Origin of the sequence: Pseudoalteromonas sp. SR44-2, assembly GCF_014163745.1 — a bacterium.
Lineage (GTDB): Bacteria > Pseudomonadota > Gammaproteobacteria > Enterobacterales > Alteromonadaceae > Pseudoalteromonas > Pseudoalteromonas distincta.
The window spans coordinates 57,672-114,861 of record NZ_JACJDW010000013.1; the positions used below are offsets into that span (position 1 = coordinate 57,672).

General features: G+C 40.4%; 49 protein-coding genes, 1 pseudogene and 1 riboswitch (1 of these 51 running past the window's edge). Of the genes and pseudogenes, 24 read left to right on the forward strand and 26 right to left on the reverse strand.

Annotated elements, in window-relative coordinates; genetic code table 11:
• The 3 genes from H5115_RS09950 to H5115_RS09960 form a co-directional block, all read right to left on the reverse strand.
• Nucleotides 1-118 carry the 5' end (the start) of a TonB-dependent receptor gene (locus H5115_RS09950; protein ID WP_182755024.1) on the reverse strand. The gene continues 2,630 nt to the left of window position 1, outside the view, so 118 of the gene's 2,748 nt are visible here — the first part of the coding sequence; the start codon lies at nt 116-118; its stop codon lies off the left edge, out of view.
• 187 nt (nt 119-305) lie between these two features.
• On the reverse strand, nt 306-1,280 hold the full coding sequence (locus H5115_RS09955; protein ID WP_182674075.1) for an aldose epimerase family protein: 975 nt from the start codon (nt 1,278-1,280) through the stop codon (nt 306-308).
• A gap of 200 nt (nt 1,281-1,480) precedes the next feature.
• A complete protein-coding gene (locus H5115_RS09960; protein WP_182671870.1) occupies nt 1,481-1,879 on the reverse strand; it encodes a thioesterase family protein in 399 nt (132 codons plus the stop codon).
• A gap of 33 nt (nt 1,880-1,912) precedes the next feature.
• Between H5115_RS09960 and H5115_RS09965 the strand changes: the two genes are divergently transcribed.
• Nucleotides 1,913-2,617, forward strand: coding sequence for a 2OG-Fe(II) oxygenase (locus tag H5115_RS09965; RefSeq protein WP_182671869.1), 705 nt, complete (start codon nt 1,913-1,915; stop codon nt 2,615-2,617).
• A 21-nt stretch (nt 2,618-2,638) separates the two neighbouring features.
• Here the strand turns inward: H5115_RS09965 and H5115_RS09970 are convergent, their stop codons facing one another.
• From H5115_RS09970 to H5115_RS09995, 6 genes are all read right to left on the reverse strand, one after another.
• Complete coding sequence (locus tag H5115_RS09970) at nt 2,639-3,874, reverse strand: cysteine desulfurase-like protein (RefSeq protein ID WP_182671868.1); 1,236 nt, start codon at nt 3,872-3,874, stop codon at nt 2,639-2,641.
• An 11-nt stretch (nt 3,875-3,885) separates the two neighbouring features.
• The gene (locus H5115_RS09975; RefSeq protein ID WP_002958808.1) at nt 3,886-4,518 is read right to left on the reverse strand and encodes a 2OG-Fe dioxygenase family protein; all 633 of its coding nucleotides are present in this window, start codon (nt 4,516-4,518) and stop codon (nt 3,886-3,888) included.
• 200 nt (nt 4,519-4,718) lie between these two features.
• Nucleotides 4,719-7,316: a bifunctional aconitate hydratase 2/2-methylisocitrate dehydratase gene (acnB, locus tag H5115_RS09980; protein ID WP_039488618.1), complete on the reverse strand. Its 2,598-nt coding sequence runs from the start codon at nt 7,314-7,316 to the stop codon at nt 4,719-4,721.
• Between the two features lie 292 nt (nt 7,317-7,608).
• Complete coding sequence (locus H5115_RS09985) at nt 7,609-8,670, reverse strand: OmpA family protein (RefSeq protein WP_182671867.1); 1,062 nt, start codon at nt 8,668-8,670, stop codon at nt 7,609-7,611.
• Nucleotides 8,671-9,060: 390 nt separating this feature from the next.
• Nucleotides 9,061-10,470: a YdiU family protein gene (locus tag H5115_RS09990; protein ID WP_182755026.1), complete on the reverse strand. Its 1,410-nt coding sequence runs from the start codon at nt 10,468-10,470 to the stop codon at nt 9,061-9,063.
• Between the two features lie 8 nt (nt 10,471-10,478).
• A complete protein-coding gene (locus H5115_RS09995; protein WP_182755028.1) occupies nt 10,479-11,177 on the reverse strand; it encodes a DNA-3-methyladenine glycosylase I in 699 nt (232 codons plus the stop codon).
• Between the two features lie 191 nt (nt 11,178-11,368).
• Nucleotides 11,369-11,569, forward strand: a riboswitch (Lysine riboswitch).
• A gap of 190 nt (nt 11,570-11,759) precedes the next feature.
• On the opposite strand from H5115_RS09995, the gene dapA reads away from it, so the two are divergent.
• The 5 genes from dapA (at nt 11,760) to H5115_RS10020 (ending at nt 17,145) form a co-directional block, all read left to right on the forward strand.
• A complete protein-coding gene (dapA, locus tag H5115_RS10000; RefSeq protein WP_182674052.1) occupies nt 11,760-12,644 on the forward strand; it encodes a 4-hydroxy-tetrahydrodipicolinate synthase in 885 nt (294 codons plus the stop codon).
• 15 nt (nt 12,645-12,659) lie between these two features.
• The gene (locus H5115_RS10005; RefSeq protein ID WP_182755030.1) at nt 12,660-13,400 is read left to right on the forward strand and encodes a 2,3,4,5-tetrahydropyridine-2,6-dicarboxylate N-succinyltransferase; all 741 of its coding nucleotides are present in this window, start codon (nt 12,660-12,662) and stop codon (nt 13,398-13,400) included.
• A complete protein-coding gene (locus H5115_RS10010) occupies nt 13,400-14,605 on the forward strand; it encodes a PLP-dependent decarboxylase (RefSeq protein WP_182755032.1) in 1,206 nt (401 codons plus the stop codon). The genes H5115_RS10005 and H5115_RS10010 overlap by 1 nt, the downstream gene beginning before the upstream one ends.
• A 5-nt stretch (nt 14,606-14,610) precedes the next feature.
• Nucleotides 14,611-15,732 (forward strand): succinylglutamate desuccinylase/aspartoacylase family protein, encoded by a 1,122-nt coding sequence (locus H5115_RS10015; RefSeq protein WP_182755034.1) that lies wholly within the window; start codon nt 14,611-14,613, stop codon nt 15,730-15,732.
• A gap of 378 nt (nt 15,733-16,110) precedes the next feature.
• Nucleotides 16,111-17,145 carry a phospholipase A gene (locus tag H5115_RS10020; protein WP_002958796.1) on the forward strand — a complete coding sequence of 345 codons (1,035 nt, stop codon included), beginning with the start codon at nt 16,111-16,113 and terminating at the stop codon, nt 17,143-17,145.
• Nucleotides 17,146-17,217: 72 nt separating this feature from the next.
• On the opposite strand, the gene H5115_RS10025 is transcribed toward H5115_RS10020, so the two are convergent.
• On the reverse strand, nt 17,218-18,111 hold the full coding sequence (locus H5115_RS10025) for a bifunctional GNAT family N-acetyltransferase/hotdog fold thioesterase (RefSeq protein WP_002961136.1): 894 nt from the start codon (nt 18,109-18,111) through the stop codon (nt 17,218-17,220).
• A 246-nt stretch (nt 18,112-18,357) separates the two neighbouring features.
• Here H5115_RS10025 and H5115_RS10030 point away from each other — a divergent pair, with 246 nt between their 5' ends.
• Entirely contained in the window at nt 18,358-19,077 is a 720-nt protein-coding gene (locus H5115_RS10030) for a spermidine synthase (RefSeq protein ID WP_182755036.1), read from the forward strand.
• Here H5115_RS10030 and dtd read toward each other — a convergent pair.
• Nucleotides 19,061-19,498: a D-aminoacyl-tRNA deacylase gene (dtd, locus tag H5115_RS10035; RefSeq protein WP_182755038.1), complete on the reverse strand. Its 438-nt coding sequence runs from the start codon at nt 19,496-19,498 to the stop codon at nt 19,061-19,063. The two genes, H5115_RS10030 and dtd, sit on opposite strands and share 17 nt — an antisense overlap.
• Complete coding sequence (locus tag H5115_RS10040; RefSeq protein WP_182755040.1) at nt 19,499-20,404, reverse strand: virulence factor BrkB family protein; 906 nt, start codon at nt 20,402-20,404, stop codon at nt 19,499-19,501.
• Nucleotides 20,405-20,491: 87 nt separating this feature from the next.
• On the opposite strand from H5115_RS10040, the gene H5115_RS10045 reads away from it, so the two are divergent.
• From H5115_RS10045 to H5115_RS10055, 3 genes are all read left to right on the forward strand, one after another.
• Nucleotides 20,492-21,148 (forward strand): DUF2959 domain-containing protein, encoded by a 657-nt coding sequence (locus H5115_RS10045; RefSeq protein ID WP_149594446.1) that lies wholly within the window; start codon nt 20,492-20,494, stop codon nt 21,146-21,148.
• Nucleotides 21,149-21,222: 74 nt separating this feature from the next.
• A complete protein-coding gene (locus H5115_RS10050; RefSeq protein ID WP_182755042.1) occupies nt 21,223-22,302 on the forward strand; it encodes an MBL fold metallo-hydrolase in 1,080 nt (359 codons plus the stop codon).
• Nucleotides 22,303-22,369: 67 nt separating this feature from the next.
• Complete coding sequence (locus H5115_RS10055) at nt 22,370-23,098, forward strand: CBM9 family sugar-binding protein (RefSeq protein WP_182755044.1); 729 nt, start codon at nt 22,370-22,372, stop codon at nt 23,096-23,098.
• A 349-nt stretch (nt 23,099-23,447) separates the two neighbouring features.
• On the opposite strand, the gene typA is transcribed toward H5115_RS10055, so the two are convergent.
• On the reverse strand, nt 23,448-25,271 hold the full coding sequence (gene typA, locus H5115_RS10060) for a translational GTPase TypA (RefSeq protein WP_002961123.1): 1,824 nt from the start codon (nt 25,269-25,271) through the stop codon (nt 23,448-23,450).
• A gap of 507 nt (nt 25,272-25,778) precedes the next feature.
• Between typA and glnA the strand changes: the two genes are divergently transcribed.
• The 5 genes from glnA (at nt 25,779) to H5115_RS10085 (ending at nt 30,861) form a co-directional block, all read left to right on the forward strand.
• A complete protein-coding gene (glnA, locus tag H5115_RS10065; protein WP_002961121.1) occupies nt 25,779-27,185 on the forward strand; it encodes a glutamate--ammonia ligase in 1,407 nt (468 codons plus the stop codon).
• Between the two features lie 113 nt (nt 27,186-27,298).
• The gene (locus H5115_RS10070; protein ID WP_165743523.1) at nt 27,299-27,820 is read left to right on the forward strand and encodes a DUF4124 domain-containing protein; all 522 of its coding nucleotides are present in this window, start codon (nt 27,299-27,301) and stop codon (nt 27,818-27,820) included.
• Nucleotides 27,821-27,902: 82 nt separating this feature from the next.
• Nucleotides 27,903-28,973: a nitrogen regulation protein NR(II) gene (gene glnL / locus H5115_RS10075; RefSeq protein WP_002961118.1), complete on the forward strand. Its 1,071-nt coding sequence runs from the start codon at nt 27,903-27,905 to the stop codon at nt 28,971-28,973.
• Between the two features lie 14 nt (nt 28,974-28,987).
• Nucleotides 28,988-30,373, forward strand: a complete 1,386-nt coding sequence (ntrC, locus tag H5115_RS10080) for a nitrogen regulation protein NR(I) (RefSeq protein ID WP_002961117.1) — start codon at nt 28,988-28,990, stop codon at nt 30,371-30,373.
• 29 nt (nt 30,374-30,402) lie between these two features.
• Nucleotides 30,403-30,861 (forward strand): cyclic nucleotide-binding domain-containing protein, encoded by a 459-nt coding sequence (locus H5115_RS10085; protein ID WP_182671858.1) that lies wholly within the window; start codon nt 30,403-30,405, stop codon nt 30,859-30,861.
• A 1-nt stretch (nt 30,862) separates the two neighbouring features.
• On the opposite strand, the gene H5115_RS10090 is transcribed toward H5115_RS10085, so the two are convergent.
• Entirely contained in the window at nt 30,863-31,528 is a 666-nt protein-coding gene (locus tag H5115_RS10090; protein ID WP_182671857.1) for a hypothetical protein, read from the reverse strand.
• A 56-nt stretch (nt 31,529-31,584) separates the two neighbouring features.
• On the reverse strand, nt 31,585-31,872 hold the full coding sequence (locus H5115_RS10095) for a hypothetical protein (RefSeq protein ID WP_007582180.1): 288 nt from the start codon (nt 31,870-31,872) through the stop codon (nt 31,585-31,587).
• Nucleotides 31,873-32,117: 245 nt separating this feature from the next.
• Between H5115_RS10095 and H5115_RS10100 the strand changes: the two genes are divergently transcribed.
• The 4 genes and pseudogenes from H5115_RS10100 to H5115_RS10115 all read left to right on the forward strand — a co-directional run bounded on the left by H5115_RS10100 (nt 32,118) and on the right by H5115_RS10115 (nt 36,372).
• Nucleotides 32,118-32,501 (forward strand): RNA-binding S4 domain-containing protein, encoded by a 384-nt coding sequence (locus H5115_RS10100; protein WP_182755046.1) that lies wholly within the window; start codon nt 32,118-32,120, stop codon nt 32,499-32,501.
• 101 nt (nt 32,502-32,602) lie between these two features.
• Nucleotides 32,603-33,031, forward strand: a complete 429-nt coding sequence (locus tag H5115_RS10105) for a hypothetical protein (protein ID WP_182755048.1) — start codon at nt 32,603-32,605, stop codon at nt 33,029-33,031.
• A gap of 205 nt (nt 33,032-33,236) precedes the next feature.
• Nucleotides 33,237-35,981, forward strand: coding sequence for an aconitate hydratase AcnA (acnA, locus tag H5115_RS10110; protein WP_182755050.1), 2,745 nt, complete (start codon nt 33,237-33,239; stop codon nt 35,979-35,981).
• A 137-nt stretch (nt 35,982-36,118) separates the two neighbouring features.
• Nucleotides 36,119-36,372 (forward strand): annotated as a pseudogene (locus H5115_RS10115) (hypothetical protein).
• On the opposite strand, the gene H5115_RS10120 reads toward H5115_RS10115, so the two are convergent.
• The 4 genes from H5115_RS10120 to H5115_RS10135 form a co-directional block, all read right to left on the reverse strand.
• A complete protein-coding gene (locus H5115_RS10120; protein ID WP_182674039.1) occupies nt 36,373-36,921 on the reverse strand; it encodes a DUF4124 domain-containing protein in 549 nt (182 codons plus the stop codon).
• A 145-nt stretch (nt 36,922-37,066) separates the two neighbouring features.
• Nucleotides 37,067-37,807 carry a phosphoadenylyl-sulfate reductase gene (locus tag H5115_RS10125; RefSeq protein ID WP_002961106.1) on the reverse strand — a complete coding sequence of 247 codons (741 nt, stop codon included), beginning with the start codon at nt 37,805-37,807 and terminating at the stop codon, nt 37,067-37,069.
• 43 nt (nt 37,808-37,850) lie between these two features.
• Nucleotides 37,851-39,548 (reverse strand): assimilatory sulfite reductase (NADPH) hemoprotein subunit, encoded by a 1,698-nt coding sequence (cysI, locus tag H5115_RS10130; RefSeq protein WP_002961104.1) that lies wholly within the window; start codon nt 39,546-39,548, stop codon nt 37,851-37,853.
• 61 nt (nt 39,549-39,609) lie between these two features.
• Entirely contained in the window at nt 39,610-41,424 is a 1,815-nt protein-coding gene (locus tag H5115_RS10135; protein WP_182755054.1) for an assimilatory sulfite reductase (NADPH) flavoprotein subunit, read from the reverse strand.
• Between the two features lie 303 nt (nt 41,425-41,727).
• On the opposite strand from H5115_RS10135, the gene H5115_RS10140 reads away from it, so the two are divergent.
• Nucleotides 41,728-43,353: an endonuclease gene (locus H5115_RS10140; RefSeq protein WP_182755056.1), complete on the forward strand. Its 1,626-nt coding sequence runs from the start codon at nt 41,728-41,730 to the stop codon at nt 43,351-43,353.
• An 87-nt stretch (nt 43,354-43,440) separates the two neighbouring features.
• Here H5115_RS10140 and H5115_RS10145 read toward each other — a convergent pair whose 3' ends face one another.
• Nucleotides 43,441-44,427 (reverse strand): hypothetical protein, encoded by a 987-nt coding sequence (locus tag H5115_RS10145; RefSeq protein ID WP_182755058.1) that lies wholly within the window; start codon nt 44,425-44,427, stop codon nt 43,441-43,443.
• Between the two features lie 416 nt (nt 44,428-44,843).
• Here H5115_RS10145 and H5115_RS10150 point away from each other — a divergent pair, with 416 nt between their 5' ends.
• Nucleotides 44,844-46,343: a DUF3360 family protein gene (locus H5115_RS10150; protein ID WP_182755060.1), complete on the forward strand. Its 1,500-nt coding sequence runs from the start codon at nt 44,844-44,846 to the stop codon at nt 46,341-46,343.
• Nucleotides 46,344-46,436: 93 nt separating this feature from the next.
• Here the strand turns inward: H5115_RS10150 and leuD are convergent, their stop codons facing one another.
• From leuD to fabR, 5 genes are all read right to left on the reverse strand, one after another.
• The gene (leuD, locus tag H5115_RS10155) at nt 46,437-47,036 is read right to left on the reverse strand and encodes a 3-isopropylmalate dehydratase small subunit (RefSeq protein ID WP_002961095.1); all 600 of its coding nucleotides are present in this window, start codon (nt 47,034-47,036) and stop codon (nt 46,437-46,439) included.
• Nucleotides 47,036-48,436 carry a 3-isopropylmalate dehydratase large subunit gene (leuC, locus tag H5115_RS10160; protein ID WP_182755062.1) on the reverse strand — a complete coding sequence of 467 codons (1,401 nt, stop codon included), beginning with the start codon at nt 48,434-48,436 and terminating at the stop codon, nt 47,036-47,038. Before leuC ends, leuD begins: the two co-directional genes overlap by 1 nt.
• Nucleotides 48,437-48,496: 60 nt before the next feature.
• Nucleotides 48,497-49,573: a 3-isopropylmalate dehydrogenase gene (leuB, locus tag H5115_RS10165; RefSeq protein ID WP_182755064.1), complete on the reverse strand. Its 1,077-nt coding sequence runs from the start codon at nt 49,571-49,573 to the stop codon at nt 48,497-48,499.
• Nucleotides 49,570-51,123, reverse strand: coding sequence for a 2-isopropylmalate synthase (gene leuA / locus H5115_RS10170; RefSeq protein ID WP_002961090.1), 1,554 nt, complete (start codon nt 51,121-51,123; stop codon nt 49,570-49,572). The genes leuB and leuA overlap by 4 nt, the downstream gene beginning before the upstream one ends.
• Nucleotides 51,124-51,528: 405 nt before the next feature.
• Entirely contained in the window at nt 51,529-52,152 is a 624-nt protein-coding gene (fabR, locus tag H5115_RS10175; RefSeq protein ID WP_002961087.1) for an HTH-type transcriptional repressor FabR, read from the reverse strand.
• A gap of 126 nt (nt 52,153-52,278) precedes the next feature.
• Between fabR and H5115_RS10180 the strand changes: the two genes are divergently transcribed.
• The gene (locus tag H5115_RS10180; protein ID WP_008138662.1) at nt 52,279-53,412 is read left to right on the forward strand and encodes a fatty acid desaturase; all 1,134 of its coding nucleotides are present in this window, start codon (nt 52,279-52,281) and stop codon (nt 53,410-53,412) included.
• A gap of 13 nt (nt 53,413-53,425) precedes the next feature.
• Nucleotides 53,426-54,856 carry a Si-specific NAD(P)(+) transhydrogenase gene (gene sthA / locus H5115_RS10185; RefSeq protein ID WP_182755066.1) on the forward strand — a complete coding sequence of 477 codons (1,431 nt, stop codon included), beginning with the start codon at nt 53,426-53,428 and terminating at the stop codon, nt 54,854-54,856.
• Between the two features lie 107 nt (nt 54,857-54,963).
• Here sthA and hemE read toward each other — a convergent pair whose 3' ends face one another.
• Nucleotides 54,964-56,028, reverse strand: a complete 1,065-nt coding sequence (hemE, locus tag H5115_RS10190; protein ID WP_182671846.1) for a uroporphyrinogen decarboxylase — start codon at nt 56,026-56,028, stop codon at nt 54,964-54,966.
• Between the two features lie 530 nt (nt 56,029-56,558).
• Between hemE and H5115_RS10195 the strand changes: the two genes are divergently transcribed.
• On the forward strand, nt 56,559-57,029 hold the full coding sequence (locus H5115_RS10195) for an Rsd/AlgQ family anti-sigma factor (protein WP_002961083.1): 471 nt from the start codon (nt 56,559-56,561) through the stop codon (nt 57,027-57,029).
• Nucleotides 57,030-57,190: the final 161 nt, after the last annotated feature.

A 57,190-nucleotide genomic window follows, 5' to 3' on the forward strand; every position in this document is an offset into this window, starting at 1 on the left:
CTGTAGGCGTATTGCCTTCAGCGCCTTGAGCTGCAACGCTTCCGCTTGCCAATATACCAGTGATAGCAATACTGAGCGCGGTTTTCTTGTTGAACGATAACTTATTGTTAATTATCATTTTTTAAAAACTCCTGATTGTGTGTAGTCGTTGTGTCGTTGTGGTAGTGCATATAGTTTCAAATACTATTTATATTATAAATACTTTAAACCAGCAAAAAGTGCAACCTTTTCCTGAATTATGGATAGCATTTAATCACTATATTTTTGCTTTTAATTTTCTTTAAATTAACATTAAAGAGCTGTATTCACTCAGAAAAAGAGTAAATAATAACCTGTTCGTAATCCTCTCCCGGCAATAAATTAGCTTTTGGAAAATTTGTCCGGTTTGGCGCATCTGGCCAATTTTGCGCTTCAAAACACAAAGCTTGCCGTGCTTTAAAAGGCGCACCTACAAAGTTTGCGGTATAAAGTTGCATGCCTGGCTGCGTACTTTTAAGGGTTAAACTAACGTTCGTGTGTGGCGAAGTTAATGTAGCCATCGTTTTTAAACTGCTGTCATCATTGAAAATATAGCAGTGATCAAAGCCATTACCAGCTTCTAGCTGAGGGTGAACGGCGCTTAAGGCCTCACCAACTTGAGCTGGCTTAGTAAAATCAAAGCAGGTGCCTGTAGCTAAAGCGGGTTCATTAAGTGGAATACTAGTTGTATCAATAGGGAGGTAACGATCGGTATTAATTTGAACAAGGTGCTCATTAATTGATTCACTGCCATCAAGATTAAAGTAGCAATGGTTAGTAAAGTTAACGAGCGTTTCTTTATTCGTTATCGCTTTAAAGTGCAGAGTAAGCTCGCCGTTTTTAGCGCTAATCGTTTGCCAAACCTGCAACTCCCCGGGGAAACCTTGTTCTCCGTCGGGCGAGCAATAATAAAGCTCAACTTCACTTTCAGTTTGTTTACTTACTTGCCAAAGTACTTTATTAAAGCCTTTAACGCCGCCGTGCAGGCTATTAGGTCCGTTATTAGTATCTAACTGATATTCAGTACCCGATAGACTAAAACGTCCACCAGCAATGCGGTTAGCATATCTACCGACAGTTGCGCCTAAGTAAAATGGGTTTTCAAGATAGTATTGCGGGTCGTCAACGCTAAGCGTCATTTCATGTTTTTTGAATTTAATGCTTTTTATTATTGCGCCAAATGGCAAAATTTCAGCTGTTAAATTTTGACCATCACTGAGCTGAATAACTTGTAAAGGTTGGTTATTGGCAATAGATGTCACACGCATTCTCCAATCAAATTACCGAATTAACATTTCCTGTTATAACGGCGCAACAATATATAATATAAATAGTATATAATTGAAGCCTGTAACTCAATCTAAATGCGTTAAAAAATCACGACAAAAATTTACAGCTGCCATCATATATTTACAATAATTCAGCTCAGTATGGGCTTATGTAAAATATAAGCCTCGTAAAGTTAACTGCTTTGGTAAATATGCTCGTTAAGCGCCGTTTTTTCGTCAATGCTAAGCGCTTGCTTTGATTTAGCAATAAAATCGTACCTCACCATCACAGCTTTGCCTATTGCGCAGCATTTATCGTGTTGCCATGCTTCTTGCCTAAGTGTAAAAGAGCTAGTGCCTATATGCTCTACAGAGGTTTTAACTGTCACTTCGTGGCCATAAAATAATTCGCCTACAAACGACACTTCAACTTTGGCGATAATCAATTTCCAATCATGTGGATTTAAGTCTGGTGTAAAAAACTTAAAAATAGGTCCACGCGCAACTTCAAACCATACAGGGAGTACGGTATTGTTAATGTGTCCGAGTGCATCTGTTTCGCTAAAGCGCGGCATCACTTTTTCAATAAACATAAAAATCCAATAATAATTATATAAAGGTAAACCATGACGGACTTTATACGCGTTATTGATAACGCATTAAGCGATGAGTTTTGCGATGAATTTATTTCCACATTCGCGCAAAGCCCGCATGTAAGACAAGGGGTAACATCGGGCGGTGTCGACTTAAAGAAAAAAGACAGCCACGACCTACACTTAAATAATCACCCCGAATATGCACAACAATTAAAACATATACAACAAACGACTGCACAGCATGTTTTTAAGTATGTTGAAGAGCATATTTTTATGATGATTGGGGCGTTTGGCTTAAAGGTTTATCATCCAAAAACAGGCGAAGTAGTCGATTTAACCCAAGAAAATTTTGAAGAAGTGGGTAAACCGCAATTACCTTTGCTAGTTCAGCAAATTTTTAGACTTGGTAATATTCAAGCGCAAAAATACGAAGTAAACAAAGGTGGCTATCCTTACTGGCATAGTGAAGTTTATCCGCAGCTACAGCACAATGAAGCTTTGCATCGCGTGTTGTTATTTATGTTTTACTTAAACGATGTAGAGGAAGGTGGTGAAACAGAGTTTTATTATCAAAACCGTAAAATAGCCCCTCAAAAAGGCACTATGGTAATAGCACCTGGCTACTTTACACATACTCATAGAGGCAATAAGCCAGTATCAAACGATAAGTATATTTTAACCTCGTGGGTATTGTTTAACCGTGCAGAACAAATATATGGTGCACCTAAGAGTTAGCGCACCAAAAATCAGTATTATTTAACCAAGCAGTTCATCAAATAAATTAAACAACTGATCTAGCTCTTCAATGGTGTTGTAGTGCATACAACCAATGCGCACTACACCGCCTTTATCAAGCACATCTAATTGCTTGCACAACCCTTGCGCGTAAAAATTACCATCCCACACGCAAATATGCTGCTTACCTAGAAATTCTGAAACGGCGCGTGGCTCAAGCCCTTCAAAAATTAAAGCAAAAGTAGGTGTACGCTCATTAAGGCGATCAAAATCATCAATACCAAATAACTTAATACGTGGATAATTAACTAAGCGCGTTAAAAAGTGTTCGCTAAGCGCCATTTCGTGCTGCTTAGTTTTAGCAAAAGCAACGCTTAACTTTTCGCGGCGTGAATGGCTATCATCAAGTTCGCTAATCGCCGCAATGTAATCAACAGCTGCGATAAAACCAGCCATTGCTTCAAAGCTTTGCGTGCCGGTTTCCCAGCGACCTGGTGCTACGTCTTTAGCTGGCTCAACCTTGTAAGGCGTAAACCCGTCTAAATGTTCTTTTTTACCGTAAACCATACCTAAATGCGGGCCAAAAAACTTATACGCAGAGCACGCTAAGAAGTCGCAATCAAGTGCTTGCACGTCAACAAGTTCGTGCGGTGCATAATGTACGGCATCAACATAAACAAGTGCACCTACATCGTGAGCAAGCTCAACAATACGTTTAATATTATTAATTGAACCTGTGGTATTTGAAGCATAAGTGACCGCTACAAGCTTAGTGTTGCTGTTTAATAAGCTTTCAAATTGCACCATATCTAAGCTGCAATCAGCTTCGTTAATTAAAGCCGTATTGACTTTAACGCCTTTATCTTCTGCAGCTTGTTGCCACGACGATACATTCGAGAAGTGATCGGCATTGGTTACAATTATTTCATCGCCAGCCTGCCAGTCGCGTGAAATTGCACGGCTAAAACTAAACGTAAGGCTGGTCATGTTTGGACCAAACACAATTTGTTGTGAGCTAGGTGCATTAAGTAAATCAGCAGCGGCTTGGCGCGCATTCGCCATCAACTCAACCGTTTTATCACTTGAAAAAAACGCGCCACCTAAGTTCGAATTATAATGACCTAAATAAGCTGTCATCGCAGTAAGCACCGATGTTGGTACCTGCGAGCCACCTGGTCCGTCTAAAAATATTGGCGATTTACCATCAACGTTCTGCATTAATGCTGGAAACTGCTCACGTAATTGCGTTATGTTCATGCCTAACTTCCTTAAGACGTTAATACAAAACAATCCAGGTAACCTGGTTTGCTAGCATCAATTTTGTTCATAGGTGTTGCGTTATGCCACACTTGACGGTCGTTTATTAATGCAAACATGCCGTCTTTTATTTCCATTTTAAAACAAGGCTCAGCTTGCTTGTTTTCGTATACAAGCAGTTCGCCACCTTCTAAGTTCTCGTGAGAAACACCGCATATACATACATGGTCAAAACCATCTTGATGCACGCCTTCTGGCGCTGCAGGTGTATCGCTATCAATCGCAAGCATACGGAACTGATGAATTTCAATATCACGCTGCTCATCAATACCGGTAAGTTGGCGAAACTCATTTACAATGCTTTTCATGCCCTCTGACTCAAGTAAACTTTGCTCTAAATTTTCGTAAGTACGCTCTACATTACCTTGAAAAGTATTAATTGAATCATCTTGAACAAATGCTTTGGCTTGCTGTAGCTTTATTTCACCATTTTGCATTTTTACTACTGAATAGCGACGTTTACGAAAGGCACCATCTGCATAAAGGTTTGCAGGAAGGTTATCAAAAGAAGGTTTAACCAAATCAATATTTGCTTGGTTAACAAAACGTAGTTGCAATAAATTCTGGTTGTTTAATGCTGTCATAAAATCTCGCCTAAAATAATGAGAATATTGATAAGGATTTTAATGCATTTTGATAGGAATTTTTGCGCGATTAATTACTTTAAAAGCAATTTAAGACTAGAGTTAATACAATAATACAAAAAAAGAAGCATGAACTATCTAATATTTGTTTTAGCCAATAAAAAACCCGCCGAAGCGGGTTTTTAAACAAACTATAAAAGTTATACAGCTTGTTGAATAATCACGTTGTCTGCTTTTTTAGTGTAAGCAGGCATACGATGGAAGTTTAAGTAACGGTAAGTATCTGCAGCCGTTGCATTAATCTTCGCTGCGTATTCTTGGTACTCAGCTGGAGTAGGTAGTTTACCTAAAATAGCCGCTACTGCAGCAAGTTCTGCTGAAGCTAAGAATACGTTCGCGCCATTACCTAAACGGTTAGGGAAGTTACGTGTAGAGGTAGACACAACCGTTGCTTTGTCTGCAACACGTGCTTGGTTACCCATACATAGTGAACAACCTGGAGTTTCGATACGTGCACCTACACGACCAAAGATACCGTAGTAACCTTCGTCTGTAAGCTGATCTTTATCCATCTTAGTTGGCGGGGCAACCCAAAGCTGAGTTGGGATACGACCTTTAAAGCCATCTAGTAACTTACCTGCTGCGCGGAAGTGACCGATGTTAGTCATACAAGAACCGATGAATACTTCGTCGATTTTCTCGCCAGTAACATCAGATAATAAACGTGCATCATCTGGGTCATTTGGAGCACAAAGGATTGGCTCTTTGATATCTGCTAAATCGATTTCAAGTACATGTTTGTACTCTGCATCAGCGTCAGCTTCCATTAGTTCTGGGTTAGCTAACCAATCTTGCATTGCAGTAATACGACGCTCAATAGTACGTACATCGCCGTAACCTTCAGAGATCATCCATTTAAGCATAACAATGTTTGATTCTAGGTATTCTGCGATAGACTCTTTAGAAAGTTTAACCGCACAACCTGCTGCAGAACGCTCTGCAGATGCATCTGATAGTTCAAACGCTTGCTCAACAGTTAGGTGTTCAACGCCTTCAATTTCTAGTACACGACCAGAGAATTCGTTAATTTTACCTTTTTTCTCAACTGTTAATAAACCTTCTTTAATACCGAAGTAAGGGATTGCATGTACAAGGTCACGTAAAGTGATACCTGGTTGCATTTCACCTTTAAAGCGAACCAAAATTGACTCAGGCATATCAAGAGGCATAACACCTGTAGCTGCTGCGAATGCTACTGCACCCGAACCTGCTGGGAATGAAATACCTAATGGGAAACGTGTATGTGAATCACCACCAGTACCTACAGTATCTGGTAATAACATACGGTTTAACCATGAGTGAATTACACCATCACCTGGGCGAAGTGACACACCGCCACGGTTCATGATGAAATCAGGAAGCGTATGGTGAGTGTTTACATCGATTGGTTTAGGGTAAGCCGACGTATGACAGAAAGACTGCATTGTTAAATCTGCAGAAAAACCTAAACATGCTAAGTCTTTAAGTTCGTCACGTGTCATAGGACCTGTTGTATCTTGCGAGCCAACAGTTGTCATTTTAGGTTCACAGTATTGGCCTGGGCGAATACCTGGAACGTTACACGCTTTACCAACCATTTTTTGCGCTAGTGTGAAGCCTTTTTCAGACACTTCTGTCACTGTTGGTACTTTAAACACATCAGTTGGACCTAAGCCAAGTGATGTACGTGCTTTATCAGTTAAACCACGACCAATGATAAGTGGTATACGACCACCAGCACGAACTTCATCTAAAATTACATCAGATTTAAGTTCAAAAGTTGAGATTACTTTGTCAGTACCGTGGCTCTTAACAACACCTTCGTACGGGTAAATATCGATTTGCTCACCCATGTTAAGCTCATCAACATTTAATTCAATTGGTAATGCACCTGAATCTTCCATTGTATTGAAGAAGATTGGAGCAATTTTATTACCTAGACATACACCGCCAACACGCTTGTTTGGTACGAATGGGATATCATCGCCCATGAACCAAAGTACAGAGTTAGTTGCAGACTTACGAGAAGAACCAGTACCAACAACGTCACCTACATATGCAAGTGGTAAGCCTTTAGTTTTTAATTCTTCAAGCTGAGAGATTGGACCTACTTCGCCTGGCTTGTCTGGTGTAATTCCATCACGTTCAATTTTTAGCATTGCTAAAGCATGAAGTGGGATATCTGGACGAGACCATGCATCTGGTGCTGGTGATAAGTCATCAGTATTTGTCTCGCCAGTTACTTTAAATACAGTAACTGAGATCTTTTCAGCAACAGCTGGCTTATTAGTAAACCATTCTGCATTTGCCCAAGACTCAATAATTTGCTTAGCGAATGTATTACCCGCTTTTGCTTTTTCTTCAACATCGTAGAACGCATCAAACATAAGTAATGTATTTGAAAGGCCTTTAACTACGATTGGTGCAAGTGTTTCGTCATCAAGTAGGTCAATCATTGGCGCGATATTGTAACCGCCCAGCATTGTACCTAATAATTCTGCCGCTTTTTCTTTAGAAACAAGTGGAGAATTAGCTTCACCTTTAGCTACAGCTGCTAAAAATCCCGCTTTAATATAGGCAGCATCATCAACACCAGCTGGTATACGCTGAATGAACAAATCTAAAATGAATTCTTCTTCACCTGCAGGTGGGTTTTTTATTAATTCAATAAGATCAGCAGTTTGCTGAGCATCTAATGGCGCTGGTACGATACCTAACGCGGCACGTTCTTCTACGTGTTTACGATATTCTTGTAGCACAATATTGCCCTCTTGGTGACGTGAAAGTATCCGGTAGCGCTTTGGGCGCAAATAAGTTACCCAATACTTATAGTATTCTAACGCGTAATTATAAAGCTTTTATGGATAGATGAAAATCCATCCAGTTGCGCAACTGATTATACCGATTATAAATACTATGAATAGTGGTTGTGGTAAAAACTATTTTCATGAATACTTGTTAAGTAAGAATCATTACCATTAACTAATATTAATTTATTACAGGCATAAAAAAACCCAGCACTTGGCTGGGTCTTTATTACAAACTATTTAATTAACGTAAAACTTTAACGTTTTTGATAGTTTTGATATGCGCTTCTACACGACGGTTTTCTGCGTTTGCAGCTTTAGTGTTTGCATCATTTTTAAGACGCTCTTCACCTAAACCAACTGTAGTAATACGGTCTTCAGCAATACCATCAGCAACAAGTTGCTTAGCTACAGCATCAGCACGTTTTTTAGATAACCATTTATTGTAAGTTGCTTTACCTACAGCAGAAGTGTGACCTTCTAATAGTACTGTTGTATCTGGGTACTCTTTTAAGAATGCAGATACTTTTTCAATATCATTTAAGTATTGAGTAGATACTGCAGAAGCATTGTTAGGGAAAGTCACTAATAAGCTTACTGTTACTTCTTTATCTTCATATAAAGTACAACCAGTACCATCTACAGCATCAGTCATAGGTGTGTTAGGACACTTATCATCTGCGTCAAGAATGTTATCGTTGTCGCTGTCTACAGGAGCTACAGCTACTTCAACCACTTTAGGCTCTGGAGCTGGTTTTACTGGCTCTACAGGAGCAGAGTTTTGGCCAAATAAGTAGTTAATACCAATTTTAGCGCCAACATCTGTGTAACCACGGTCAAGACCTTGGTATACAGCTGTTTCAGCATTTACAAATAAGCCATCTGTAATGAAATGTTGGTAACCAACACCTGCATTTAAGAATGTGTTGTCATCAACTACGTCAATTTCTTTAATACCGAAAAGACCATAGAAAGGACCGCCGTCTAAATGGTAAAGAGCATCAATACCGTAACGCTCGCCATCAATATTGTTACGGTTGCCAGCAACTTTATCAAAAGCATTAAAATCCATGTCTGCATATTCAAGACGTGCGCTCCAGTAATCACTGAAACGGTAACCTGCTTCAACACCCCAGCCAGTTGATTCGTTTACATCAAGACCGGCTTGGTCACGCATGTTTTTCCAAGATGCGTCATAGTAGTCGCCAAATGCGCCAATGTAGAAACCTTCTTCTTTATCAGCAGCGAATGTAGATGCGCTAGTTGCAGCCAACGCGATTGCAATTGTAAGTGATTTTAATTTCATTGTTTTCTTCCCATTTGAACAATTTTAAATTGTAGCTAATCGATACTAGCTCAATCAGTTTTATATAGACTAACTGAGCCTTTGTTAATCAATACTTAACGAAAAATAAAGTTTATTACTTTTTTCTATGCCTTGTCGCAACACACATCCACTTACTATAGGCGAAATTAAAACTTTATTGAAAAATAAATATAGTAGTTTTTTGTAAATTAGTACTTAGCAAGGAATGTAAGAGCAATTAAATTAAATGCACTTATAAATGCAAAGAAATATTGCTTGCTTTTAATTGTGCGCATAATACCACCAGAATTAGCATTCCCCTAGGTATATGCGCATGTTTGATTAAAAAATGACTCTTTTTAATCATGCGGTTATATTTAAAGTTAAGTATTAAGTACCACAAAAAGTCTGGTAGTCATTATCATTCGTCGGTGGAGAGCAAAACTCTGATAACTTTTCACCGTAAGAGTATGGATTACCGGCTATTTTTATAAAGCGCTGTAGTAACTCGCTGGATCCTGTAGCGTTATATTGTGCAATTATTTCTTCGATCACATGATTACGCGGTATAACACGAGGATTTGCCGCTCTCATTACTTCATAACTATTATCGTCAGTTAAACTTACCCACTTAGCTCTCCATTCAATTAGCGACTCAGGTACGCTTTTTTCTCCTTTTAAGGATTCAGTAAGCGCATCAAAGGTATTGGTGTAATCGAGCTGATTATCTTTTAATAGCGTTAACAACTCTGCTATTAACTCGCCACTACTATCGCTAGATTCATTTAAACCCAGTTTTTGTGCCCACATAGCCGTAAACTCAGTATTAAACTGCTCAGCAAAACTATTAATAAATGGCGTCATTAATGAAACCGCTTGCTCGTCATCATCGCTAATAAGCGGTATTAAACTCTCAGCTAAGCGTGCGCAGTTCCAGTTAGCTATATTAGGTTGATTACCAAATGCATAGCGGCCTTGTTTGTCTATAGAGCTAAATACGGTATCAAAATCAAAGCTATTCATCATGGCACACGGGCCGTAATCAATGGTCTCTCCGCTAACTAGCGTATTATCTGTATTCATTACTCCGTGAATAAAGCCAACACGCATCCAGCTCACAACTAGCTTAACTTGGTTTTTAATCACAGCGCCTAAAAATGCTAAATATCGCTGCGAACCTGTATCGGTTATTTCTGGGTAGTGTCGCTCTATAGCTAATTCGGCTAAATTTTTAAGCCCTTCAACATCGCCTTGCGTCGCTAAATATTGAAACGAGCCAACACGAATATGACTCGTTGCTACACGCGTAACGATAGCCCCTGCTTGTGGCGGATTACGATAAACCGTTTCACCACTACCAACAACCGCTAAGCAGCGTGTGGTTTTAACTCCCAGTGCATGCATTGCCTCGCTCATTACGTATTCACGAATAGCAGGGCCAAGAGCACAACGTCCATCTCCCCCTCTTGAGTAAGGAGTAGCACCAGAGCCTTTTAATTGAATATCCCATAACTGGTTTTCATCATCACTAATAGCGCCCAGTAAGTGCGCTCGTCCATCGCCTAAGCGTGGTGAAAAATGTCCAAATTGGTGCCCAGAGTAACCAAGTGCTACTGCAGGAATCGCCTGTTTTTCGTTACCGCTAAAAGTGCTGGCACGCAAATCAGCCGCAACGTTAATATTAAACTCTTTTGCTAAGCTCTCATTCCACAGTAATAACTGAGGAGAGGCGACACTTGCAGGGAAATCTTCTATTGCGAAGTTTTCTGCAACATCTGTGTATCTTGGCACTAATTTCATGGTAATTCCTATTGTTGCTGACTTATACCAACACGGTTGTCACCTACGCCATAAGCAACAATTAAGCTTAACTCTTGCATACTTAAGCCGCTTTGCTTTTGCATTTCGTTAAAAAAAGCTTGGGCTGCATTTAGTGACTTTTTAGTTTGTAAGCCGCCGTCTATAATTTTATGGGCACGTAAATAATTCTCTACATCGCGTGATAGTAAAAATGTATCTTTACCAAGTGCTCGCAGCGCGTAAGGCCCTGTATTTCCGCCTAAACGCGAACCATGTTTTTTTAAATACGCCCACAAACCAATAATATTGTCTGCTGGCCAATTAGCGACAAACTGGCTAAAACTGCCATGTTCTTGTGCTATTTCGTGGATCATGTAAGCATTTTCAGTAATTGTTTTTACTTTTTTATAGTTACGAACAATACGCTCATCCGTTGCTTTTTGTTCCAGCATATCGGGGGGCATCATTAATAACTTATCGACGCTAAAATCCCAAAAAACCTCTCTAAATCCCGACCACTTATTATTAATGACTGACCAATAAAAGCCGCTTTGAAATACTTTTCGAGTAAATTCTTCCAGCCAATCGTCGTCACTTAACATGCTTAGTTGTTTTTTAGATAGCGGTTTTGCAAGTAATAACCTAAGCATTTTTTCAGAGCCTTTTCGCTCTACCGCTCGCTTATAAATATCGCTAAATTTTTCCATACTAATTAAATACCTCACTACTTATGTTGCTAGTGTACGAGAAAAGCACCTAATACGTAACCACCCCTCTTTTCGATGAATTGATCTGTATTTAGTCGCTTGACACCTAGACGGCTAAAATGCTTTAATCGCCGTAATTACCCTATTTAAATTGCACAGGTTTGTAAGTTTTACCCTACAAACAGGTGCAAAGGGCTAGAAGAGGTGCGTTATTCAGGTAGCGTATGTTAGGAGCGCAAACTCCAGTAAGCATACGTGAGGGGAATTAACGCCGAGAAGTAACCACTTTTGCGAGGTGTTTATTTCGGGCGACTAGGTTGAACCCTAGCGACTGTCACCAATAGCTGCTTATAAAAAGCAGCCTGTTAGTTTGGTGGAGAGCTTCTGGTCTTAAATATTAAGGCCGTGCGCCCTATTATTTTAAGCCCATTCGCTCTTCGAATTATTAGTTCGAACGACGTTAATGCGGCTCCTTCCATAAAGCTTTTTAACTCTTCGAATAATACCAATTACATTAAATTAGTTATCGTTAAAATGATCACGTTTTTAATAAAATTGGTACAAATTATAAGTTCGTGAGAGATGATCAACAACTTCAATTTAAACGACTACTCACTGTGGACCGCGCTCGTTACGCCATTTGATCAACACGGCGATGTTGACTACAACACGTTAACTAAGTTGGTTAGCGATCAAGAAGCGGCACATAACGGTATTTTGCTACTTGGCAGTACGGGCGAAGGTTTAGCACTAACGCTAAAAGAACAACAAGCCATTGTTGAGCACGTATGCCAGCTAAAACCAACAGTACCACTCATGGTAGCTGTGGGCGGTAGTAACTTAAAGCAACAAATTGAGTGGGTTAACTACTGTAATACACTCCCAATTCATAGCTTTTTACTTGGCTCACCGCTTTATGCAAAACCTGGTGCTATAGGTCAAACTCATTGGTTTGAAAGCCTACTAAATGCAAGCGCTCACCCATGTATGCTTTATAACGTACCGGGTCGAAGTGCTGTTAGCATCCCAGTGGCAACAATTCAAAACTTACAAAACAATAAAAACTTATGGGCGTTAAAAGAAGCGAGCGGCAGCATTGCTCAGTTTGAAGCTTACCGCCAAGCCGCGCCTAATTTAGCTATTTTTAGTGGCGACGATGCGCTAATGCCTTATTTTGCTCAAGCTGGCGCAAAAGGTTTGGTGTCGGTAGCTGCAAATGCATGGCCTGAACAAACTCACGAGTTTGTTAAGCGCAGTTTAAGTGGTCAACACCCTAATTTATTTGCCCAGTGGTCAAGCGCTATTAATAGCCTATTTGCTGTCGCAAACCCTATTCCCGTAAAGGTACTGATGCATTTGCAAGGTCGCTTAAGCAGCCCGCAACTTCGTCCACCTTTAACACATCTTGAGTTAACTCAAACCGATTGCATCACAACTGCAAACAACACCATTTTATCTTGGCATTAAATACAGGTTTTTATAATGAGCTGGTTAGAACTATTAAATAATTTAGAATCGGGCGCAGTACGCGCAGCATCACAAAACGAAAGCGGCCAATGGCAAGCTAACGTAGAAGTAAAGCAAGGCATTTTAGAAGCCTTTAAAAATGGCACTAATACTGAGTTTGCAGGCGGCTTTGTTGATAAACATAACCTAGCTCCGCAAGAATTTAGTACTGATGATGGCGTTCGTATGGTACCAGGTGGCTCAAGTGTTCGCCGTGGTGCTTATGTTGCTAAAGGCACGATTATTATGCCACCAGCGTATGTAAACATTGGTGCATATATCGACGAAGGCACAATGGTAGATAGCCACGCATTGGTGGGTTCTTGTGCACAAGTAGGTAAAAACGTACATTTAAGCGCTGCAGTTCAGCTTGGTGGTGTACTTGAGCCAATTGGTGCCAGCCCAGTAGTGGTTGAAGATGATGCATTTATTGGTGCAGGCTGTATTATTGTTGAAGGCGTAGTCATTAAAAAAGGCGCAGTACTTGCACCAGGCGTGCGTTTATCTGCGACTATTCCAGTTTACGACTGCGTAAACGAGCGCCAACTAGATAAAGGCGAGCCTATTCCTGAATATGCCATTGTAATACCGGGCTCTCGTCCTGCGTCAAACGAATGGGCACGCAAGCAAGGCTTAAGTATGTCGTGTGCGTTAATTGTCAAATACCGCGACGAACAAAGCGATGCATCATTATTACTTGAAGAGGTTTTACGATAATGAGCTTTTTGAGCACGCCTATCAAAACTGCTGTAAATACTATTACACAACAACTTGATACACCTTTTTTTGTTTACGACCTAGATCAACTAAACACGCATCTTGCGCGTTTAGTTGCGCAAACCGATGTAAAACTGTGGTACGCGGTAAAAGCAAACCCACTGTCTAAAATTATTCAAAGCTTAGACAACGCCGGTTTTAATTTTGACGTAGCAAGTAAAGGTGAGCTTGAGCAAGTATTAGCACAAGGTATTAGCTCACAGCGCGTGCTCAACACAGGGCCTGCAAAAAGCCCTAAACAAATTAAACACTTTATTGAGCGCGGCGTGCGCATATTTGTTGCAGAAAGCCTCAATCAAGTACGTTGGTTAAACCAACAAGCGCAACTGCAAAATACGCAACTCCAAGTACTACTGCGTGTACAATTACGCTGGCCTGAAGGTGAAAAAAACCCACTGGGCGGCGATAGCCTTACGCCGTTTGGTTTGGGTTGTAATGAGTGGCAAGCACTCAATGTAGCCGAGTACCCTGCACTTAAGTTTGACGGCCTGCATATTTTTCAGTGGGGCAACATGCTTAGCACGCAAAAACTAAGCGAATTGTGGTCACAAATGATTGCACCACTTAGCCAACTTGCCAGCGATTTAAATATTAGCCTTAAAATTCTCGATTTAGGCGGCGGCTTAGGTATCCCTTATACACAAAATGAAGCAACACTTGATTGGGATGACTTAATTGCTGCGCTCGCTAAAATTAAAAATGATGCTGGCGTAGAAGAATTATGGATGGAACTTGGTCGCTATGCCGTTGGCGAATGCGGTCATTACGCAAACCCAGTAGTAGAGCGCAAACAAAACTACAATCAAGAACAAGTAATTTTAAGCGGCGGTATAAATCACTTATTACGCCCTGCTGTTACCAGCCAAGACTTTCCTGCTGCATTACTGCGTGAATCCAGTGCTAAAACTCAAGCGGTCACTTTATACGGCCCACTTTGTACAGCGCTTGATTGCTTGGGTGAACATAACTTACCAAGCGATTTAAATGAGCACGACTGGCTAGTGTTTAGCCAATGCGGTGCTTACGGCTTTACCGAAAGTATGCCGTATTTTTTATGCCATGAGCTAGCTGCTGAGTACACCTTGCAAAACGGTACACTTACCTGTGTTCGCCAAGCCGAAAATGCCAGCCATTATTTAAGGTAATAAGTATGAGTAATACAACACACATTAGCCAAGAGAACATTGTAGTAGGGGAAGTTGCAAACGGCTTACCGCTTACAATTCCTGTGTATCGTTTAAAAGGCGATGGCACAGGGCCAAATGTTTACATTCAGGCCAATATGCATGGCGCTGAAGTGCAAGGTAACGCAGTTATTTTTCAGCTGCTTGAGCAATTAAAACACCTTAACCTTAGTGGCGATATTACCCTTGTACCTTATGCCAATCCGATTGGTTGTAATCAAAAATCTGGCGAGTTTACCCTTGGCAGGTTCGATCCGATTACGGGCACTAATTGGAATCGCATGTATCACTACAATAAAAATTTAGTGGCACAGTTTGCACAAAATCATACTCAGTATGACGACGCTACATTAAAAAGTAACTTCAAACAGGCACTTATTGACGAAGTAGACAGCAAACTTAACGGCCCTGCTTATTTACTCAATACGGGTAAACGCATTGCGCTTAACTTACAAAAGCTCGCTCATCAGGCTGATATAGTACTCGATTTACACACAGGTCCTATTTCAAGCAAGCATCTGTACTGCCCAACCTATGCAACCGACAGCGCACGTTACTTTAATATTGAACATGTACTCCTTATTCCTAGTGATTTTGACGGCGCTATGGATGAAGCTAACTTTTGCCCATGGTGGCATTTAAGTGATGCGCTTAGCGGACAAGGTCGCGAATTATCAATACCTGTAGAAGCATTTACTGTAGAGCTAGGCAGCCAAGAAAAAATAGACTTAAAAGAAGCATTAAACGATGCAAACAGCATTTTAAGTTACTTAAATCACAAAGGCGTATTACAAAACGCACCGCATACGCCAGCTAATATGACCCGTTATGCATGTAATTTAGATGACTACTTTGCCTACTACGCCCCTATTGGCGGCATGGTTGAATACTTAGCCCCACTTGGCGGGCACATTAAAGCTGGTGAGCCTATTGCCAATATTTTACGCATGGAGCGCTACTTAAGTGAGCAACCATTGCAAACACTTACTCTTGATTGCGATGCAATTGCTATTTTGCACTTCGCCTCAGCGAGTGTTAATCAAGGTACCGAGCTTTATAAGTTTTTTACTAACATATTTGAGCTTTAGCTCACCCTTCTCATTGCGTGAGAGTAATACCAATTGCATTAAATTAGTGATCTATTATAGCGATAAGGAAATAGCTTAATAACAAGGCTAAAATTATGGTACATAGTTGTTCTATATAAATAATTTTTAACGTAGTTAGTGAGCTATTTAATACGCTAGAATAATCATGTTTTTAATAAAGTTGGTATAAATTAACTAAAATAGTTAATTTGCATTAGAAAAGCGGCTTAGGCCGCTTTTCTTTTGATCTATACTTACTTTGTATACGTATAGACCTTGTTATAAATACAAATTCAGTAAAAGTTCACCGTTACATATGTAAAAAGACGTTATAATTAAATTAACGCATACAACAACCCAAACTCACAAGGAATTACAATGAGCTGGCGCCACTGGATAACTCTTTCTGCTTTAATTAGTACCGCTACCTTCGCACAAGAAGAAGTTGCTACAAACGAGCAAGATAACGACATCGAGCTTGTAAAACAGTGTATTTTAAATGAGGTAATTGGCGGAGATGGTAAACAGACATTAGACGATCTTCGTAAAAAGTGTTCAGCTCTTGAAGAAAATAAACAACTTACCGCGCTTGATAAACGCCAGGCCCGTGAAGAAGTAGGTAAAAAAAATAGAAATGTAATTACGCCACATAAGCGTAACTATATTTTACCGCTTTCGTACGTATCACACCCAAACGATCGCCCTTTTGATGGTTTTGATGCACTAACAGATGATAACGACGGCGAACCGCTCGACAATCTAGAAGCCAAATATCAGCTATCGATAAAAGTACCTCTTTACGATGATTTTTCGGATAAAGACCAAGCCATATTTTTTGGCTTTACACTGCAATCATATTGGCAAATTTATAACTCAGAAATTTCGTCTCCATTTCGTGAGACCAACTACGAACCAGAGATATTTTGGATAAATTACCTCGACCCAGAAAACGTATTATGGGGCGACGAAATGGCAATCGCATTAGGTATTTCGCATCAATCAAATGGTCGAAGCCAACCAAACTCACGTTCGTGGAACCGTATTTACGCAGACTTCATTTGGGAAAACAGAGGCTTTGTTTTTAGCTTTAAACCTTGGTACCGAATAGCTGAGGACGAAAAAGAAGATATTTTAGAAGCCAATGGCGACGACAACCCAGACATATACAAATACATGGGTTACTTCGAATTTAGCGGCGCGTATCGTTTTCATGACCATGAATTTAGCTTTATGACGCGTAACAATTTAAATTCAGATAATCGTGGTGCAATTCAACTCGACTGGTCGTTTCCTTTATGGGGTCGCGTTCGTGGTTATGCACAATACTTTAACGGTTATGGCGAAAGCTTAATTGATTACAATGCGGATGTAGAACGTATTGGTGTCGGTATATTATTAACCGATCTGCTGTAATACTTCCCTAAGTTTTACGCACAAAAAAGCCAAGCATTGCTTGGCTTTTTTGTGTTTTGAACAGCTAAACAGTTATTTTTTTACTACAAACTGCCCTTCAAATTCTGCAACCACGTTATCACCATCGTAAATAGTTACTGGCACTACGTAACTTGCTTTACCGTCGGTTTCTAAATCGCTTAACTTGCCCTTACAGGTTTGTATATCAACACAACCACGTGGGTCGGTAGTAAGCGGTTTTAAGTACTTAATGTTAGCATCGGCTAATACAATATTACCTTCAAGCCCAGCTTCTTTAAGTGCTAAGTACGTAGCGCCCCAACCTGTTAGCGTGGCCAAGCTATAAATAGAACCTGCAAACATAGTGTTATGTAGGTTTAAGTTAGCGTCTAGGTCGGCGCTGGTTGTAAATTGCCAATCGGTATAGCTTTCTACCTTAATCCCCATCGCGTCACTAATTGGAATAGACTCACGCCACGTATTTTGTAGTACTTGCGTCCAATTAGGGTGACGAAACCAACCTGGCTCAGACGGTTTTTGCTTTACCATTTTAAAGTGTTGTACATCGCCATAAGCTAAGTGCGCTTTTTCTTTTAATTCGTAACCGTGGCGTTTATAAAATTCAAGCGCTCGTTCGCGTGCAAACAATACAAGCTCACCTGCGTTTTGAACCCATGCAATTTTTTCAAGCTCGTGCAGTAAGCGACTACCAATATGCTGGTTACGATTACCCTCTGCAACCGCCATATAGCGCACTTGTGCTTGCTCATGATTGTTAAAGTGCAAACGTGCTACACCTAGCACTTCGCCTTCTTTATTTTTTATAAAGCGGTGCTCAGAGTCTTGTTCCATATCGTCTTGTTCAGAGCCACGTGGCTCGCCCCAAGGCGCGCGTAATACCTGCCAACGTAATTGGTAATACGCTTGCCAATCTTCGCTACTTTGTGGGGTGCTTACCTGAAACATACATACTCCTGTTGTTATATAAGCCGTAAATAAAAGTCAAAAAAGGCTACGGCGCTATACTAATAGTATTGATTACCTACCAAACTAAAAAGCTTAAATAATTAAGTCCGTTGGTATTATTTATGGCAAATACCATACTCCATCTTAAAAAAACTGCAAATACGACTTTGGTGATGGCTGTAAAATAACGTAAAAAATAATGGCAAAGGCCATTGCGCTTTAACGTTGCTAGTTTATGCTGAGAATATGATGGAAAAAATCAATTATATAAATTCACTGACGGGTTTGCTGGGCGATCAATTTATTGAAAATAGCCACAGCATTGGTCAGTTAATCTATTGGCATAAATGCAGTGGCGATCACATTCAAGTACGTGAGCACGAGCAGTTACGCTGGTTACTGATTAACGACACTCTTCAATCTGTTATTGATTTAAATAACCCGGATTTATTACTTTTTCCACACTTATTATGCCTAGGTAAGCATTGGCAGGCGCTTAAGCCGCCACAAAGAGTGTTAGAACTCGGCCTCGGCGGCGGAGCAATTCGTAATTATTTACAACACAAATACCCTAAAGCACAAATAACATCGGTTGAAAAAAACGCCGATATTATTGATTGCTATACCCAATTTTTTTCGTCAAATAAAAATGAGCAACTGCTTTGCGCCGATGCGCAACAGATTTTAAAAAGTGCGCAAAATATTGATTGGATTATTTTAGATTTGTTTAGCCAGATAGATGCACCTCGATTTTTATTTGAAGAGGCATTTTATAAAAAAATTTACTCGGCTTTAAATAACAACGGTGTGCTATTTATTAACTTTTTATCGCAGCATGAGTCGCAATTAAAACAACTTCAACAGCTATTACTCGATGTATTTGGTTGTAACATTAGCCCGCAGAAAATTACGGGCTATGTAAATCATATTGTCGTGGTAACCAAAAAGTTTAAACAGATAAGTTAAACGTCACGGGCCCATCGTTACACAAGCTTACTTGCATATCGGCACCAAACTCACCGATGGCTATTGTAAGCCCCAACTCTTTAGCTTGAGCAACAAAGTACTCGTAAAGCTCATTAGCTTGGCTTGGCGTTGCCGCAGATGAAAAGCTAGGGCGCATACCCTTTTTAGTATCAGCCGCTAGCGTAAATTGCGAAACCACCAGTAACTCACCTTTAATATCTTTAAGGCTTAAGTTCATTTTGTCGTTTTCGTCAGTAAAAATACGATAATTACTTACCTTGTGTAAAAGCTTATCGGCCGTTTGCGTATCGTCGTGCTTTTCAACGCCCAGCAACAACAATATACCTTGGCTAATTTCGCCTACCACGTGGTTGTTAATTTCTACTTTGGCATGCTTTACGCGTTGTATTAAACCTTGCATTTAAACTGTGTCCTTTACTGCTGGTTCATCATCTTCTAGTTCAAGCTTTGGTGTTTCTGGAATATCATTTGGGCTAATACATGCTGTAAATTCAGCGCCAAGCAAAACAACTACCCACGATAAATACACCCATACAAACAAAATAGGAATGGTTGCTACTGCCCCGTAAATAACTTCGTACGAAGGAAAATGGCTAATATAAAGTGCAAACCCTTTTTTAGTCAGCTCAAATAAAAGTGCCGCAAAAAAAGCGCCAGGTATTGCTGCTCTGAAAGATACACGCGTATTAGGCACTAAGGTGTAGAGCATAATAAAGCCCACCATCGAAATCCCATACGGCAATAACTTTAACAAAAACCCGCTAAACCCAGGAATACCCTGATCAGCAAACGATACCAACGATACAATATAAGAGGTAACACCAATACTCGCTCCGAGTAATACAGGCCCTAAGCTCAAAACCATCCAATACACAGCAAATGAGATCATCATCGGGCGTTTTTTCTTAATTCGCCAAATTCGATTTAGTGTGGCATCTACATTACGTATTAACAGCAAGGCTATTGCAGCTAAAAAGCCAATACCTACCGCCGTCATTTGATTAGCGTTACCGGCAAAGGAGCTAATGTGCTCTCTAATAACATCGGTAGAGGTAGGGACAAAGTTGGTAAACAAAAAGCTCTCAATTTCCATGCGAGTAGATTCAAAGCCCGGAAAAGCTGAAAATATAGCAACACCCACCGCAATTAATGGCACTAACGAAAGAAGGGTTACGTAAGCAAGGTAACCTGCATTGACCGTTATCTGATCGTCTATACAACGATTAAAATACTGCATCCACCAACCAGGTTGCTGGCGTATAAAGGACTTAACTTGCTGTTTGTAATGTGAGAGCTTATCATTCATACAATTGACTTGTGCTTATATAGTTTTGATTATAATAACAATCAGCGCCATAATTTACAGCACTAACGCTCGTAAACAGGAATTCAAATGAAAAAACAAACATTACTCAGTGTTTCAATGCTTGTAGTAACACTTACTTTAACTGGCTGCCAATCAGCTTATTATTCTGCGATGGAAAAAGTGGGTGTTCACAAACGCGATATTCTTATTGACCGCGTAGAAGAAACCAAAGACTCGCAACAAGAGTCACAAGAAGAATTTAAATCGGCACTAGAGCGCTTAACTACTCTAATCGATTTTAATGGTGGCGAACTACAAGACACTTATAATCAGTTAAACGACGATTACGAGTCGAGCTTAAATGCCGCTAACGAAGTGTCAACTAACATCAATAAAGTAGAAGACGTGGCAGAAGCCCTGTTTGATGAGTGGGGCGATGAGCTAGAGCAATACAAAAGCGCGTCACTTAAGCGTGAAAGCAGCAAAAAGCTAACCGCGACTAAGCGTCAATTTGATCAGCTATTACGCTCAATGCGCAGCGCAGAGAGTAAAATGGAGCCAGTATTAACCTCGCTTCATGATAACGTTTTATACTTAAAGCATAACTTAAATGCACAAGCGGTATCGGCTATTAAAGGTGAATTCACTAACCTTAAGCGCGATATTCAATTGTTGATGAACGACATGAACAAATCGATTGCCGATTCAAATAAATTTATTGAGCAAATGAATAGCGCTGGCTAATCATTTGTTACTTTAACAAGCCTGCTTAATTGCAGGCTTTTTTATGTTAAAGGGAATACTAAAAGGGATTTACAATGAAACGCTTTTTAATCGCAACAACGCTCTTATGTATATTAACGGCCTGCGGTGCACCTAATAATATTAATCGTATTACCAGCTCTGACTCAGTTGTTGTTATTAATGATAAGAACGGTCGTTATAAAAATTTATACACAGGTGAAAAAACATATCCCACTACCTGTACTGAAAACTGCTACCCAGCTCACCCAGACTTACTATGCAAAACCGGCAGCGAAAACTGCCAGTACCAAGGCAAGCAAACTAGGCCACAACTTAGCACTGGCTACACCGTACGCTGGCTTGGTCACGCTAGTTTTGTTATTAACACTCCAAATGGTCAAAGTGTGCTGTTTGATCCGGTAAAAAATCAGTTTGATTCTCCAGTCGCACTTGGCTTTAAACTCGGCGGTGGTATTTATCGTAAAGCAGGCGCTTGGCCTAGTGAGCAAGAACTGGAAAATATTGATGCGGTAATGTATTCGCATATTCATTACGATCACTTTAATAAAGCCGATATACAAAGCATTGGCAATAAACCTCGCTATTTAACACCACTCGGGATGGCCGACAACTTCCCTACCGGCGGTTTTAACATTACCGAAATGCCATGGTACTCAACAACCAACATTGACGACTTAGTTATTAACGCCGTGCCAGCTCATCATTTTAGCGCTCGCGTATTAGTGCCCTTTATTTACGAAGATAACAATAAAGACTTATGGAATGGCTGGCTGCTTGAACAAAACGGTAGCACCTTATTTTTTGCAGGCGATACAGGCTACTCAAAACACTTTAAAGACATACAGCAAAAATATGGCGATATAGATGTGTGCTTAATACCAATCGCTTCTTACTACAGTAAAGACGATCCTAACTGGTACCGTTACGTGCATACCACACCAGAAGACGCGCTCAACGCAGCACAAGAGCTTAACTGCAAAGTAATGATACCGTGGGGATACGGTAACTCAAGTTGGAAAATGGGCGACCACACTAGTCATTCAGCCTTACTTCGCTTATTGCATATGTACAATAAAATGGATTCAACAGTACCGCTGTATATTTTAAACGAAGGCGAAAGTATTTCACTGTAACTATTTACTTAGCTGTTTTAAGATTGTTATTACATTAAGACAAATCGACAATAAAATTGAGAGATTAATGAAGAAATTAGCACTCGCCTTAAGCTTTTTATTAAGCACGCCAGCAATGGCTATTGATGTTGAACATACATCAACTCCAATTACTGTTGATGGCGTATCAGAAAGCGCATGGGATAAAGCCGCTTGGCACGACATGCCTTATCTAATGGATGGCACACTGCCATCAAACGATGCCGACTTTAAAGGGCGTTATCGCTTATTGTGGGATCAAAACTATTTATACCTACAAGCCGATATTGTGGATGATGTTTTAATAGATACACATGCAGATCCAACCTATAAATATTGGGATGACGATGCGCTTGAAGTATTTATTGATAGCGATGCATCGGGCGGTAATCATCAATTTAATCACACCGCTTTGGCGTACCACATTGGCCTTGATAACCAAGCTGCCGATTACGGACCTGATAAAAAAGCCCATTTGTACACCGACCACCTAGTTAGTAACTGGAAGCGCAACACCACCGCGCCCTTTAACATTACCTGGGAAGTAGCAATAAAACTCTACCCTAATGATTATAAAGAAGGGGCTAAAAACACGCCACTTACACTTAGCGAAAAGCAAATAATCGGGTTTATGTTAGCGTATTGCGATAACGATGGCAGTGACGTGCGCGAGCACTTTATGGGCTCACATGAAGTACAACCGGTAAATGGCGACAGAAATCGTGGTTTTATAGATGCCGACGTATTTGGCAAAATAACCTTACTTCCTAAAAAGTAAGTTACTACCAATAAAATAATTGAACATGTATGTTGGGTTGAGCGAAGCGAGACCCAACATACACAGATACTTTGCATTATCGGCTGTTTCAGCTCTCTCTTTCTCTTCTCATTCCCTTCTCCTTGTGCAAAAGATCTTTAAGTAAATTATTCACAAAGAGGTTAAGAGGCGCTGCGCTTTTAGAGGTAAATATATTATGGAAATTTCATCTCAAAACAGTAGTCATATAATTTTGAACTAAATACTTTCAACTGACGACTATAGCTAACAGCTCTTATTTTCATCCACAAAAAAGCCGCTGTATTTTGCAATACAGCGGCTTTTAAAATCATTATTCTAAATTAATAGATTATGACTTAGGTGCACGACCCGCACGTTTACGTTCGTTTTCTGTAAGGTGTTTCTTACGGATACGAATGTTTAGTGGAGTAACTTCAACTAGCTCGTCATCATCGATGAACTCAAGCGCTTGCTCAAGTGAGTAGTTAAGGTGCGGAGAAAGCGTTTGCGCTTCATCAGTACCAGATGCACGTACGTTAGTTAACTGCTTGCCTTTAAGGGCGTTAACTGTAAGGTCGTTATCACGGTTATGAATACCGATAACCATACCTTCGTATACTTCAACACCGTGACCGATGAATAAACGGCCGCGCTCTTGTAAGTTGAATAATGCGTTAGTAAGTGCTTTACCAGTTGCGTTTGCAATCATTACGCCGTTCTTACGAACACCGATAGCGCCACCTTTATGAGGACCATAATGATCGAACGTATGGTACATAAGACCAGAACCCGAAGTAAGCGTCATGAAATCAGTTTGGAAACCAATTAAACCACGGCTTGGGATCATGAAGTCTAAACGCATACGGCCTTTGCCATCTGGAGTCATGTTAGTAAGTTCACCTTTACGTAGGCCAACTTGTTCCATAACAGAACCTTGATGCTCTTCTTGACAGTCAATAGTCACTGTTTCAAACGGTTCTTCTAGAACGCCATCTACAGTACGTAAGATAACTTCTGGACGAGAAACTGAAAGCTCGTAACCTTCACGACGCATGTTTTCGATTAAGATACCTAGGTGTAATTCACCACGACCAGAAACACGGAAGCTATCTGGGCTTGCAGTATCTTCAACGCGAAGTGCTACGTTGTGTACTAATTCTTTGTCTAAACGCTCACGGATATTACGTGACGTTACAAACTTACCTTCTTTACCACAGAAAGGTGAGTTATTTACAGAGAATGTCATTGTTACAGTTGGCTCATCAACACTTAGTGGTGGTAATGCTTCAACGTTTCCTGGGAAACAAACTGTGTCAGAAATCTTAAGCTCACCAATACCAGTTACAGTTACGATGTTACCAGCGTAAGCTCTATCAGTTTCGATACGCTCAAGACCTAGGTAGCTTTGTACTGCACCAATTTTACCATTACGTGTAGTGCCATCAGCACTGATAATAGTAACTTGTTGGTTAGGAGCAACAGAACCACGTTTAATACGACCAATACCAACTACACCAACATAAGAGTTGTAATCTAGTTGAGAAATTTGCATTTGGAAGTCACCTTCAGGATCTGCATCCGGTGGTGATACTTCTTCAACGATCATCTTGAACATAGGTTCCATGTTGTCTGATGGTTCGTCTAAATCTAGTGTTGCCCAACCGTTGATTGCTGAAGCGTAGATTACTTTAAAGTCTAACTGTTCGTCAGTTGCGCCAAGGTTGTCGAATAAATCAAAGATTTGATCCATAACCCAATCTGGACGAGCGCCTGGCTTATCAATTTTATTGATAACGACGATTGGCTTTAAGCCTTGCGCGAATGCTTTTTGCGTAACGAAACGCGTTTGCGGCATTGGACCTTCTTGAGCATCAACAAGTAATAATACTGAGTCAGCCATCGAAAGTACGCGTTCAACTTCACCACCGAAATCGGCGTGTCCCGGGGTATCTACGATATTGATATGGTAGTCATTCCAAGAAATGGCTGTGTTTTTAGCCAAAATGGTAATACCACGTTCTTTCTCAATGTCGTTTGAGTCCATCACGCGCTCTTCGTTACCGCCGCGTGTTTCTAATGTACCTGATTGCTCAAGTAGTTTGTCAACCAGTGTTGTTTTACCATGGTCAACGTGCGCGATAATCGCTATATTTCTTAACTGTTCGATGCTCATATATTTACTCAGAGAAATTAAATTCTCATTGATCCTGCAAGATCTACGCACTCATCCACGCTTTCGCGAGATGTCCCAGCATAGGATTTAAAAGGGCGCATATTATCCCTCATTAATGACATGGATGAAAGTTTATCCAATATAAATTTCAAAACTTTCTCAATACTTTCACTAAGTATCTGTTTTATATATGACAATTATATGAATTAAATTTCAAATTTTTTTTGAAAAACAGCCTTTTTGGCTATTTTGCTGATCTTTTTGGTACTCTTTTGCATTTAGGTTATGCTATTTCCGAGCGATTAAATTAGCAGCAAATTGTGCCCTGTAAATTTTGCACCAAAAAGGAAAATTTACGCACCAATATAGTGCGTTTGTACATTCCATTTTGATGCAACGATATTTTTTTAATTTATAAACAGCTAGTTATAAAAATGGCACAAAATCAGCTTAGTAAATCCCAAAGCAATTATGCAGCAATAACAAAACCCAATAGTTGGAGGACACATGTCACAATCGGTTTTAGATTTTATTAAAGAAAATGACGTTAAGTTCATTGATTTACGCTTTACTGACACTAAGGGTAAAGAACAACATGTATCTATTCCTCATCACCAAGTTGATGAAGACTTTTTTGAAGACGGTAAAATGTTTGACGGTTCTTCAATTGCAGGCTGGAAAGGCATAAACGAATCAGACATGGTATTAATGCCAGTTGCTGAATCAATCAAACTAGACCCTTTCACTGAAGAATCAACATTAATCGTACGTTGTGACGTAGTAGAGCCTTCAACGCTTCAAGGTTATGAGCGCGACCCACGCTCAGTTGCTAAGCGTGCTGAAGATTACATGCGCTCTACAGGTATTGCAGATACAGTTTTATTTGGCCCTGAGCCAGAGTTTTTCGTATTTGACGACGTAAAATACAAATCAGATATGTCTGGTTCTATGTACAAAATTGATTCTAAGCAAGCTGCTTGGAACTCAGATAAAGAATATGCAGATGGCAACACAGGTCACCGTCCAGGTATTAAAGGCGGTTACTTCCCAGTTGCTCCTGTTGATGACTTCCAAGATTGGCGTTCAGCTACGTGTCTAGTTCTAGAAGAAATGGGCCAAGTAGTAGAAGCACATCACCACGAAGTAGCAACAGCAGGTCAAAACGAGATTGCTACTCGCTTTAATACAATGGTATTAAAAGCGGATGAAATCCAAGAAATGAAATATGTTATCCATAACATGGCTCACTTATACGGTAAAACAGCAACGTTTATGCCTAAACCAGTTGTTGGTGATAACGGTTCTGGTATGCATTGTCACCAGTCACTTGCTAAAGATGGTGTAAACCTTTTTGCTGGTGATAAGTACGGCGGCCTTTCTGAAGATGCGCTTTATTACATTGGCGGTATCATCAAGCATGCTAAAGCAATTAACGCTTTTGCAAATGCCTCTACTAACTCGTACAAACGTTTAGTACCAGGTTTTGAAGCACCAGTTATGCTTGCATACTCTGCACGTAACCGTTCTGCATCAATCCGTATCCCAGTGGTTCCATCTGAAAAAGGTCGTCGTATTGAAGTACGCTTCCCAGATCCAACAGCTAACCCATACCTTGCTTTCTCAGCAATGCTTATGGCTGGCCTTGATGGTATCAAAAACAAGATCCACCCTGGCGATGCTATGGATAAAGATTTATATGACTTACCAGCTGAAGAAGCAGCAGAAATCCCAACTGTTGCAGCATCACTTGACGAAGCACTATCTGCACTCAGCGCAGACCGTGAATTCTTAACTCAAGGTGGCGTATTCACTGATGACTTAATCGATGCTTACATCGAACTTAAATCTAAAGAAGTTGAAAAGCTTAACATGACAACTCACCCAGTTGAGTTTGAAATGTACTACAGCTGTTAATTTAGCTGTATAAAATATGTGTGTTCTCAAGCCCGCTTTGCGGGCTTTTTTAATGGTAAAATTAATCAATCTCCACTAAAGTTAAGTTACCGACAAAAATGCAGGGCTGCAGAGTGAACAACAAGATTTTATTACTATTAATTGCTTTAGGATTAAGCAATTATGGTTACGCTGGTGAAACAAAGATATACGCTTGGAAAGATAAAAATGGCGTATTAGTGTTCTCTGACACCCCTCATAAAGGTGCTAAAGAGGTAAAGCTTACCAGCCAAGATCTTAATATGCCTGCAACAAATACTGACATTTTTGACGAGCAACCCCAGCCCCAACAAGCGGCCTTTAGTATTGCCATTTCCTCACCTGATCATAACCAGACTATTCGTGAAAATACCGGCACTGTTTATGTTACTAGCCGAATAAAACCACGCTTTGAAACTGGTTTTACTATACAACTTTTTATTGATGGCAAAGCACATGGCCCAGCCAGTGACAGTTCAACCTTTGCAATAAGAGATGTAGAACGTGGTGAGCACACACTACAATTAAAGCTTTTGAATAGTAAAAACCAAGTTATTGCTATAAGTGAGCCCTGCATATTTTTTATGCACCGAAAAGGGCTAAACCTAAGTAACTAAATTGGGGCATTACTAAACGTGCAGCAGTGTATTTTACTATATAACTTGCTTGTAAATATTCACGCACTAAAATGGTGCAGCTATGATTAATAATAAAAACTTTAGCCCTGAGCTACTCGATGCTATTTGGCAAAATCAAACAACCGCTATCATGTTGCTTGATAAAAACTTCACCGTTGTCTATGCCAATACCAGTACTAGCGAACTGCTTGGCCTTGGTAACAAGCGCCTATTAGATCAGCCTTTTGATAGTCTTTTTAATTACCATTCAATCGATTTGCAGCGTATAGAACAATACTCATTAGTTGAAGGTGTAGATTGCCAGCAGCACAGAGCTGACGTGGTTTTTAGCGATTCTCGCCATGCAAAAGTAGCCGTAAGTACACGACAAATTAAGTTTGATGGCTCACTTTATATTTTATTTGAGTGGCGCCAAACCGATGACGAAATTAAGCACGACCAAGCGTCTAATCAAATGCATCAATACCAAGCAGCCCGAAATCTAATAAGAGGCTTAGCTCACGAAATTAAAAATCCTTTAGGTGGAATTCGCGGAGCGGCGCAGTTATTGCAGTATGAGGTTGATCAACAAGAAAGAGACCAATGTGCTGAACTTATCATTGAGCAAGCTGACCGATTACGCGAATTAGTTGATAGGCTTTTAGGGCCAAATCAGCTTCCGCAAAAATCGTATGGCAATATACATCAATCACTTGAATCAGTTGCACGACTAAGTACGTTAGATAATTGTTCTAACATTAGCTTGGTTAAGGATTACGACCCAAGCATTCCTGATGTATACATTGATCAAGGTAAAATTCAGCAAGTAGTATTAAACATTGTTCGAAATGCTCAGCAGGCGCTTGTAGATGGCGGTGAAATAACAATAAAAACCCGCATTAATCATCAGCATCGTCGCCCAGGTAAAGCACCTAAAAAAGCCTTGTTGATCCAAATATCTGATAACGGACCAGGTATTGATCCCAGTGTACGTGAAACACTGTTCTACCCTATGATCACCAATAAAGAAGATGGCTCAGGGTTAGGACTCTCAATAGCGCAAACGCTGATAGATCAACATGATGGCTATATAGAATGTGATAGCTGGCCTGGACATACTGAATTTAATATCTATCTGCCCTTTGCAGATTAATGTTTGGAGTTTGCATGAAAACAGTTTGGCTTGTAGATGATGATGCTTCTATTCGATTTGTACTTGAAAAAGCACTAACCCGTGCAGGGTTTAACGCAGAAAGCTTTGCTAATGCGCAAGATGTATTAAGCGCATTAAAGTTTAGTCAACCTACTGTTTTAGTTTCGGACGTACGAATGCCTGGTATGGATGGCATGGCGTTGCTTGAGCTTATAGCAGAGCAAAACCCTGGGCTGCCAGTTATTATAATGACTGCCCACTCAGATTTGGATTCTGCAGTTAATGCATTCCAAAAAGGTGCTTTTGAATACCTAGCTAAGCCGTTTGATTTAAACGAAGCAGTGGCGCTAGTCGAGAGCGCATGCAGAGCAAATTCCACTAAAAAAACTAAGCGAAAGCAAGCTCCACCAAAAAGTGCCCACATTATCGGTGAAGCACCCGCTATGCAAGAAGTGTTTAGAGCGATAGGTAAACTATCGGCCTCTAGCATGAGCGTATTAATAAATGGTGAATCTGGCACAGGTAAAGAACTTGTCGCCAGCGCCCTGCACAACCATAGCCCACGTAAAGAAAATCAATTTATTGCACTTAACATGGCGGCCATTCCAAAAGAGCTTGTTGAGTCAGAGTTATTTGGCCACGAAAAAGGCGCGTTTACGGGTGCCGATAGCGTACGTAAAGGCCGCTTTGAGCAAGCCAATGGCGGTACACTATTTTTAGATGAAATTGGTGATATGCCACTTGATGTGCAAACACGTTTATTACGCGTTCTTGCCGATGGTGAGTTTTATCGCGTTGGTGGCCATCAAAGTATAAAAGTGGACGTACGCATTATTGCAGCTACGCACCAAAACCTTGAAGATTTAGTTAAACAAGGCAAGTTTAGGGATGATTTATTTCATCGTCTTAATGTTGTGCGCCTACGTTTACCCGCTCTTCGAGAGCGTACTGAAGATATAGAAAGCTTATCGCAACACTTTTTACATAAAAGCGCTAAAGAGCTACAAGTAGAAAGCAAAGTACTCAGCCCTAAAGCAACTGAGCAATTACGCTTATTTAATTGGCCAGGCAATGTACGCCAATTAGAAAATACGTGTCGCTGGCTGACAGTTATGGCACCGGGTGAGCTTGTAAGCGAGCAAGATTTACCGCCGGAGATTCTGGATGCTTCACCAACCCAAGAAGAAGGTGATTGGCTCGATGCATTCCAGCAATGGCTTAATCAAGAGCTGAAAAAAGGCAAAGAAAATATTTGGCCTGACATTCAAGCTCAACTAGAAACTCGCTTAATAAAAACAGCCCTGGCTAATTGTTCTGGTCATAAGCAAGATGCTGCTATAAAAATTGGTTGGGGACGCAACACGTTGACCCGAAAATTAAAAGAGCGCAATATTAGCTGATTAAACGCTTTTAACACATTTGGTTATTGATGAAGCTAATCGAACATATTCCATTATTCAAACAAATGGAAATTATAAACAGGCTGCACTTTTTTAAAGAATTTACGCTCAGCGAGCGCCAAGTCTTATTGGAGTCGTTCGGCCTGTTATATTTAGTAAGTCAGCATCAATTTTTATTTAAGCAATACGATAACGACAAGCGCTTGTACATTGTACTTAGCGGCGCATTATTAGTATTTAAGCATAACCATTTACTAGAACTTGGCACTATAGAGCCCGGTGAATTTATAGGTGAAGGTGCCTTTATAAATAACCGAGAGCGCAGCACCAGTGCTCGCGCTAAAACCGACACCATAGTACTTGCCATTACCCCTGAAGCACTCACCCGCTTACCTAATGTTATCCGCGAAAAAATTAAAGACCGAATTATTGAAGGTATGAGCTTGCGCATTGCCAGATTAAGCGAGCATATAGAAACTCACGGTTAGTTCAGTCCATATAAATAATTTGTAGTGAGCAATCAAGCCAGCTGGGGTTATTAACGTGAGCTGTAAACCTGTAAGTATCGGATGGTTTGGCGCCAAAGGGCGTATTTATAAGTGGTTGTGAGTGACTGTATGTTTGCGAATAATTTTTGTAATAAATGACAACGTAACCGTATAAAAACTCCCAGCCTAACCTTATAACAGCGCCACTGGGTAAGCTAAAGTCAGCATATTTATCTGTAAATGTGACAAGTAAATCATTGTACTTCTCTTCGCTGCATTGGGTTGTTCGTAACTTTTTAGGCATAACAAAGGTAGTACCCGCTGCTATATTCTTTAAATAAAAGCCTATATTGCCATCACCATAAAAGTGATTTGAACGAGTCGTGTAGTTAACTTGTGGCTTGTAACCTAGCTCTTGCATTATAGCCGCAAGTTGCTCAGTTTCTTTAGGATAAATCTTATCACTTGATAAGAGTAATGTGGCTTCACCAAAATCAGGTGGGATTGCCAGCTCTACATATTCATAAGGGAGCGATTGTACTTTTAGCGCAGCATCGAGCTGGTTGCGCTGTTCATCTTGCAAGTTTTCACTAAATACATACACGGTAGGTTGTTGGCACGCAGCTAATAGTAATGCCAACACACATATTAAAATTCCACTTTTCATAGTTACCCCTTTTTGATTACAATTGTAGTCTATTAAAGGTAACTATTTATCGCAATTTAATTTGTTTGGCTATCTAACCAAGCATCAACACTTTTGCGAGTATATAAAACTTCTTTAAACAAACGATGGCGTTCAAATTCAAGTTTTGTTTTTCTCGTGGCATCACCACTAACTAAACGGCTATGGGTATCATTGAATTTTGAAATTACAGAAAAACCGCGCTCATCTTGATCAGCTTGCTTTTTTACAGAATTAGCAAGGTGCTCTCTAACATCGTCAGCAGTTAACATACCTGAATTATCTAATCCCATTAGCTCTTTTTTCATTGCTAATCTTACGCCCATTTCCTACTCCATTTAATGAAAAATATTTATTCCGCCAAAGTTTTAGCAATTAGCAGGCCATACGTAAAATTAACTGCTGCAAAGATTACTCTTCAATTGCTTCAGTTTTTTTAAAGACAGATAAAATACATAAAAACTTTCGTCCTTATTTCCCTATTACAATTAGCTAAAGTTACTTGCTTTGGTGCAAAAATAGCTGCAAGCCTTTATACTACAGCTTGTGCGTTACCCCACCGAGAGCAAATATGAACGAAGAATACATAGAAATAGAATTAGAAGAAGAGCCGATTGAGCTCTGTAAATTATTAAAAGTACTAAACTTAGTTGAAGGTGGCGGCCAAGCTAAAAACCTAATTACTGAAGGCTATGTGGGTGTTAACCATGAAATTTGTACAATTAAACGGAAAAAATTATACAGTGGTGATGTACTAGAGTTTGATGGTGAGTTTTTTAAACTCTCACTAAGTAAAGATGCAATCCCTGCAGAAAAACCTGCGGTACAAACTCAAGCAGAGTCAAAGCAAGCTGCACCACAACCAACAAATCAACCAGCTAAAAGTAAGCGTAAGCGAACTAAAAAACCAAAAGTAGATGATAAAACAGGTCGTCGTCCTATTTCATTTGGTTAAGCATTTAAAAGCACTCTTTTTATATAAAAAGGCGAACTTGTATAGTTGGCCTTTTTACTCTTTAATAACCTCGTTAATAATAATAAAAACAAGGTTATAAAATGTCTGTAAACACACCTAAAAATTGGTTTAAACCCGTTGTATGGGCGGCACTCGTATGGAATTTACTTGGCGTTATTGCATTTGCTATGCACATGATGATGACACCCGAAATGATAGGTAAACTTCCGTTAGATCAACAAGTTGCCTACTCTGACACCCCTCTTTGGTCAACCATTGCATTTGCTGTAGCTGTATTTGGAAGCACTTTGGGTTGTCTGTTTTTACTTGCTAAAAACGCGCTGGCAACACCTACTTTTGCGCTATCGCTCGGCGCTATTTTAATTCAGCAATATTATAATTTTGTGGTCATAAATAGTATTGAGCTACTTGGCGCAAGTGCGGTATTTATGCCTATTTTTGTAATCATTATTGCCATCGCTTTACTTTGCTTGAGTATTAAAGGTAAGCAACAAGGTTGGTTACAGTAATTAATAAGGGTCGAAATAACTTTTGACCCTATCTCTTCTTTTAAATCATCTCTTGAAATTAAATTTTTCAGCATCATCTCTATTATAATAACTGTATAAAATTCGTTCTCTAAACGCGATTTTTTACACTGGTATGTACTTTGCAACTCGAACACTACAGAGGTCACTCTTCAAAACATTTTTATAATTCATAAAGGGGCAAATAATGAATAATAGTTTCGATACCCAACATCAGCTCACAATAAATGGTGAGCAATATCATATTCATTCTCTAAAAGGACTTGGCGACAAAGCGAAACGATTGCCCTTTTCCTTAAAAGTACTACTTGAAAACCTTCTTCGTAACGAAGATGGCGTAAATATAAAAGAACAAGACATTCAAGCCCTTCTTAGTTGGGATCCTCAAGCAAAGCCTGCATCTGAAGTTGCCTTTACTCCCGCCCGTGTTGTTATGCAAGATTTTACCGGCGTACCCGCTATTGTAGATTTAGCCGCGATGCGTGACGCAATGGAAAAGCTAGGTGGAGATCCTGCAAAAATAAACCCGTTATCGCCTGCTGAACTTGTGATTGACCATTCGGTACAAGTAGATGGCTACGGAGACGATGGTGCATTTGATTTAAATGCAAAACTTGAGTACGACCGAAATAAAGAACGTTACGAATTTTTACGTTGGGGGCAAACCGCTTTTGATAATTTAAAAGTAGTGCCACCAGCAACCGGCATTGTTCACCAAGTAAACCTAGAATACTTAGCGCGCGTTGTTTTTAATGAAGAGCGCGACGGCAAAAAATTTGCTTACCCAGATACGCTTGTAGGGACTGACTCTCACACCACCATGATTAATGGCTTAGGTGTGCTTGGTTGGGGTGTAGGCGGCATTGAAGCCGAAGCAGCCATGCTTGGTCAGCCAATCAGCTTACTCATTCCACAAGTAGTAGGTATGAAGCTAAGCGGACGTTTACCTGAAGGTACTACCGCAACCGATTTAGTGTTAACAGTAACCGAAATACTGCGTAATCATGGCGTAGTGGGTAAATTTGTAGAATTTTATGGTGACGGCCTTGCCGACCTACCACTTGCCGATAGAGCAACCATAGCCAATATGGCACCAGAATACGGCGCTACGTGTGGTATTTTCCCAATTGATGATGAGACCATTAACTACCTTCGTTTAACAAACCGCGACGAAAAACACTTAAAAGTAATTGAAGATTACGCTAAGCATCAAGGCTTATGGCGTAACGATGGCGACGAAGCCAACTATACCGATACACTTGAGCTTAAATTAGATGACGTTGTACCAAGCCTTGCAGGCCCTAAACGTCCACAAGATAGAATTGCCTTAAACGAAGCTGGCAAAGTTATTGGCGATCATTTAAAAGGCTTCCAAGACGAACGTATGGCTCGTCGTGATAAAAGCGATGAAGAACAAGCTCGCATTGAAAGTGAAGGCCCAGCAACAAATCCAGACGAACCAGTTAACGAAGCGCAGTTTATGGGTGCAGCTAAGGTTAAATTTAAAGGCCAAGAGTTTGAGCTAAACGATGGCGCTTGTGTTATTGCCGCAATTACCAGCTGTACCAACACCTCTAATCCAAGTGTTATTTTAGCTGCTGGTTTGGTTGCTAAAAAAGCGAAACAGTTAGGCATTAATGTAAAACCTTGGGTTAAAACATCACTTGCTCCAGGCTCAAAAGTAGTTACCGACTACCTAGAAAAAGCAGGCCTGATGGATGACCTAGAAAGCCTAGGCTTTAACTTAGTTGGCTACGGCTGTACTACGTGTATTGGTAATTCAGGGCCACTTGCAAGTGAAATATCAGACGCGATTCAAAAACATAAATTAGTAGTGAGCTCTATTTTATCGGGTAACCGTAACTTTGAAGGGCGTATTCACCAAGATGTTAAAATGAACTTTTTAGCCTCTCCTCCGCTTGTTGTAGCTTATGCCATTGCAGGTAGAACCGATATTGACGTATACAACGAACCCCTTGCTCAAGATGCTAACGGTAACGATATTTACCTTAAAAACATTTGGCCAAGTGTTAAAGAAGTAAGTGACTTAGTTAAAGAAACCGTAACTAAAGAAATGTTTGAAAAAAGCTACGCTAACGTTTACGAAGGCGATAGCCGTTGGCAGCAAATTAAAATACCGGATGGCAAACTTTACGATTGGGATGATGCATCTACCTACATTAAAAAAGCACCCTTTTTTGATGGTATGAAAGTAGAACCACCGGGCATTCCTTCTATCGAAGGTGCACGTTGTTTAGCTAAACTTGGGGATTCAGTAACCACTGACCATATTTCTCCAGCGGGTGCTATTAAAGCAGAAGCGCCAGCAGGTTTATACTTGCAAGAGAAAGGTGTAGATAAAGCGCAATTTAACTCGTACGGCTCACGCCGTGGTAATCACGAAGTAATGATGCGTGGAACATTCGCTAATGTGCGTCTTAAAAACTTACTAGCTCCTGGTACTGAAGGTGGCGTAACACGTACTCAGCCTGGCGATACGCTAGAGAGTATTTATGATGCAGCAATGGAGTATCAAAAAAATAATACTCCACTCATTATTTTAGCGGGCAAAGAATATGGCACGGGTTCATCTCGTGACTGGGCTGCTAAAGGCTCACTTTTATTAGGCGTTAAAGCCGTTGTAGCACAAAGCTACGAACGTATTCATCGCTCTAACTTAATTGGTATGGGTGTACTACCTCTGCAATTTAAAGAAGGTGAAAGCTACGAGTCACACGGGTTAACAGGGCAAGAACAATTTGATATTGATGGCCTGTACGATAAAACCGATGAAGTCACCGTTATTGCTACAAATGCCGAAGGTAAAAAAGTAACCTTGAGTGCAGACGTACGTATTGATACCCCTAAAGAGTGGGATTACTACAAACACGGCGGCATTTTACAATATGTACTGCGTAATATGCTCGACTAACAAAAACAGTAGTTAATACATCTAAAAGCCCAGTTTAGTAATAAGGTGGGCTTTTTTATATTTGCTGTTTGTTGTCTTAAATCAATGCTAAGCATTTAAAGCGTGCCTACAATAAGCTTACTCTTAGTGAGGTAACTATGTCGCAAATAATGATAATTAGGCTGCTTAAAACATCAATAGTGCTTGGGTTGTGCCTTATCGTGACTGGCCATACGTTAATTGTGTCGAACTACTTTACCGTCGAGCATGGTATTAAAGGAATAATTATAGCGGCGGCATGCATTGCTGTAGGCGTGCTGCTGTCGCTTCCCACTAAAATATATTTAACAGTATTATTGATGGAAGCCGAAAACGTTATTTAAAAAACCATAAAAGCACTCACTCTAAATAATTAAAGTGCACTTAAATTATTAATTTCTTTATTACGTTTTTCTAGTTTGTCTTTTACGTTTTCGGCGTCATTAAATAGCTTTTTAACCGAATCTGGGTTCAAAATACTGATCCCCTCTGGTGCAGCCGACGTTGTGTTTGGAGTTGAAGAGGTATTTAAAATAGACGTGTCTTCTGCAGCAATAACAGTAATATCTTTAGGATCGAGTTTTACTTCAATACTTTTTGCATGTGGGTTAGGTGTATCAGAAAAGTGCCATTGGCCTGTTTCGTCTTGCCACTTAAAAATTTTACCACTTGAGGTAGCATTTGCAGCAATTGGTTCATCAGAAATACTGCTCGCAATTTTATCGCCAGCTTGCTTAACGCCCAACACTGCTTGGTCCAAAGTATTGCTAGATAGCGCGACCATTTTTTCTTTAATTTGCTGAGATTCACTGCTAATTGATGATGCAGAAAGCCATGTTTGACCATCGGGCTTTTTTAAATAAAACAAAGAGATGACTGCAATAGCCATGATTGATATAGCTAAGTAGGTAAAGTATTTCATAGCGTTCCTGCTTTAATTAATCCTTTAATGTCTTGAGTCTAATAAAAAATACTTAATTAGGCAATTTTTTGTACCCGAATAAAAGAAAATAAAAACGCAGCCGAAGCTGCGTTTTTATTTGCGATTTAACTACATCGTAGTGACGTTAAATACCGTCACCATCCATGTGTAGTCCACATTCTCGGTTTAAACCAAAAAAGCGAGTTTCTTCCTCTGTCATTCCTGGTTCTAACTTACGTGTTGTATGTACGTCACCCATCGACACATAACCTTGTTCCCATAATGGGTGGTAAGGTAAATCATGCTTAGTCAGGTACTGATACACGTCGCGGTTAGACCATTCAATAATCGGGTACACTTTAACGGTACCACGGCTTATTTCTACAAACTGTTTATCAGCACGTGTAGATGATTGATCGCGACGCAAACCACTAAACCACGTGCCCGCTTCTATCTCTTTAAGTGCGCGGGTCATCGGCTCAACTTTATTAAGCTGGTTATATTGCTTAATGCCGTCCTCGCCTTGCTCCCACAACTTGCCAAACTTAGCTTCTTGCCATGCTGGGCTTAGCTGCGCTCTATACACCTTTAAGTTAAGTGATAAACGCTCACTCATTTGTTCAATAAACTGATACGTTTCAGGAAATAAATAGCCTGTATCGGTTAATACAACGGGAATATCTGGACGTTGTGAGGTCATTAAATGCAGCATTACTGCTGCTTGAATACCAAAGCTAGATGATAAAAAAGCCGTATTAGGCAAGTTATCAAGCGCCCATGCAACACGCTGTTCTGCGCTCATATTCGCTAGCAAACCATTAGCATCAGCTAACATAGCCGCTTGGCTTTGTTTATCTAGCTGTAAAATGTTTTTAAATTCACTCATGGTAAATTCCAAACCTCACCAGCGCTTTGGCGCTGGTATTTAATTAAGCGTGAAAATCGGTTACTGATACTTTTACTTCAGCAACTATGCCTTTGCGTATAACAAAGTCACCAAAACACTCACCATCGTTACGCTCTTTTGCCCATTGCCCAATGAGCTTATCGAATGCTTCTAGGTAAACGTCTTCGCCTACGTTCTCAAGGTACAATTTAGGAATACGTGTGCCTTCTAAATTACCACCTAGGTAAACGTTGTACTTACCTGGGCCTTTACCCACTAAACCAGCTTCTGCAAGCATTGCGCGGCCACAACCGTTAGGGCAACCTACAACGCGCATAATAATGCTGTCATCTGGTATACCGTGCTTAGCAAGTAATGCTTCAGTTTTTTCTACTAGGCTTGGTAAGTAACGCTCTGCTTCGGCCATTGCAAGTGGGCACGTTGGCAGTGAAACACACGCCATAGAATTTTTACGCTGCTGCGAATCTTTGTCGTCAATCAGGCCGTGGCTACGTGCAATTTCTTCAATCACGGCTTTTTGATCTGCAGGTACGCCAGCAATAATTAGGTTTTGGTTTGCCGTCATACGCATGTCACCTTGGTGAACTTCTGCGATTTTACGACAACCAGTTTTAAGCGGCTTGCCTGGGTAGTCTAAAATACGACCACTTTGAATAAATAGCGTTAAGTGGTGCTTACCATCAATGCCTTCAACCCAACCAATACGATCGCCACGGTGAGTAAACTCAAACGGGCGGCTTGGTGCAAATGTAACGCCTGAGCGTTTTTCTACTTCTGCTTTAAATACATCAACGCCAACACGATCTAATGTGTATTTAGTTTTTGCATTTTTACGGTTTGAACGATTACCCCAATCGCGCTGCACAGATACAACATGCTCTGCAATTTTTAAGGTATCTTCGAGCGTAATAAAGCCAAAGTCATCAGCCTTACGCGGATACGTAGCCGTATCACCGTGAGTCATGGCAAGGCCACCACCAACAAGTACGTTAAAGCCAACAAGCTTGCCGTTATCAGCAATTGCCACAAAGTTTAAGTCATTCGCATGCACATCAACTTCGTTATTAGGCGGGATGGTTACCGTTGTTTTAAATTTACGCGGTAAGTAGTTAGATCCTAAAATTGGCTCTTCTGTGGTTTCTGCCTTTTCGCCATTTAGCCAAATTTCAGCATACGCTTTCGTTTTTGGTAATAAATGTTCAGAAATTTTTGCAGCCCAGTCGTAAGCTTCTTGGTGTAACTCAGACTCAACAGGGTTAGTAGTACAAAGCACGTTACGGTTAACGTCACCCGCTGTAGCAATAGAGTCTATACCTACGCTGTTAAGCATTTGGTGCATGCCTTTAATATTCGGCTTTAATACACCATGAAACTGAAACGTTTGACGCGTAGTTAGACGAATGCTGCCGTAGCTTGTTTTTTCATCAGCAAACTTATCAATTGCTAACCACTGCTCTGGCTTAATAATACCGCCAGGCATACGTGCACGTAACATTACATTATGTAGCGGCTCTAGCTTTTGCTTAGCGCGCTCACCACGTATATCGCGGTCATCTTGTTGGTACATGCCATGAAAACGTATTAACTGAAAGTTATCGGCAGTAAAACCACCGGTAATTTCGTCTTTTAAATCTTGCTCTATGGTGCCACGTAAAAAGTTACTTTCTCTTTTCAAACGTTCGTTATCAGAAAGTTTTACGTTTTTATCTTGTTCGCTCATTTTAAATCCTAAATTTGTTACAGTGACGGCTGCTAGCTGTTAAATAAAATAAGAAACGTGATTAATACACGTCTTTCTGATAGCGGTTTGCGCTACGCAAATCTTTTAAATATTGCTCTGCGTCTTCATTGCTCTTGCCTGTGTTTTCTTTAACGATATCAACCAAGGCGTTGTGTACATCTTTTGCCATGCGATTTGCATCGCCACAAATATAAAAGTGAGCGCCGGCTTCTAACCACTCAAACACGTCTTTACTGTTACTGCGTAATTTGTCTTGTACGTATACTTTTTCTGCTTGATCGCGGCTAAATGCAACATCTACTTTGTTAAGTAAACCCGATTTTAAATAACCCTGTATTTCTACTTGGTATAAAAAGTCTTGAGTGAAATGTGGGTTACCAAAGAACAACCAGTTTTTGCCTTGTGCTTCACGTGAATCACGCTCTTGTAAAAATGCACGGAACGGCGCAATCCCCGTACCTGGGCCTACCATGATCACAGGTGTATCATCGTTAGTTGGTAGGCGGAAATTGTCGTTGTGTTCGCTAAATACTTTAACTTTACAACCTTCCTCTGCACGACGAGTTAAGTAACCAGTACAGCCACCTAAATGCTCGCTATCAAATGCATCAAACTGTACTAGACCTAGTGTTAAATGTACTTCATCTTCAACCTCAGCTTGACTAGATGCAATTGAGTACAAACGAGCTTGTAGTTTACGTAGGCAATCTACTAATGTTTGCGCATCAATTTTTGCTGGATTTTGGCGAATCACATCAAATATTTGGCGAGGTTCAATATACGCACGCATTGCCGCTTTATCTTCTACAAGCTTTAATAATTCAGGCGTACCTGTTGCTGTTGCGTATTTTTCTACAAAACCTGGGTACGACTGAGTCAGCTCTAGTTTTTCAATAAGTGCATCGCGTACGCTTAGCTCTTCATCACCTACTTTTACAATGCTTGTTGCATCTATTTGAGTAAGTGTAAGTACTTCATCAACTAATACATCGTCATTTAAAAAGTACACACCTAATGAATCACCTGGCGTGTAAGTAATGTCAGAACCTTCAAGCGAAATTTCAACGTGGCGTACATCTTTAGTCGAGTCGCGACCGGTAATTTTTTGAACAGTTAATAGCTCTGCTTCAAATGGATTTTGTTTTGTATATTGGCTTGCTGCAGCGGTTGGAGCACCAAATGGCATTGATACAACTTGACCACCAGCGGCCTCTTGCTGCGCTTTTAAATCAGGTTCAAATGCATCAACTGCACCGGCGATCCACGTAGCGGCTTCATCTTCGTAATCTACATCTAAATCAGCACGTTGATAGATAGTTTGTGCACCGAGTTTATTTAAACGCTCTTCAAAATCTTTTGCTGTCTGGCAGAAAAACTCATAGCTAGAATCTCCTAAGCCAATAACCGCTATTTTCACATCGTCTAGTTTTGGCGCTTTTTTAGTGGCTAAAAATTCGTGGAGTGTTTCTGCGTCTTCTGGTGGCTCACCTTCGCCGTAAGTAGATACAACGATAGTTAAAAACTTTTCTTTTTTCAGGGCTGTTGGTTTGTAATCTGACATGCTCACAAGCTTAACTGCTAAGCCTCGCGACTCAGCCTGCTCTTTCATTTTGGTAGCTACACCTTTTGCGTTACCTGTTTGCGAACCATATAAAATAGTTAGCGCTGCTGCATCACCCGCAGCCGGTACGCCTGCTGTAGGAGCACCTAACGCAGCCGAATTAGCATTTGCAGCTAAGTAACCACTTACCCATGCTTGTTGAATTGGATTAAGTTCAGCCACTAAAGCTTGCAGCTTTTGTACTTGATCTTGCGATAGCGGGCTTGCCGCAGCATTTAGTTGACCTAACAACATGAATCGATTCCCCATAACCCTGAAAATTAAACACAACACACTTTGTGTATTGTTAAAAATGAGTTTTACCTCATCCAGAGCGTATCTGTTGAGGTTTTCTAAGTTAGTAGGATAACGGGCTCAGCATAGATAAAAAAAGAATAGAATCTGCTTTGATATTCCATTTAGTTATTAATTTATAAAAATACCTTCAAAAACAGATTAAAGACTTATTATTGCCTTTTACCGCACTTTAAATTAACAATTTTGTAACCTAACTAATGTAGGGTATATTCTTCATTCAAAATAAAAATAGGAACAACTATGTTACACGGGAAATATAAAAATAAACTACTTAGTACCGCTTTGTTACTTGGCTCATTACCTGTAATGGCCAATGTAGCTAATGGCGGATTTGAACAATGGTCAGGTAATACACCTAGCTCTTGGAGCACTATTGATAGCGGAATCAGCTTAACGCGCTCAACTAGTACAGTTAAAAGCGGTAGTAGCTCTGCTGCTGTCAATGTAACAACAGGATCGCAAAGTAACACTGATTTACTACAACAGGTTGCTGTAGAAGCTGGTAAAACCTATAACTTTTCGGCTGATGTTTACCACACCGAAGGTAAAATTAAAGCGCGCTTATATGTAGATGGCTATCAAGGCTATTCAAATCAAGCACAAACTAACCAATGGCAAACAATTAGCCATAGCTATACAGCAAGCAGTGATAAAACAATTAGTGTTGGGCTTAGGTTTTACGATGTAAGTGGATTTGATGGCAGCGAAACCGTATACGTAGATAGCTTTTTACCAAATACTGATGGCAACGCATCAACAAGTTGCACCGACAATAGCCTTACCTTAACGCTTAACACCGATAATTACGGTAGCGAAACTAGCTGGGCCGTTAATAACAATCAAGGTAGCGCTGTTGCTAACGGCAGTGGTTACGCATCAAACACTCAGTATGATGAGCAAATATGCCTAACTGATGGTACTTACACACTTGTTATTAGCGACAGCTACGGCGATGGCATGTGTTGTTCAACAGGTAATGGCAGTTATGCGCTTAAGCAAGGCTCTACCACACTTGCTAGCGGTGCAAGTTTTAACAATACAGACAGCACGGCATTTACTTTAGGTAGTGGCTCTGGTGATGGCGGCGGGACCAACCCAACACCCACTGGCTACTATGTTACTGCTCAAGGGTTATCAGGTTATGCACTAAAAACTGAGCTTTATAATATTATTAAAGATCATAATGCACAGGGTTACTCAGCTATTTGGAATTTTTACGACTCATCTGCACGTGATAAATACTTTGAAAACGATAACAGCATTTTAGATATGTATAGCGAGAAACCAAACGGCTCAGATAGCTACAATTATACTGCAGTGAGCGACCAATGTGGTAACTATAGTGGAGAAGGCGGCTGTTACAACCGTGAGCATTCATTTCCTAAAAGCTGGTTTGGCGGCACTATTGAGCCAATGAACTCAGATGTGCATCATATTTACGCAACCGACGGTTATGTAAACTCAAAACGTAGTAACTTCCCATTTGGTGAAGTAGCAAGCGCTTCATTTACATCAACCAACGGTAGTAAATTAGGCTCTGCCGCAAGTTCATTAAATTACTCAGGTACTGTATTTGAGCCAATTGACGAATTTAAAGGTGACTTTGCTCGCGCTTATTTTTACATGGCAACGCGCTACGAAAATGTAATAGGCACTTGGCAAACCAAAACGACCTCAAGTAATGCAGTGCTTAATGGTTCAAGCAACCAAGTGTTTGAAAGCTGGGTAGTAGCCATGCTGCTTAACTGGCATAACAGTGATCCTGTAAGCCAAATGGAAATTGACCGTAACCAAGCAGCCTTTGAATTTCAAGGTAATCGTAACCCGTATATCGACCATCCTGAATTTGTAGAAATGATTTGGTAAAAGTTAGCAGTTAAAACATAAGCCTTTGCAATTGCAGAGGCTTTATCTTTTAGTGTGTGATATTTTTTAAAAATATGATGATTTAAGCTAATTATAAGAAACAGTTGCGATAAGTGACTTTTCAGCTCTGTTTTTCATTAACGCTAAAAGTGAATGATGGAAATCTTGAAATATCATCTCTCCCCATATTCGTGAATAAATACCAAAATTTGTATTGTCTTGCACGGTCGTTTTTAAAGTTAAAATGGTATTGCCGCTTTTATCTTCACTTAGCTGATAACCACCGTAAAGTGGAGAAAAGTATTCACCGCCTAGTTTTACATGTTTATCGAGTGCGTCATCGGGAATAGCATCTGGGTCTATGTCAAATCTATAAAGCATCTGTTTATTTGGTTGCCAATCCGTAATAACTTCTTTAAATATAACCCCTTTTTGCCAAGTACTTGTGCGAACAGCGCCTATACCGCTTGCATTCATACTTGCCTTTAATGGCTTTGGTACACCAATTAATTGAGTGAGTGAAAAAGGCACTTCCTGTGGTTTTATATCACTCACATTAGCTAACTGTTGCCACACAACATTGATGGGCGCGTTAATAGTTATTGAATTTGTTACTTCGTATGTTTTTGATAAATTTAAAAAATTAACTTCAATAGGTGAGAGCAATATAGGTAACAACGCGATTGATAATAAAGAACTATTCGCTTTTTTTATTTCACGCTTTCTAACAAAACCCGCAAGTAATCCACCAATGCTGGCAAAAAACATAAAAGCAGGCAAAGCCATAGCCACACAAATACTGCCTTCAAGTAAAGTAATTACACTTACAAATAAAAAAACAAAAATAGGCTGCCAAGCAATCGTGACCATTTGCCTTTTAGTTAATGTTTTTGATTCATTGTACTCAAAGTGAACACGAATATAACCAATTGCAACGGGCACTAAAAACATAAATGATATAGAGACTAGGCTACTTAAATTATAAGTATCAAGTAGGTCTATAAACAGCCGCATAAATATGCCGTAAAGCGTACCAAGTAAAATACCAATTGATTTAGGGGAGTTGAGTTGCATGTCTATTCTTTATTGTTATTAACAATCAGAAAGTAACAGAAGTATTATTCCACCACAAATAAAACAATATTAACGACTCCTGCAAGCAAATAGCTTGAAATAAAACGGCTTTCACAGCCACTAAGACTAAAGGATAATAACCTGCCGTTAACACTATACTATTAGGTAAATAGTGCTCCGCATCGTTAATGACAAACTCAAGAGATTGATTTATAACAACTTTTAATCACCTTCTGTAATTTAATAATTTTTAGTGTAGAGCAGTTTTTTAAATTAACTGTATTAAAAACAACCATGCACGACCTTTTGCCTATACATAGCAGCCTAAAAGCTGATCTACCCTGCATGTTCAATATTCATTTGCTTTAACAAAAGCCGTATTTATTTGATTAAGCAACAATGTTGCAGGAGAACGCATGCAAACTACACCACCCGGTGATGCACCATCAAACACGCACAAGAATGCTCAAAGCTACGAGCAGCTTCACAAACCGAGTTCAGAGTTTAATACTCGCGACGAGTATCTCGAACATGAATTACAAATTATGCAGCCTAAGCGCTGGCGTCCTAATTTACCGTTTAGAGATTACCGATTTGAATTTGAAGACACCATTCCTGCAATGGCGGGCACTATTGGTAAAGTCGTTATGGTGGGTGCTATTGCGGCAACATTTGCAGCACCTCTTGGTTTAAGCGATGCGTTTGTTTTAGAAAATGTGCGCTACGAATTACTCATTGTTTCTATTTTTATCATCTTATTCTCAGGCTTTATTTTACCAACAGCTAACTTAGCTGGTACTCATGGCCCTCTTATACCGTTAATTCCTATTGTAGTTGCAGCTGGCGGCCACCCTATGGCGTTTGGCTTACTCATTGGTGCCTTTGGTTTTATTTTGGCCATTACCAAGGGAGGAAGTATGCTCGCGCGCCTAACCAGTAAAGGTGTATGTGGCGGGCTACTCATTTATTTAGGCTTTATTGGTACTATTTCGCAAGTTAAAAAGCTGTTTGCTTGGGCTGAAGCTATTGATATGGCACATATTGCGTTTATTGTTATTTTAGCCACCATTTTATTGTATGCGTTACTTGAGCATTTTAAAAAGCGCTGGCTAGCTGTGCCGCTTAGTTGCCTTATTGGCGGTGTGGTTGCATTTGCACTCGGTGCCCCATTTGAATTTAATACCGCACCGGGCTTACCAAATATGAACCCAGCTTATTGGTGGGGCGAAAACACGGGCTGGATGCTTGGCCTACCAACGCTTGAAAGCTTTGTGGTTGTACTCCCATTTGCAGTGCTCGCCGTTGCTATGTGGTCACCTGATTTTTTAGGCCATCAAGTATTTCAAAAAATAAGCTATCCGCAACGCACTGAAAAAGTACAAATGAATATCGACGACACCATGCTAAGTGCATCGGTTAGACAAACATTTGGCTCACTTGCCGGTGGTGCTAACTTTACCTCATCGTGGGGAACCTACATTGTACCTGCTGCTATTGCTAAACGCCCTATTCCGGCTGGCGCCATTTTAACAGCCGTATTTTGTATTATTGCTGGCTTATGGGGTTACCCAATGGATTTAGCCATTTGGCAACCTGTGCTTTGTGTAGCGCTTATTGTAGGTGTGTTTATTCCGCTACTTGAAGCTGGCATGGAAATGACGCGCGAAGGCAAAACAACGCAATCAGCCGCTATTGTGGTATTTGCCTCAACCTTAGTTAATCCGGCTTTTGGTTGGTCGCTTACTATGTTACTTGATAACTTAGGGCTTATTGGCTGTAAAGAACGTAGCGCTGAGCTAACTAAAATGAGCCGTTGGGTGATTCCACTTATTATGTTTGTGCTACTTACCACTGTAATGGCAATTGTAGGTATGTTACCTGGTATACCTGCGTTAATGGCTGACTTTAGACATTAAGCCTTAGGTACTGAACCTAATATTTACCCACAAAAAAGCACGGCAATTGCCGTGCTTTTCAATACGTGAATTTACTATATACAAGTTAAACAATTACTGCCAAGGGCGCTCAGCTGCTAGTTGCTTTTCAAATGCATCAATCTGTGGGTTTAGTGTTTCGGTTACACCAATAAAATCTAAGCCACTTAATAGGCGCTCTTTTACGTCTTTACGAATATCAAAACTAATTGGTGCAAACTTACTGCTTGTTAGTGTTTGATTTTCAAGGTCGATTTCAATGTTAATATCGTCGTGCTGCTCGCTAAGTACAAACAATTGCTCAAGCGTGTCGGCAGGTAACGCTATGGCTAACATTTGGTTGTTACCACAGTTATTAAAGAAAATATCTGCAAAGCTTTCAGCTAAAATAACTTCAAAGCCATATTGCTTCAGCGCCCATGGCGCGTGCTCACGAGATGAGCCACAACCAAAGTTGTCGCGCGTTAATAATATTTGCGCGCCTTGGTAGCATGGGCGATTTAAAATAAAGTCAGGGTTTGGCTCACCGTTATCTAGGTAACGCCAATCATAAAACAAGGCAGCATCAAAACCTTCGCGGCTAGTTGATGTTAAAAACTGCTTAGGAATAATTTGGTCAGTATCTACATTGTTTTTATCAAGTGGAGCCATTAAGCCACTAAAAAATACGCTCATTATGCTTCTCCTCTAATATCAACAAAGTGACCATGTATTGCAGCGGCTGCAGCCATTGCAGGGCTAACTAAATGGGTACGACCGCCACGACCTTGACGACCTTCAAAGTTACGATTAGAAGTAGATGCACAACGCTTGCCTGCTTCTAGGCGGTCATCGTTCATCGCTAAACACATAGAACAACCTGGTTCTCGCCATTCAAAGCCTGCGGCTTTAAAAATATCGGCTAAGCCTTCGTCTTCAGCTTGTTTTTTAACTAAGCCAGAGCCCGGTACAATTAACGCCTCTATGCCAGCAACAACATGTTTGCCTTCAACAATTTTTGCAGCGGCACGTAAATCTTCAATACGGCTATTTGTACATGAGCCAATAAATACCGTGTCTACTTTTGCGCTTGATAATTTATCGCCCGCTTTTAAGCCCATGTATTTAAGTGCGCTGCGAATGGCATCGGCTTTAATTAAATCTGGCTCTTTATCTGGATCGGGTATGTACTCATCAACACCAATTACTTGCTCTGGGCTTGTGCCCCAGGTAATTTGTGGCTGAATGTCGTCAGCATTTAGCTCAACAACTAAATCAAAGTGTGCGCCTTCGTCTGTTTTTAAGGTTTCCCAATATTCAACGGCTGCATCAAAATCTGCGCCTTTAGGTGCAAACGGACGACCTTTTAAATAATCATAAGTAATTTGGTCAGATGCAATTAAACCCGCTTTTGCACCCATTTCTATGCTCATATTACATAGCGTCATACGGGCTTCCATTGAAAGCGCTTCAATGCCTGCACCACAAAACTCTGCTACATAGCCTGTGCCACCAGCAGTACCTAACTTGCCAATTACCGCCATAATTAAATCTTTAGCTGTAACCGTTGGACGCAATACACCGTTAATTTGAATTTTTAACGATTTCGCCTTTTTTTGCTGTAGCGTTTGCGTTGCTAATACGTGCTCAACCTCAGACGTACCAATACCATGCGCTAATGCGCCAAACGCACCATGCGTAGAAGTATGGCTATCGCCACATACAATGGTTGTACCTGGCAAAGTAATACCTTGCTCTGGGCCCATTACGTGCACAATGCCTTGGTTAATTGAGTTTAAATCGTAAAGTACAATACCAAACTCTTTACAGTTTTTATCAAGCGCCATTAATTGGTTTTTAGATACTTCGCTTGCGGCATCAAGTGATCGGCTTTTAGTCGATACGTTATGATCCATCGTTGCAAAGGTTTTTTCTGGGCAACGTACAGTACGGTTTTTTTCACGTAGACCTGCAAAAGCCTGCGGAGAAGTAACTTCATGCACTAAATGGCGGTCAATATAAAGTAAGTCGGTTTGCTCATTTATGCTGGCAACGGTATGTGCTTGCCAAATTTTGTCGTATAACGTTTGGGCCACTTGCTAATTCCCTAATCTGTTTGAGTTGCAGCATAACGGTGCTGCAACTTTAATATGTTATTAAATGCGTGAAACGATAGCGGCTGCCACATCGCTTGTGCTGTAACCGGCATTTGGATATATATCTGGCGTGCCTACACCTGCTTCTACAGCTTCTGCTACTGCTTTTTCAATGGTGCGCGCAGCTTCGTCTTGCCCTAGCGAGTAACGTAACATTAATGCGGCACTTAAAATTTGTGCTATTGGGTTTGCAACGCCTTTACCTGCAATATCTGGTGCTGAACCGCCTGCTGGCTCGTACAATCCAAAACCCGATTGATTCAAGCTTGCCGATGGTAATAAGCCCATTGAGCCGGTGATCATGGCGCACTCATCTGACAAAATATCGCCAAATAAGTTATCGCAAAGTAGTACGTCAAACTGGCTAGGCTGTTTAACTAACTGCATAGCGGCGTTATCTACGTAAATGTAATCTAAGCTTACTTCTGGGTAGTCTTTGCTTACTTCGGTGACTACTTCACGCCATAATACGCTTGATGCTAATACATTGGCTTTATCAACAGAGGTAACATGGTTACTACGTAGTTTTGCCGCTTCAAAAGCAAAGCGTGCAATACGTTCAATTTCTTTTCGTGAGTATGTTTGCGTATCAAATGCAAACTCTTCTGCGCCTTCACCACTGCGACCTTTTTCACCAAAATAAATGCCGCCAGTTAGTTCGCGCACACATAAAATATCAAACCCTTTTTCACTAATATCAGCACGTAATGGCGATGCTGCACTAAGTGCTGGTAAAAGTTGTGCAGGGCGTAAGTTACAAAACAAACCAAAGTGCTTACGAAGCGGCAATAACGATGCGCGTTCAGGCTGCTCGTTTGGTGGTAGGTTTTCCCACTTAGGGCCACCAACTGAGCCAAATAAAATGGCATCGGCGTTTTCACACGCGCTTAGCGTTTTTGGTGGTAATGCTTCACCAAATTCATCAATAGCTGCGCCACCAATAGCATGATGCTGACGGTTCAGGGTAAAACCAAACTTATTGCTTACAGCATCAAGCACTTGTTCTGCTGCTGCCATTACTTCTGGGCCAATACCGTCGCCAGCTAATACGGCAACGCTGTAGTTTGTTTTACTCATCCTGCTTTCCTTTGTTGTTTTAAATCAGACACTTTTTGTGCACGATAAATTAAGTTATAAACACGGATCATGGCGCGTACCGACGCTTCAACCACATCCGCTGCAATGCCCGCACCGTGGTAAGGTCGGCCATCGTATTTAGCTATAATATTTACTTGGCCTAATGAGCTTGCACCTTGGCCTGTCGCTTCTAAGTTATATTCAATCATTTCAACGCTCATACCGGTTAAGCGCTCAATCGCTGCAAACGAGGCTTCTACTGGACCATTACCTGTCGCGGCTTCTTGTTTAGCTTCGCCATCAATTCGCATTCCAATGGTAGAGCTTGCTACCGATTGTGAGTTAGAGGCTGAGTTAACAAACTCTAATTGGTATTTTTCGTCTTTGTCGTTAATTTGATTAAAGTAAATCATCGCCTCAAGGTCGTAATCGTATACTGTGCCTTTTTGGTCAGCCAACTCAATAAAGCTTTTATATAAGCCATCCATATCGTAATCAGATTTTTGATAGCCTAACTCTTCTAAGCGATGTTCAATAACATGGCGACCCGAACGCGAAGTCATATTTAATTGGTTACTTGGCACACCAACGCTTTCTGGCGACATAATCTCATAAGTATTTTGCGCTTTTAATACACCGTCTTGGTGAATGCCAGAACTATGCGCAAAGGCGTTTTCGCCAACAATCGCTTTATTTGGTTGTACTGGCATATTACAAATTTTAGCCACTTGGCGAGATGCGCGGTAAATTTCTTCACTTTTAATATCTGTGTATACTTTTAAATGGTCCTTGCGCATTTTCATGATCATCGCCACTTCTTCAAGCGAGCAGTTACCAGCCCGCTCACCAATGCCATTAATAGTACACTCAATTTGGCGTGCACCGGCTTGCACTGCAGCCACCGAGTTTGCTACAGCTAAACCTAAATCGTTGTGGCAATGCACACTTAAACGCGCTTTATCAATATTTGGCACGTTATTCATTAAATGACGGATCATTGCGGCGTACTCATCTGGCGTTACAAAACCAACGGTATCTGGCAAGTTAATAGTTGAAGCTCCGGCGTTAATTGCCTGCTCAACAATTTTACATAAATCCCAATGCGGGGTACGACCGGCATCTTCACACGAAAATTCAACATCATCAGTATAGTTACGTGCTAATTTAATTGATTTAACAGCCATTGCCGTTGCATCGTCTAGGCTCATACGTAATTTATGTTCAAGGTGCAAAGGGCTTGTAGCAATAAAAGTATGAATACGGCTTTGCTGAGCTGTGCGAAGTGCTTCGCCACAGGCTTCAATGTCTTTGGCAACAGAGCGTGCTAAACCACAAATAATCGGACCTTTTACCTCGGTTGCAATACGTTGCACCGAGCGAAAATCAGCAGGGCTCGAAACCGGAAAACCCACTTCCATCACATCCACATTCAAGCGGCTAATTGTATGCGCTAATTGAATTTTATCATCTTCAGTAAGGCTTGCTTTAAGTGCCTGTTCGCCATCACGTAAGGTGGTATCAAAAATCCATACTTTATCTTGCTCTTGCATAACTGCCCCTCATTCCTATGTTACCCAAATTTCAATTAATCCCAGCCGCGAGATAAAAAAAACCCCGCAATTGCGGGGTTTTTAGTGTTCAACTCGATGCAAACACACTAATCCCCGCTCACTGACCATAGCAGTAAGAGGTTAAGTTTTAGTGTAATTAAACGAATAATATGCATCTTGTTTTCTTATGTGTGTGTTCAGTGAAGCCTATTTTTAACATTACAAAGCGACGGAAGCAAGCATAAAAATTCCACAAAACAGATTTAAAAACGATTCAATTGGGTTTTTTAATTCAACCAAGGCACCTGTTAAGAATTAAAATAACAAATACATGACTAGTGACGCTTAAATTAATAAGCACTGCAATATACCGTGCTTATATTAACTTTTTACAATTTTTTTAAGCTATGCTTCTTTACTCGTTTCTCTTACGTAATGCCCGGCTCCACGAGTAATATAACGCAGCTGCCAAATAACGCGCTCAATTAATTCGTCGCGTTGCAATCCTTCTATATCGAGCGCTTCTGCACCCGCATTAAATACGAGCGTTACCATAGATTCCGCCTGAATATAGGCATGCATAGCGTTGCACTTAGTTTCACTTTCTAAATAATGAGCCAGCTCTAAAATAAAATGTTTTACCTCGCGTGCTACTGCGGCTCTAAATGCTTTAGAAGTCCCAGAGCGTTCTCGTAGCAACAACCTAAATTGGTTACTTGAGTTATCAATAAACTCCATAAAAGTAACCACTGAGGTATTTATAACACTGCCGCCATCGTTCGCTATTCGTCTGCGAGCTTGGCGCATAAGTTGGCGAAGAGTTAAGCCGGCTTCGTCTACCATGGTTAAACCTAGCTCATCCATGTCTTTAAAATGACGATAAAAAGAAGTTGGGGCAATACCGGCTTCTCGTGCTACTTCGCGTAAACTTAAATTCGAAAAACTATGATCAGCACTCAGCTGATTAAATGCCGCTTGAATTAACGCCTGTCGTGTTTTTTGTTTCTGTTGCGCTCTAACACCCGACATCAACAGCTCCCTGAATTATTTTATATGAATATTTAGTGATATTAGCTCAATTGTCCAGTCTAATACTTGACGACGAGAGTTTGAAATACTATTTTAGCTTACAGTTGTACGCTGAGATTGAGAATTATGAATAAACCACCGATTATTTGGACAAACGTCCTATTTTTTAGCCTAACCTTTTTGGCGGCTGCCACACTTGTACCTTGGTACGCCATTAGCTACGGATTTACCAGCGCGCATTGGATTGCTTTTGTAGGCTGCATGTTTTATGCGGGCTTATCAATTACTGCCGGCTACCATCGATTATGGGCACATAAAACCTATAACGCACACCCTGCTGTTGAATTTATTTTTGCGCTTGGCGGTGCTTTTGCACTACAAAACAGTGCTTTGCATTGGAGTAGCGATCACCGTATACATCACGGTCAAGTTGACGACCCAATAAAAGACCCTTACGCGGCGACCAATGGTTTTTGGTATAGCCATATCGGATGGATGTTACGTGACTACCAAGGCGATAGCTACGGTGATTATAGTAATTGTCGTGATTTACAGCGCAATAAAATAGTTATGTGGCAACACAAACATTACTTAAAGCTTGTGATTGCTATGAACGTAGGCTTGCCTCTAGCACTTGGTTTATTGGTTGGTGATGTGTGGGGGATGTTAATTCTTGCAGGTTTACTACGCTTAGTACTGAGTCAACACTTTACCTTTTTTATAAACTCAGTTGCACATATTTGGGGCTCTCGCCCATACACCGAAAAAAATACGGCACGTGATAACGGCTTTTTAGCGTTATTTACATACGGTGAGGGGTATCACAACTTCCACCATATTTTTGCAAGCGACTATCGTAACGGTATTAAATGGTTTCATTACGATCCAACAAAATGGATGATCCGCTCTTTAGCAGCTGTTGGTTTAGCCAATAAGTTAAAGCGTACTCCTGTTGAACGTATCGAAAAAGCGAAGGCCGAAACGCTCATGAGCAAAACGCAAACGCGTCTTGCAAAATTGCCTTTAGCACAAGATAAGATTACATTATTACAACAAGAGTACGATTTACTGCTGAAAAAACTGCAAAATTATTGTTCACTACAAAAACAAGTGTTAGAAGTTAAAAAAAATAACATGGCAAAGCAGTGTGAACGCTCAGCATTAATGGCACAATACCATGAGTTGGAAGCCGCCTGGGAAAATCAAAAACAGGCATGGCTAGCACTTAATGCGAGGTTATTAAAAGCCTCTTTTAATTAATTTAGGAGTGGCTGTGGCCAAACAACCAGAACAAAAAAAAGCACCCGTGACATACCAATATGATGCAATAATTATTGGCACGGGTCCTGGCGGTGAAGGTACCGCCATGAACCTTTCAAAAAACGATAAAAAAGTAGCGGTTATTGAACGCCAAGAATCAGTTGGTGGCGGTTGTGTACATTGGGGAACAATTCCTTCAAAAGCGCTTCGCCACTCTGTTAGCCGCTATATTGAATACAAAGCAAATCCGTTATTCAATGTTGGTGAGCGCCCTAGCCGCTTAACATTTCCTGATATTTTACGTCACGCAAGTTCTGTTATTTCTAAGCAATCTAATTTACGTAGTAGCTTTTACGATCGTAACCGCATTCATATGTTTCAAGGTGATGCGAGCTTTGTAGATAAGCACACAATTGAAGTAAAACGAAATGATGGTTCAACTGAGCGACTGACTGCTAAAACGATTGTTATAGCAACGGGTTCACGCCCTTATCGCCCACCAGAGGTAGATTTTACGCATTCTCGTATTTACGAAAGTGACACAATACTTGGCCTTGAGCATGACCCTCATCGTGTACTGATTTATGGTGCAGGTGTAATTGGTTGTGAGTACGCGTCAATATTTAAAGGTTTAGGCGCTAAAGTTGATTTGGTTAATACACGCGATCGACTACTTGCTTTTATGGATGCAGAAATATCTGACGCACTTAGCTATCACTTTTGGAATAGCGGTATTGTTATTCGCCATAACGAAGAGTTTGACCGAATTGAGACGCGTGACGACTGCGTTATAATGCATCTAAAATCAGGTAAACGCGTAAAAGCTGACTGTATTTTATTTGCTAATGGTCGTACTGGTAACACTGATACACTAAATCTTGAAGCCATTGGCTTAAAAGCCGATAGCCGTGGCCAATTAAAAGTTAACGAAACATACCAAACAGAAATTGATAACGTTTACGCTGTAGGTGATGTAATTGGCTATCCAAGCCTTGCAAGTGCTGCGTTTGACCAAGGTCGTATAGCTGCTGATGCAATTGCATGTGGTAACTGCGATGACAGGCTGATTGTTGATATTCCGGCTGGTATTTATACCATTCCAGAAATGAGCTCAGTAGGTAAAACCGAGCAAGAGCTTACAGCCGCTAAAGTACCGTATGAAGTAGGCCGTGCTCAGTTTAAGCATTTGGCTCGCGCGCAAATTGCTGGTACTGAAGTAGGTAGTTTAAAAATATTATTCCACACCGAAACCAAAGAAGTACTTGGCGTACATTGTTTTGGCGAACGTGCCTCTGAAATTGTTCACATTGGCCAAGCTATTATGGAACAAAAAAATGGTGGCAATAATATCGACTACTTTGTAAATACCACATTTAACTACCCAACCATGGCTGAAGCCTACCGTGTTGCGGCATTAAATGGCTTAAATCGCTTATTTAAATAACCGCTTAAATAAGTAGTTTTAAAAGCCTTTATAAATAGGTAACAAAAAACCCGCAACTTAGCGGGTTTTTTACTTTTAAACAGTTTTAAAGCTCGTTTAAGTGACTATTACTTATGGTACTTAGCACTTAGCTCATGTACTGCATTAATAAATACGCCAGCATTTTCAGGGTCTACATCTGGTGTAATGCCGTGGCCTAAGTTAAACACGTGGCCATTGCCTGTACCAAAGTCTTCTAAAATAGTACCTACCTCTTGGCGAATACGCTCTGGTGTACCGTGAAGCATTGACGGGTCCATATTACCTTGTAGTGCTACTTTGTCGCCTACACGGCGTTTAGCATCGCTAATATTAATAGTCCAATCTAGACCTACTGCATCACAGCCTGTTGCTGCAATTGCTTCAATCCATTGACCACCATTTTTAGTGAACAAAGTAACCGGAACTTTACGGCCATCGTATTCACGAATTAAACCATCTACAATTTTATGCATATATTGTAGTGAAAATTCATTGTAATCGCGCGGACTTAATACACCGCCCCACGAGTCAAATACCATTAGCGATTGCGCGCCAGCTTTAATTTGAGCATTTAAGTAATCAATTACTGAATCAGCTAATTTATCGAGTAATAAGTGAAGTGTTTGCGGCTCTGCAAACGCCATTTTTTTGATTTTACCAAATACTTTGCTGCTACCGCCTTCAACCATATAAGTTGCTAGCGTCCAAGGTGAACCAGAAAAACCAATAAGTGGTACTTCGCCCTTAAGTTCACGACGAATAGTGCTTACTGCGTTCATTACGTAGCCAAGCTCGTCTGTAGGGTCTAGCTTTGGAATTTTTTTAACATCAGCAAGTGATGAAATAGGACGTTCAAACTTAGGGCCTTCGCCAGTTTCAAAGTACAAGCCTAAGCCCATCGCATCTGGAATCGTTAAAATATCACTAAATAATATAGCGGCATCTAACGGGTAACGACGTAGAGGCTGCAGTGTAACTTCACATGCAAGCTCAGCATTACGGCACAGGCTCATAAAATCGCCCGCTTGTGCACGTGTAGCGCGATACTCTGGTAAATAGCGTCCTGCTTGGCGCATCATCCATACCGGAGTTACATCAACAGGTTGTTTTGCAAGTGCACGTAAATAACGGTCGTTTTTTAATTCGCTCATGGCGTAAATGATCCTAAGACTTGTATAAATTGTGCAAGATTGTACCACCATATTCTCCGACCCTCTATTGCTTAGGGACGAAAACAGCTTTACCTAGAGGTAGATCAATAGAATGGAGTTTTTTAATCCCTTTTGACTATAAAATAAACAAAAATAAATAACATTTAAAACTTTTTATTAATATGTTTGCAACATTGCAAAAACCTTGTTATTGTTTGTCCCGCGTTAACAAAAACAATAATAAAAATCTTAAAACAATAAAAATAAATGTTTTAAAATAATAACAATAAAAATCATCTCATAAAAATAAGAAAGCTTGTTATAACAAGTCACTGAAAGAAATTAGACCACCGTAACTGGTGGTTTTTTCTTGCCTAAAATAAAATCCCTCGCCTCGGTTTATATAAAAAGGTACAACCCTCAAAGTAGCTCAACTTTACTTGTTGATATACGTGCAAATTAAATATATCTTGATGTACATAAACTTTTTATATTTTAAATTAAAAACCAACCCAGCTAGGAGAACAGTTATGCTGACGCGTGTAGAAAAAGCTCAACAGAAATGGGGTGGTAGCCACACAGTAATTGATAAATGGCTAAACGAACGCCAAGAACTTATTGTACTTTACTGCAAAATTGCAGGCTTTACGCCATACGAAAAGCAAGATCAAGCATTGCCAGAGCCAAAACTAATTGAATCATTTTGCCAGCTTTTAATGGATTACCTATCTGCAGGCCATTTTGAAGTATATGACGATATAGCAAAAGCATGCGAAAAAAAGGGCTTACAAAGCCAAGAGCTTGCAAACTCTATTTACCCGCGTATTTCTAGCACAACCGATGTGGCGTTAGATTTTAATGATAAGTACGCAGAAGTAGATAAAGAAGACTTATTAAAAGACTTTGATAATGACTTATCTGTTATTGGTGAGGCATTAGAAGCACGCTTTGCACTTGAAGATGAGCTTATTGATAACTTATTTTCTAATCACGCAAATTAATACGTTACTTACACGTATTAAAAAAGGGACCTAAGGTTAATGCCAGTCAGTTAAGCTGACTGGCATCTTTCTTTTTATGGGGATACTTAGATGGTTTTGGCTTAACCCATCGGGGATATCTTCTATCCTCTCGTCTAGCTGGAAGCTTAAATAAGACCAGT

Bases quoted from the DNA above. Each gene is read 5' to 3' on its own strand.
- H5115_RS09960 (WP_182671870.1), bottom strand. From the start codon at position 1,879: ATGTTTATTGAAAAAGTGATGCCGCGCTTTAGCGAAACAGATGCACTC.
- H5115_RS09965 (WP_182671869.1), top strand. From the start codon at position 1,913: ATGACGGACTTTATACGCGTTATTGATAACGCATTAAGCGATGAGTTT.
- H5115_RS09970 (WP_182671868.1), bottom strand. From the start codon at position 3,874: ATGAACATAACGCAATTACGTGAGCAGTTTCCAGCATTAATGCAGAAC.
- H5115_RS09975 (WP_002958808.1), bottom strand. From the start codon at position 4,518: ATGACAGCATTAAACAACCAGAATTTATTGCAACTACGTTTTGTTAAC.
- H5115_RS09985 (WP_182671867.1), bottom strand. From the start codon at position 8,670: ATGAAATTAAAATCACTTACAATTGCAATCGCGTTGGCTGCAACTAGC.
- H5115_RS09990 (WP_182755026.1), bottom strand. From the start codon at position 10,470: ATGAAATTAGTGCCAAGATACACAGATGTTGCAGAAAACTTCGCAATA.
- H5115_RS09995 (WP_182755028.1), bottom strand. From the start codon at position 11,177: ATGGAAAAATTTAGCGATATTTATAAGCGAGCGGTAGAGCGAAAAGGC.
- dapA (WP_182674052.1), top strand. From the start codon at position 11,760: ATGATCAACAACTTCAATTTAAACGACTACTCACTGTGGACCGCGCTC.
- H5115_RS10005 (WP_182755030.1), top strand. From the start codon at position 12,660: ATGAGCTGGTTAGAACTATTAAATAATTTAGAATCGGGCGCAGTACGC.
- H5115_RS10010 (WP_182755032.1), top strand. From the start codon at position 13,400: ATGAGCTTTTTGAGCACGCCTATCAAAACTGCTGTAAATACTATTACA.
- H5115_RS10015 (WP_182755034.1), top strand. From the start codon at position 14,611: ATGAGTAATACAACACACATTAGCCAAGAGAACATTGTAGTAGGGGAA.
- H5115_RS10020 (WP_002958796.1), top strand. From the start codon at position 16,111: ATGAGCTGGCGCCACTGGATAACTCTTTCTGCTTTAATTAGTACCGCT.
- H5115_RS10025 (WP_002961136.1), bottom strand. From the start codon at position 18,111: ATGTTTCAGGTAAGCACCCCACAAAGTAGCGAAGATTGGCAAGCGTAT.
- H5115_RS10030 (WP_182755036.1), top strand. From the start codon at position 18,358: ATGATGGAAAAAATCAATTATATAAATTCACTGACGGGTTTGCTGGGC.
- dtd (WP_182755038.1), bottom strand. From the start codon at position 19,498: ATGCAAGGTTTAATACAACGCGTAAAGCATGCCAAAGTAGAAATTAAC.
- H5115_RS10040 (WP_182755040.1), bottom strand. From the start codon at position 20,404: ATGAATGATAAGCTCTCACATTACAAACAGCAAGTTAAGTCCTTTATA.
- H5115_RS10045 (WP_149594446.1), top strand. From the start codon at position 20,492: ATGAAAAAACAAACATTACTCAGTGTTTCAATGCTTGTAGTAACACTT.
- H5115_RS10050 (WP_182755042.1), top strand. From the start codon at position 21,223: ATGAAACGCTTTTTAATCGCAACAACGCTCTTATGTATATTAACGGCC.
- H5115_RS10055 (WP_182755044.1), top strand. From the start codon at position 22,370: ATGAAGAAATTAGCACTCGCCTTAAGCTTTTTATTAAGCACGCCAGCA.
- typA (WP_002961123.1), bottom strand. From the start codon at position 25,271: ATGAGCATCGAACAGTTAAGAAATATAGCGATTATCGCGCACGTTGAC.
- glnA (WP_002961121.1), top strand. From the start codon at position 25,779: ATGTCACAATCGGTTTTAGATTTTATTAAAGAAAATGACGTTAAGTTC.
- glnL (WP_002961118.1), top strand. From the start codon at position 27,903: ATGATTAATAATAAAAACTTTAGCCCTGAGCTACTCGATGCTATTTGG.
- ntrC (WP_002961117.1), top strand. From the start codon at position 28,988: ATGAAAACAGTTTGGCTTGTAGATGATGATGCTTCTATTCGATTTGTA.
- H5115_RS10085 (WP_182671858.1), top strand. From the start codon at position 30,403: ATGAAGCTAATCGAACATATTCCATTATTCAAACAAATGGAAATTATA.
- H5115_RS10090 (WP_182671857.1), bottom strand. From the start codon at position 31,528: ATGAAAAGTGGAATTTTAATATGTGTGTTGGCATTACTATTAGCTGCG.
- H5115_RS10095 (WP_007582180.1), bottom strand. From the start codon at position 31,872: ATGGGCGTAAGATTAGCAATGAAAAAAGAGCTAATGGGATTAGATAAT.
- H5115_RS10100 (WP_182755046.1), top strand. From the start codon at position 32,118: ATGAACGAAGAATACATAGAAATAGAATTAGAAGAAGAGCCGATTGAG.
- H5115_RS10105 (WP_182755048.1), top strand. From the start codon at position 32,603: ATGTCTGTAAACACACCTAAAAATTGGTTTAAACCCGTTGTATGGGCG.
- acnA (WP_182755050.1), top strand. From the start codon at position 33,237: ATGAATAATAGTTTCGATACCCAACATCAGCTCACAATAAATGGTGAG.
- H5115_RS10120 (WP_182674039.1), bottom strand. From the start codon at position 36,921: ATGAAATACTTTACCTACTTAGCTATATCAATCATGGCTATTGCAGTC.
- H5115_RS10125 (WP_002961106.1), bottom strand. From the start codon at position 37,807: ATGAGTGAATTTAAAAACATTTTACAGCTAGATAAACAAAGCCAAGCG.
- cysI (WP_002961104.1), bottom strand. From the start codon at position 39,548: ATGAGCGAACAAGATAAAAACGTAAAACTTTCTGATAACGAACGTTTG.
- H5115_RS10135 (WP_182755054.1), bottom strand. From the start codon at position 41,424: ATGTTGTTAGGTCAACTAAATGCTGCGGCAAGCCCGCTATCGCAAGAT.
- H5115_RS10140 (WP_182755056.1), top strand. From the start codon at position 41,728: ATGTTACACGGGAAATATAAAAATAAACTACTTAGTACCGCTTTGTTA.
- H5115_RS10145 (WP_182755058.1), bottom strand. From the start codon at position 44,427: ATGCAACTCAACTCCCCTAAATCAATTGGTATTTTACTTGGTACGCTT.
- H5115_RS10150 (WP_182755060.1), top strand. From the start codon at position 44,844: ATGCAAACTACACCACCCGGTGATGCACCATCAAACACGCACAAGAAT.
- leuD (WP_002961095.1), bottom strand. From the start codon at position 47,036: ATGAGCGTATTTTTTAGTGGCTTAATGGCTCCACTTGATAAAAACAAT.
- leuB (WP_182755064.1), bottom strand. From the start codon at position 49,573: ATGAGTAAAACAAACTACAGCGTTGCCGTATTAGCTGGCGACGGTATT.
- leuA (WP_002961090.1), bottom strand. From the start codon at position 51,123: ATGCAAGAGCAAGATAAAGTATGGATTTTTGATACCACCTTACGTGAT.
- fabR (WP_002961087.1), bottom strand. From the start codon at position 52,152: ATGTCGGGTGTTAGAGCGCAACAGAAACAAAAAACACGACAGGCGTTA.
- H5115_RS10180 (WP_008138662.1), top strand. From the start codon at position 52,279: ATGAATAAACCACCGATTATTTGGACAAACGTCCTATTTTTTAGCCTA.
- hemE (WP_182671846.1), bottom strand. From the start codon at position 56,028: ATGAGCGAATTAAAAAACGACCGTTATTTACGTGCACTTGCAAAACAA.
- H5115_RS10195 (WP_002961083.1), top strand. From the start codon at position 56,559: ATGCTGACGCGTGTAGAAAAAGCTCAACAGAAATGGGGTGGTAGCCAC.